Consider the following 57,671-nt stretch of genomic DNA (forward strand, 5'->3'; position numbering starts at 1 on the left):
TCGCGGGCCGGTTCTCCGGCGAGTAGGAGGGGACCACGACGAGCCGCCCGTCCTCGTCGGTGCGGGTGAGGAAGTCCTCGTAGAACGCGGCGACCTCGGCGAGCGCGGCGGCGGTGCGCGGATCGCGCTCGCCGCGGGTGTCGTCGTGGTCGACGAGCGGCCCCAGCAGCCAGTCGGCGCCGGCGGTCCACAGGTGCAGCGGGTACTCGCGGCTGAAGTGGTACGTCAGCCCGGACTCGCCGTCGGTGTGCGGCGGGGCGACGACGCCCCGGGCGCCGAAGATCGCGCGGGCGTTCTCCCGCCAGTCCGGGAGCTGGCCGTGGATCAGGGAGGCGAGCGCCTCGGTCACCTCGGGCAGGGCGGCGGCGGCCGCGGACGCCGTCTGGAGGTTGACGTTGGCGTCCGTGGTGAACGCGCCCGCCCAGGCGGTGTCCCAGTCGCCCGTCCACAGGCCGGTGAGCCGGGGCGGGAACAGACCGCTGGCGCTGAGCAGGTGGTAGCGGCCGGCCGCGAAGAGCCGCTCCAGCAGGGCCGCTCCGGGCGTCCGCTCCAGCAGCTCCGAGCCGGGCAGGGCGCGTTCCCCGGCGTCGCCGCCGAGGTCGAGCGTGACCCGTTCGTAGGCGGTGCGGTGCTGTGCGGTGTGGCGGTCGAGCAGCTCCTCGTACGTGTGCTCCGCGAGGAGGGTCCGCAGGGCGCGGGCCTCCTCGGTGACGTCGCCCTCGCCGGTGTGGCGGCGGACCCGGGTGAGGAGGAGGACGGCGTCGGCGCCCTCGACGCGGGCGCCCGGCGCGGCGAGGGACACCCGGCCGCCGGTGACCGCGAGGACGGTGACGCCGGTGTAGGCGCGGTCGCTGTCCGGGTAGCGGGCGCGCAGGGTGAGCACGGCGCCCTCGGGGGTGAGGAGGGTGCCGTGACCGACGGCCAGCCCGGCCGGTACGCCGGGGAGCCGGTGGTCCAGGGTGAGGTCGAGGGTGAGGTCGCGGCCGGTGACGTACTGGACGATCACGTCGTCCGCGCGGGAGACGAAGACGCGGCTGGTCCGGTCGCCGTGGCCGGCGGTGGTCTCGCCGGTGGCGAAGTCGACGGCACGGCGGTGTCCGGTCCGGTCCTCGGGCGGGCGGCGCAGGCGGGTCTGGAAGGCGGGGTGGAAGGGCTGCACCCACTGGAGCGGCCGGCCGTCCGTGAAGCCCTCGGCGGCCGTGAGGTCTCCGGCGAGCAGCCGGTCCTGGAGGGCGCGCAGGCCGGCGGCGAGCTCCGGGGGCCGGGCGTGCTCGCCGCCGTTGGGGCGGACCAGGGTGTGGTGCGTGACGACGACACGGTCGTCGTCCGGGTCACCGAACACAAGGGCGCCGTGGCGGCCGTTGCCGCTCAGGAAGCCGTCCTCCCAGCGGGCGGCGGGGTGGCGCTCCCAGGTTCCGTGGACGGGACCGACGGGACCGACGGGACCGGCGTGACCGGCGTGACCGGCGTGACCGCCGGGGCAGGAATCCGGGCCGGCCGGAGGCGTCGCGGGCAGGGTGGGCGGGGTGGACGTCGTGGGTCTCATGGGTCTCGTGGGTCTCATGGGCGCAGTACCGCCGCTCCGTAGCGGCCGAGGGTGAGGGTGTCGGTGACCGTGGTGCCGGTGAGGAGGTCGGTGTGGGTGCCGGGCACCTCGACCGTGACCGGCTCGCATCCGTGGTGCAGGAGGAACAGCAGCTCCCCGCGGCGTACGGCCTCGACGTCCGCCGGGAGGCCGTCGAGCACGGGGCGGACGCCCGCCCCGGCGGCGATCCGGGCGAGCAGGGCGCGCAGGGCCTCCGGCTCCGGCAGCGTGGAGAGGTACCAGGCGCGGCCGGTGCGCAGGACGGCCGGCAGTCCGTCGAGTTCGCCGCCCTTGTAGGGGATCGTCTCGTCGACGGTGTCCTCGTCGGCCTCGATCTCCTCCGACCACAGGGTGCCGGTGAAGCCGTCGCAGGCGACGGTCTCCCCCTGCTCCAGCGGCCACCACTCGTGCAGGGTGCGGATGCCGAACAGCTCGCGCAGCCGGGCGTCCATGCCGCCGGCGCGGACCCGGTCGTCCTCGTCGGCGACGCCGGTCAGGAAGCCGCTGACGAGGGTGCCGCCGCCCCGGACGTAGGCGAGGAGGTTGTCGATCGCGGCGTCGGTGAGGAGGTAGAGCTGCGGGACGACGACCAGCCGGTAGCCGCTGAGGTCGTGTTCGGGGTGGGCGAAGTCGGTGGTGAGGTCCGCCTCCCACAGGGCGCGGTGCCAGGCGTGCAGGACGACCGGGTGGTCCACGCGGTCGGAGAGGCGGCCAGGCTGGGAGCTCGCCCACCAGGCGTGCCAGTCGTGCAGCACGGCGATGTCCGCGCGGACGCCGCCGCCCGCCGTCTCGGGGCCGATCCGGGCGAGGTCGGCGCCGAGCTGCCGGGTCTCCTGGTAGGTACGGCCCCGCTCCCCCGCGTGGCCGACCATCCCGGAGTGGAACTTCTCCGCTCCCTGGCGGGACTGGCGCCACTGGAAGTAGCAGACGGCGTCGGCGCCGCGGGCGACGGCCTGGAGGGACCACAGACGGTTCATCCCGCGCGGCTTGGGGTGGTTGACGGGGCGCCAGTCGACCGCGCCTGCGGCCTGTTCCATCAGCATCCAGGGCCCGCGGGCCTGCGAACGGGTGAGGTCCTGGACGAGGGCGCCGTGCTGCGGGCCGAGCGGGTCGCGCGGGTCGGGGTAGAGGTCGACGGAGACGACGTCCTCCTCCCCGGCCCAGCGCCAGGCGTCGACGCCGAAGAACAGCGGCATGAAGTTGGTGGTCACCGGGATGTGCGGGGTGTGCCGGGCCACGATGTCGCGTTCGGCGGTGTAGCACTCCAGCAGCATGTCGGAGGTGAAGCGCCGGAAGTCCAGCACCTGGGTGGGGTTGCTCAGGTAGTGCGGGGTGCGCGGGGGCAGGACGCCGTCCCAGGTGTCGTAGCCCTGGCTCCAGAAGGCGGTGCCCCAGGCGGTGTTGAGGGCGTCGAGGGTGCCGTACCGGTCGCGCAGCCAGCGGCGGAAGGCGGCGGCGGCCTCGTCGCCGTAGTCGTAGGTGCAGTACTCGTTGTTGATGTGCCACAGGGTGAGGGCGGGGTGGGTGCCGTAGCGGGCGGCCAGGTCCTCGGTGATGGCGGCGGCGTACCTGCGGTAGGTGGCGCTGGAGTGCGAGAAGTGCTGGCGGCCGCCCCACCACTCGGTGCGGCCGTCCTCGGTGCGGGGCAGGGTGTCGGGGTGGAGCCGGCCCAGCCAGGGGGGCGGGGAGGAGGTGGGGGTGGCGAGGACGACGCCGATGCCGTTGTCGTGCATCAGGTCCATCAGCCGGTCCAGCCAGCCGAACTCGCGTGCTCCGGGCGTCGGTTCCAGCTTGGACCAGGAGAAGACGCCGAGGGTGACGGAGGTGACGGAGGCGTCCCGCATCAGGCGGACGTCCTCGTGCCAGGTCTCCTCCGGCCACTGCTCGGGGTTGTAGTCGCCGCCGAAGAGGACGCGGCCCCGGGTGGCGTCGTGCAGCGTCGGCCTGTTCTCGGATGTCATCGCGCGGGCTCCCCGTACTGGATGCCGCGCCCGTTGGTGGCCAGGTAGACCCGGCCGTACACGCGCGGGTCGCCGGTGATCGTCTCGCCGGTCCAGCCCCACTGGTGGGCGTCGTCGTTGACGCGCACCCAGCTCTGCGCCGCGTCGTCGGAGCGGTAGACGGCGGTGACGGTCTCCGTCGAGCCGACCTGGTAGAGCGCCGGGTACGCGGCGCCGTCGGCGGCCTTGCCGAAGCCCAGGGTGTACGAGGCCCAGCAGCTGTCGACCTTCGCGAAGGTGACGCCGCCGTCGGTGGACCGGTACAGGCCGTTCCACTTGGCGCTCAGCCACAGGTCACCGGACCTGCCCGGGGCCGCGACCACCTTGAACTGGCTGTCGCCGGAGGGCAGTCCGGTCGCCCGCGCCGTGAAGGTGCGGCCGCCGTCGGTGCTGGCGAGGAGCGTTCCGGTGTCGGTGTCGTACGCGTAGAAGAGCGCCGGGTCGGCCGGGTCGGCGACCGGTGTGGCGCCCTTCGGGAAGGAGGGGACCTCGGCCCAGGTCGTGCCGTCGTCCGTGGAGCGGTGGGCGGCGTACTTCGTGCCGTCCCAGTGCACGAAGGACCACAGCAGCGCGCTGCCGTCGGCGTTGGTGGCGATCGGCCCCGGAGCGTCCTTGGCCAGGGCGGGCTGCGCGGCGAAGGGCGTCCAGGTCCGGCCGCCGTCGTTCGAGAAGGCGCCGTTGCCGTGGTCGCCCCAGCCGGCGCGGACGACGTACGACGGTCTGGCCGCGGCCTGCGCCAGTCCCGTCGCCGACCCGGACACGGGGTTCGTGGCCATGCCGCGGGACGGGGACGCGGTGAGCCGCTCGTGGTACATCACGCCGATGTCCCGCGAGCCGCTGATCAGATGTGCCTCCCCGGCCGGGGGCGACACCAGCTGGACCACGGACGCCTCCTCCAGGCCGCGGATCCGCGGGGCCCAGTTCCTCAGGTCCCGGGTGCCGTAGAGGGTCGCGCCGGTGCCGTACACGATGTGCCGGGAGTCGTACGGGTCGACGGCGAGGGCCTGGATCCACCAGCCGAACTTCGGCCGGTCCTCCCCCCACTTCAGGTAGGGCGTCTCCGACACGTCGAGGACGGCGGTGTCCTTCAGGGACGTCCAGGTGCGGCCGCCGTCGGTGGTGCGGTACAGGGTGTCGACCGCCGCCCAGCGGTTGTTGGTGGAGACGACGACGGTGCCGGGGCGGCGGGCGTCGACGGCGACGCCGCCGTAGCCGAAGGAGTCGGTCCCGCCGTCGGCCGTGGTCCCGCCGGGCCGCACGGGCGTGACCTCGGTCCAGGTGCCGGTGCCCGTGGCCAGCCGGTGCACGCTGCCGTCGGACTGGCCGTTGGGGCCGGGCGCGTCGGCGTACGTCACGTACAGCGCGCCGGCGTGCCGGTCGTACGCGGCGCGGACCGGGACCTTGGCGGCGGTGCCGGCGGGCTGCCCGGGGACGGCCTCCCAGGTGGTGCCGTCCGTGGTGCGGAAGAGGTTCGCGGAGGTGCCGTCCCCGTCGCCCCAGCCGGCGTAGACGGCGCGGCCCGCGGCGACGAGGAGGGTGACGCCCTGGCCGGCGGCGCTCGCGCCGGCGGGGAAGCCGGGGACGGCGGCCCATGTCGCGCCCCGGTCCGTCGACCGGAGGAGCCCGTCGTGCCGTGTGCCCAGCCACAGGGTGTCGCTGTCGCGCGGGTCGACGAGCAGGCGCTCGCCGCAGCCCCGGCCGTCCTCGTTGGCGCCGAGCTTCACGGTGAGGTCGGTGCGGGTCCAGGTGGCGCCCCGGTCCTCCGACCGCAGGACCGCGCCGTTGCCGGCCCAGGACTGGGCGTAGGTGCCGACGGCGAGGTAGAGGCGGTCGGGGTGCGCCGGGTCGACGGCGAGGGCCTCGACGCCGAGGAGGTTCCAGTCGTCCCAGCCGAGGTGGTCGGTCAGCGGGGTCCAGCGGGCCGCGCGGTCGTCCCAGCGGTAGGCGCCGCCGATGTCGGTGCGGGCGTAGGCGAGGCCCTGGACGGCCGGGTGGAAGAGGACGCCGGTGATGAAGCCGGTGCCGCCGATGACGGCGTTGCGCCAGCGGTAGGGCACGGGGTCACCGGCCGCGTGGGCACTCCCCTGCCCCACCGGGAGTGTGGTGAGCGCGGCGGCGGCTGCCGTGCCGGCGAGGACGGTGCGGCGGCTGAGCATGGGGGTACCTCGCAGGGTCGGGTTCGTGGACGTGGGTGGGCGGGGGCGGGGTGCTGGTGCCGGGGGGGGTGGGGTGCGCGGCCCGGCGCTTGCGGGGTGCCGCCGCGCCCACCCGTGCCGCCCTGCGGCACGACTGCCCGCGGCTACGGCTGCGGCTGGGGCTGCGGCTGCGGCTGCGGCTGCGGAGAGCGTGACTGCACCCCCTAGGGGCGCGGGGAACTGCGCGAGCGGCCACGACGTACCCGCAGCCGTACGACGACCCGCACCCCCGCCGCCGACGAGGGCGTCAGCCCTTCACCGCACCCGTCAGCATCCCCTTCTTGAAGTGCTTCTGCACGAACGGCGACAGCACCGCCACCGGCAGCAGCGCCATCACCATGACGGCCATCTGCACGGCCAGCCCGGACAGTTCACCGGTCTTGATGGCCTGGCCCAGGCCGACCGGGGCCTCCTGCTTCTGCACGAGCTGGATCATGACGTTCTGCAACGGCATCATGTCCTGGTCGTTGAGGTAGATCGAGGCGTTGAACCAGGCGCTCCAGTAGCCGACGGCGTAGAAGAGGGTGATGACCGCGAGGACCGCGCGGGACAGCGGCATCACGATCTGCCACAGGATCCGGACGTCCCCCGCCCCGTCGATCCGGGCGCTGTCGATCAGCTCCGGCGAGATCCCCATGAAGAACCCGCGCAGGACGAGGATGTTGAAGACACTGATCGCGCTCGGCAGGATCAGCGCGAGGTAGGTGTCGGTCAGGCCCAGCGACTGCACCAGCAGGTAGGTGGGGATCAGGCCGGCGCTGAAGAACATCGTCGCCAGCAGGATCATCAGCAGCCAGCGGTGGCCGAGCGAGCCCGTACGGGAGAGCCCGTAGGCGCACAGCACGGACACCGTCATCGAGAACGCCGTACCGACGACCGTGATCACTATGCTGATCACCGCCGCGCGGGTCACCTGGCCGCCGCTGAGCAGCTCCTGGTAGGCGACGAAGGTGATGCCCTTGGGGACCATCACCAGGCCGCCCGCCTCGTCGATCGTCCGGCGTGAGGAGAGGCTGGTGACGACGACGATCCAGAGCGGGAAGAGGATGGCGAAGCAGGCCAGTCCCAGGACCAGTCCCTTGCTCGCCACGCCCACGCGGGTGGGCTTCTCCTCCCACACCGGCCGCGGCGGTGCGGCCCAGCGGCCGGGCCCGGCCACCGGCTCGTCCAGTGGCTTGTCGATCACGGCACTCACTTCTTGTACACCCCCTGCTCGCCCATCAGATGGGCCACCTTGTTCGCGACCAGGACCAGTCCGAGGCTCACCACGCCCTTGATCAGCCCGGCGGCGGCCGCGTAGCCGAAGTCCTGGTTGCGCACGCCGTTCCACCAGACGAAGGTGTCGAGGACCTCCGCGGCGCCCGGTCCGACGGCGTCGCGCTGGAGGAGGATCTGTTCGAAGCCGACGGTGAGGGCGTCGCCGACGCGCAGCACCAGCAGCAGGGCGATCACCGGGCGCAGCGCGGGCAGGGTGACGTGCCATATGCGGCGCCAGCGGTTGGCGCCGTCCATCGCGGCGGCCTCGTACAGGTCCGGGGGGACCGAGGCGAGCGCGGCGAGGAAGACGATGATCCCCCAGCCGGCGTCCTTCCAGACGCTCTGCGCGGTGACCAGGAACTTGAAGGTCTCGGGGTCGGTCATGAGGGAGAGGCCGTCGTAGCCGTGCTCGCGCAGCAGCTGGGAGAGCAGGCCGGCGCCGCCGAACAGCTGCTGGAAGACGGCGATGACGAGCACCCACGAGAAGAAGTGCGGCAGGTAGAGGATCGCCTGCGAGATCGCCCGCACCCGGGGCCTGACCACGCTGTTGATGAGCAGCGCGAGGAGGATCGGGACCGGGAAGTACAGCACCAGCTGGAGGACGAAGAGCACCAGCGTGTTGCGCAGGGCGTCCCAGAAGGCGGAGTCCTCGAAGATCCGCTGGAAGTTCTCCAGGCCCACCCAGGGGCTGTTCAGGATGGAGACGACCCCGTTGTCGCTGATGTAGGGGTCGTACTCCTGGAAGGCCACGACGTTGCCGAGGATCGGCACGTAGTTGAAGAGCAGGACCAGCAGGACGGCCGGCAGGGACATCAGGATCAGGACGCGGTCGCGTCTGAACCTGAGCCGCAGGCCGAGCTTTCCCTGTGGTCGGTTGCGCCGGGGGCCGGTGGCGCCGCCGGACGCCACCGGTGTCTCGTCGCCGGTCTTCTCCGGTGTGCTGGCCTCGGTCCCGCTCCGGGGCACCGTGCTGTGCGACACGGCCGTTCTCCTTGCCTCGGTGCGTCGGTCAGCCGGCCGACGAGCCGTTGTCGTCGAGCAGCTTCTGGTACCAGTCGCGCAGCTCGTCGCCGCCCTTGCTCTTCCAGTCGGAGACGGCCTGCTGCATGTCGGAGATCTTCTTGCGGCCGCGGATGATGTCGTCCTCGAGCTGCTCGAAGTCGTTCATGAGGTTGGTGTAGCGGGCGGGCTCGGTGATCTGCATGCCGTAGAAGGAGGACTTCTTGGTGTGGGCGCCGGCCTTCTGCTGCCACTCGACCTGTCCCTTGGCGACGTCGGGGAAGTCGGGGTGGGCGAGGGTCGAGGCGGGGCTGGCGATCATCACGTAGGCGTTCAGCACGTCGATGTTGCCCTGGTCGTTCTTGACCGGGACGCCGTCCTTGAGGGTGTAGTGGGTGCCCTCCACGCCGTAGTTGGTCATCATGAACTCCTTGGTGCCGTACGGCGCGGCGGTGACGTTGGCGACGGCCAGCGCGTCACGGATGACCGACTCGGACGCCTTCTTGTTGACGAAGGCGAAGATGCTGGCCGGGTTCTTGGCCCAGAAGGTGGGGGTGCCCCCGTCGTGGGCGAAGAGGTCCATGCCCCACACCTGGAACTCCGGGTTCTGGGCGGCCTGTTCGGCGGTGCGGCTGTACCACTGCGAGATGTCCTGGTTGTAGATGAGGAACTCGCCGGCCGCGAACTTCGGTCCCGGGTCGGTGGCGTTGCTCTTGCCCAGCTCGGCGTCGGGGTGCACGAGTTCGTCGGCGAACAGCTTGCGCGTCCACTCGATCGCCTCCAGGTACTCCTGGGTCTCGATGCGGTTGATCAGCTTGCCGTCGACGACGTTCCAGCCGAGCGCCTTCTCGTCTCCGGAGAGGACGCCGAACATGTTCCAGGCGGTCCACTTCATGTCGAGACAGGCCCACCGCTTGGCCTTGGCGTTGGTGATCTCCTTGGCCAGGGCGTAGAACTCGGCGGCGGTGGTGGGGACCGCGTACCCCTCCTTGTCGAAGATGTCCTTGCGGTAGAGGGGCACGATGTTGGAGACGTACGACGACGGCATCGGCAGGCCGCGCAGCTTGCCTCCGAAGAGGGAGCGCTGCCAGGCGTCGGTGGGGATCGCGGCGAGGTTCGGGTACTCCTTGACGGCGTCGCCCGAGAGGTAGGGGCCCAGGTCGGCGAACTTGCTGATGATCGCGCTGGGTATCTTGCCGGTCATGTTCCAGCCGGGGACGACCACGACGTCCGGCACGTCGCTGGAGGCGAGGACCGCGCCCAGCTTCTGGTCGTAGGTGTTGCCGTCCTGGTTCTGCCAGACGACGTCGACGCCGATCAGGTCGTTCATCGACGTGTAGTAGGCGTTGTCGGCCTTCGGCGGCGAGCCCCAGAACGGCGACATGACGGTGACCTTGCCGCCCTTGCCCAGCTTCTTCGGCACCGAGGTCTTGAGGCTCGCCAGGTCCAGCTTGCTGGTGAAGCCGATCGAGGAGCCGTTCTTGGACGGGATGTCGGGCGTCACCACGTTGGAGGCGACGTAGGCCGGCAGGAGCTTCTTGGCGTCCTTGCCCGAGGTGGTGCCGTCGCGCGAACCGCTGTCCGTGCCGCCGCAGGCGGCGAGCAACGGCATCCCTCCGGCCACCGCTGCGGTGGCGACCGCCGTGGAGGCGAGGAAGCTTCTCCGGCTGGGCCCGGGGGAAGCGGAAGCGGCGTTCGGCGTCATTGCGTCAACCCTTCATGGCGCACCAGGACACCCGGCGGTGGCCGTCGGCTGCGGTGTCTCGAGTGGAACTGGCTGAGCTGAAGCGGTTCCCGTCCCCGGTCGTCGGAGGATTACCCGCCCCGTGGCGGCGACCCCGTACACCGGAAGAATCGTCGAAGCGCTTCGATGTTGCTGCGAGGTTAAGTGAAGGGATGGGGGTGCACAAGGGTCGCTTCCAAGATTCCTCCGAGGTGTGCGGGTTCGGTGCCCGCTCATGTACGGCTTGAAATGCCGCCCGTGAGTCGGAGTTGTTGCCGGGGGACGTCTTGACACCCACCCTGCCTCCGAATGAGCATCGAAGCGCTTCGAAAGCGCCTGCTCGCTCCAGTGCAAAGGGATCACCACGTGACCGCACCCACGCCGCCCACGCCGCCTTTCCGCGATCCGCACCTGCCGTTCGCGAAGCGCATCGACGATCTGCTGTCGCGGCTGACCCTGGACGAGAAGGTCTCCTTCCTGCACCAGTTCGCCCCGGCCGTGGAGCGGCTCGGCCTCGCCGGGTTCCGCACCGGCCAGGAGGCGCTGCACGGCGTGGCGTGGATGGGGCCGGCGACCGTGTTCCCGCAGGCCGTGGGGCTGGGCGCGACCTGGAACCCGGAGCTGGTGCGCCGGGTCGGCGAGGCCGTCTCCCGGGAGGTGCGCGCGATGCGGGCCCGGGACGAGCGCATCGGCCTCAACGTCTGGGCGCCCACGGTCAACCTGCTGCGCCACCCCCTGTGGGGCCGCAACGAGGAGGGCTACTCGGAGGACCCGAAGCTCACCTCCGCCATCGCCACCGCCTACACGCACGGTCTGCGCGGAGGGCATCCGACGTACTGGCGCACGGCCCCGGTCCTCAAGCACTGGCTGGCGCACAACAACGAGACCGGCCGGGACGTCACCTCCTCCTCGGTCCGCCCGCGCGTGCTGCACGAGTACGACCTGCGCGCCTTCCGGGAGACGGTCGAGGCGGGCGCGGTGGCCGGCGTGATGCCCGCGTACAACCTGGTCAACGGCCGCCCCAACCACGTCTCCCCCTACCTGCGCGAGCAGCTGCGGACCTGGACGGAGGAGGAGCTGCTGGTCTGCTCGGACGCGGGCGCCCCCTCCAACCTGGTCGACTCCGAGCACTACTTCGACACCCACGAGGAGGCGATGGCGGCCTCGCTGACCGCCGGCGTGGACAGCTTCACCGACCACGGCACGGACGGCTCGAAGATCACCGCGCGGGTGCGGGGCGCCCTGGAGCGGGGGCTGCTGACCGAGGCCGACGTCGACACGGCGGTCCGCCGCCAGCTCTCGGTCCGCTTCCGGCTCGGCGAGTTCGACCCGGGCGAGGACCCGCACGCGGGCACCGGCGCGTTCGACACGCCGGACCACCGGGCCCTCGCCCAGGAGGCCGCCGAGCAGGCCGTGGTGCTGCTGCGCAACGACGGCGTGCTGCCGCTGGCCGCCGGCACCCGGCTCGCCGTGGTCGGCCTGCTCGCCGACGAGTGCAAGCTCGACTGGTACAGCGGCACCCTGATCCACCGCTCCACCCCGCTGGAGGGGCTGTACGAACGGTTCGGCGCCGAGCGGGTGGAGTTCGCCGAGGGCGTCGACCGGGTCCTGCTGAGGACCGCCGCGGGCGCCTTCCTGGCGGTGCCGCCCGCCCCCGAGGCCGCCGACGCGGTGCGCGGAGCCGAGGGCGCCCTGGACCCGGCGCTGCTCGCGGGCCGCACCGACCTGCCCCCGCTCACCACCGACGCCTCCGGCACCGAGCTGGCGCTGGCCGACTGGGGGGAGGGCGTCCTCACCCTGCGCGCGCCCGACGGCCGGTACCTCTCGGTCGCCGAGGACGGCTTCCTGCGCGCCTCCGCCGACCAGCCCGGCGGCTGGGTGGTGCAGGAGACGTTCCGCCTCGAAGCCCATGGAAACGGTCACCTCCTGCGGCACCTGGGAACGGGTCACCACGTCTCTGTCACCGCCGACGGCGTGAAGGTTGCCGAGGAGAATCCCGAGGTCTTCGAGCTCATCGTCGTCGAAAGCGGTGAGGACGCGGTGACCCGGGTCACCGCCGAGGCCGACGTGGTCGTGGTGGTGGCGGGCAACGACCCGCACATCAACGGCCGCGAGACCGAGGACCGTACGACCCTGCGGCTGCCGCCGCACCAGGAGCGCCTGCTGGCGGCGGCCCGGACCGCGAACCCGCGCACGGTGCTGGTGCTGACGTCGGCGTACCCGTACGCGGTCGAGCCGGAGCACCTGTCCGCGGTGCTGTGGACCGCGCACGGCGGGCAGGCCGCGGGGACCGCCCTGGCGCGGGTGCTGGCCGGTGACGTCTCCCCGGCGGGCCGGCTGCCGCAGACCTGGTACGCCGGCGACGCGGACCTGCCCGACCTGCTCGACTACGACGTGATCGGCTCCCGCCAGACGTACCTGTACTTCGAGGGCACCCCGCTGTTCCCGTTCGGGCACGGCCTGTCCTACGCCTCCTTCGCCTACGCCGGCCTGACGGTGGCCGTCGGGGAGGACACGGCGCGGGTCTCCTTCACGGTGACCAACACGGGGGAGGTGACCGCCGACGAGGTCGCCCAGCTCTACGCCCGCGCGGTGGAGCCGTCGGTCCCCCGCCCGCGCCGTGAGCTGCTGGACCACCGCCGGCTCACGCTGGCCCCGGGCGAGCGGCGGGAGGTCTCCTTCGACGTGCCGCTGTCCGCCTTCGCGTTCTTCGACGTGGCCCGGGGTGGCCCGCGCCTCGAACCGGGCCCGTACGACCTGCTGGTCGGCGCGTCCAGCGAGGACGTCCGGCTGCGGGCGACGGTGACGCTCGACGGCGAGGCGGGCGCCCCGCGTCCCGTCCTGCGCGAGGGGCTGGCCGCCGTCGGCTTCGACGAGCAGAGCGGGACCGAGATCGTGGACCGGTCCAAGACGGCGGGGGACGCGGTGACGCCGGCGGCCGGCGGCACGGGCGAGCTGCTCTACCGCGCCTGCGACTTCGGGAGCGGCACCACGGCGGTGAGCGTGGAGGTGGCCGGCGAGGGCACGGTCGAGGTCTCCCTGGACGGCGGTCCGGCCCCGGCGGTGCTGACGCTCGGCACGCCCACGCCGGGCCCGTACGACTACACCACCCTCGACGCCCCGTTCACCGCGGACGGGGTGCGCGATCTGCGGATCAGGCTGCGCGGCCCGCTGCGGCTCGCGCTCGTCGGCTTCTCCGGTTGAGGGTCCGGACCAGGCCGACGCGGAGAAGGGACCCGGCACCGGAGTTCTCCGGTGCCGGGCCCCTTCGGGGCTTCGTCGAGCCGGCTAGAGGGCGAGCCCGGTGAGGACCAGAACGCGCTCGTAGGTGTAGTCGTCCATCGCGAACCGCACGCCCTCGCGGCCCACCCCGGACTGCTTGGCGCCGCCGTACGGCATCTGGTCGGCGCGGTAGGACGGGACGTCGCCGATCACGACACCGCCGACCTCCAGCGCGCGGTGGGCGCGGAAGGCGACCTGGAGGTCGTGGGTGAACACGCCGGCCTGGAGGCCGTACTTGGAGTCGTTGACGGCGTCGAACGCCTCGGCCTCGCCGTCCACCCTGCGCACGGTGAGGACCGGCCCGAAGACCTCCTCGCAGGCGATCGTGACGTCCGCCGGTACGTCGGTGAGGACGGTCGGCGCGTAGGAGGCGCCGTCGCGCTTGCCGCCGGTGAGCAGGGTCGCGCCCGCGGCGACGGCCTCGTCCACCCAGGTCTCGACGCGCTTGGCCGCGTCCTCGCTGACCAGCGGGCCGACGTCGGTGCCGTCGTCGGACGGGTCGCCGGTGGCCTGCGCCTCGACGGCGGCGACGATGCGCGGCAGCAGCCGGTCGTACACCGACGCGTCGGCGATCACCCGCTGCACGGAGATGCAGGACTGGCCGCCCTGGTAGTTGGAGAACGTCGCGATGCGGGTGGCGGCCCAGTCGAGGTCCGCGTCGCTCGCCCAGTCGCCGAGGACGACGGCCGCGCCGTTGCCGCCCAGCTCCAGGGTGCAGTGCTTGCGCGGCACCGAGTCCATGATCGCGTAGCCGACCTTCTCGGAGCCGGTGAAGGAGATGACCGGCAGCCGCTCGTCCTGGACCAGGGCGGGCATGCGGTCGTTGGCGACCGGCAGGATGCTCCAGGAGCCGGCGGGCAGCTCGGTCTCGGCGAGCAGCTCGCCGATGACCAGACCGGAGAGCGGGGTGGCCGGGGCGGGCTTCAGGATGATCGGCGCGCCCGCCGCGATCGCCGGGGCGACCTTGTGGGCGCACAGGTTGAGCGGGAAGTTGAACGGCGCGATGCCGAGCACGACGCCCTTGGGGAAGCGCCGGGTGAGGGCGAGACGGCCCTGGCCGCCGGCGTCGGTGTCGAGCCGCTGGGCCTCGCCGCCGTTGAACCGGCGGGCCTCCTCGGCGGCGAACCGGAAGACGGAGACCGCCCGGCCGACCTCACCGCGCGCCCACTTGATCGGCTTGCCGTTCTCGGCGGAGATCAGCTGCGCGATCTCCTCGGTGCGCTCGACGAGCCGCTTGCTGACGTGGTCCAGGGCGGCGGCGCGGACGTGCGCCGGGGTGGCGGCGAACTCGTCCCGCACGGCGTACGCGGCGGCCACGGCCTCCTCGACCTGCGCGTCCGTCGGCACGCTGACCCGGCCGACGAGACGGCCGTCCCACGGCGAGGTGACGTCGAAGCTGTCCTCGCCGGTGGCCTGGCGGCCGGCGAGCCAGAAGGCGTGGGTGGAAGTCATAGTCGAGTCCCGGCCCTTCCGCGTAGGGGGTGTGCTGGTTTTCCTGGTCCACCGTAGGGGCGGGGAGGCGGAAGGGCGTTTGTCCGGGACGTAGTGGTGCGGGCCGGGGGTGCGCCGCTTTGGCACGGTCGGCCGGGCGCGGCCGACCGTGTGACGCGGGTACCGCCCCGGCCGCGTGCTGGGTGCCGAACCCCTCCCGCGCCGGATGCCGAGCCCCTCCCGCGCCGGATGCCAAGCCCCTCCCGCGCCGGATGCCGAGCCCCTCCCGCGCCGGATGCCGAGCCGCTCCCGCGCCGGGACCGCACCGCCTCGACGCGGCCGTGGGAGGCGCTGCCGGGCACGGTCCGCCCACGGCTCGACGCGGTCGGTCGTCCGGCGCCCGGACGGCCGCGGAGGCCCGCCGCGGCTCGGCACCGGGGCCCGGCGCACGGCTCGGCACGGACACACCCCGCGCCCGGCTCGACGCGGAGGCCCGGTCGGCGGCTCGACGCGGAGGCCCGGTCGGCGGCTCGGCGCGGTCGCTCGCCCACCGGTGGGCGGAGCGCCCCAGACGGGCTGCGGTGCTCGGCCGGACGGGCTGCGGTGCTCGGCCGGACGGGCCGGGGTGCTCGGCCGGACGGGCCGGGGTGCTCGGCCGGACGGGCCGGGGTGCTCGTGCGACCGGGCCGGGGTGCTCGCCCTACCGGCGGGCGCACCGCCCTGCACACCGTTCACCTCGGGCACCCGACCGGTGGCCCGGCGTGCGGGCGCCCGGCGTGCGGGCACCCGGCGTGCAAGCACCCGGCCCGCGGTCACCGTGCGAGGCGTCGCAGCAGCAGCCACAGGGCGCCCAGCAGCGCCGCGCCGAGGCACCAGCTGGCCACCACGTCCAGCGGCCAGTGGTAGCCCTGGCGGACCAGCCCGAAGGAGACGGCGGCGACGAGGGCGGCGGCCGTGGCGGCGACCGCGCGGCGCGCGAGTGCGGTGACCAGCCAGGGCAGCAGGACCAGGGCGGCGGAGCCGTAGGCGAGGGCCGCCGTCGCCGTGTGCCCGGAGGGGTAGTAGCCGGTGGCCGGCGGCACGGCGGGCGTGCCCGGCCGGTCCGTCCACTCCTTCAGCGGGAGCACGATCAGCGGCATCAGCGCCATCAGCACCGCCACGGCGACGGGCGGCAGCCACCAGCGCCCGACGCCCGCGGCCCGCCCCCTCCGGGCGGTGTACCAGACGACCAGTACCAGCACCGGCACCGCGACCGACACGTTGCCCAGGTCGGCGAGGAGTTCGCAGACCTGGTCCCGGTGGACGAGCGCCCGGCTGAGGCGTTCGTCCGCCCGCAGCAGCGGGCCATCGGCGACGACCTGCCAGGTGAGCAGCGTGAAGAGGAGGGCGGGCAGACCGAACAGGAGGGCGAGGAGGCCGGGGCGCGGAGCCGGAGTCCCGGCGTCCGGCGACGCGGACGCGTGCTCGGTCCGCCGGCGGAGGCGGGTCGACATGGAGCCCAGCTTGCCAGGCGGGGGCGGGGAGGGCTGCCGGGAGCCGCGGGCCCGCCCCGGAGACATGACGAAGACCCCGGAGCGCGTCCGGGGTCCGTCTTCCGTGGTCTGTACCGGAGAAGGAGGTCGGCCACCCCGGAACAGGGGGGATGGTTCCGGGGCGGCCGTCCGGACCGGAGCGCCGGCCGCCCCGGGGGGTCTGGGGCGGACGACTGTCCGATCGGTGAGGAGATCCGGAGCCAGAGGCTCCGTTCGTGTGCGCGAGGCACGACCAGGTCGAAGCTGGGGAGGCTCCGGCCCGGGTTCACCCGCGGTCGCCCGCGGGTGGGGGTGTATCTCTCATCTGGGGAGAACCTACGGCAGCGACTGCCGGGACGACAGGGCGATCCGCCGCCCGCCATCCACCTCGCACACCTTCTTCACACGCTCTGCCCGGCCCGGAATTCCGTGGTTCCCGGACCGGACGCACAGGGCCCGCTCAGATACCGGCGAAGGCCTGCTCGATGATGTCGAGCCCCTCGCCGAGCAGGTCGTCGCCGATCACCAGCGGCGGCAGGAAGCGCAGCACGTTGCCGTAGGTGCCACAGGTCAGGACCAGCAGGCCCTCCTGGTGGCAGGCCTTGGCGAGCGCGGCGGTCGCCTCGGGGTTCGGCTCCTTGGTCGTACGGTCCTTGACCAGCTCGATGGCGATCATCGCGCCACGGCCGCGCACGTCGCCGATGACGTCGAACTTCTCGGCCATGGCGGTCAGGCGGCCCTTCATGATCGCCTCGATGTTCTTGGCCCGGGCGTTGAGGTCCAGCTCCTTCATCGTCTCGATCGAGCCGAGCGCGCCCGCGCAGGCCACCGGGTTGCCGCCGTAGGTGCCGCCCAGGCCGCCCGCGTGGGCGGCGTCCATGATCTCGGCGCGGCCGGTGACGGCGGCGAGCGGCAGACCGCCCGCGATGCCCTTGGCCGTGGTGATCAGGTCGGGGACGATGCCCTCGTCCTCGCAGGCGAACCACTGGCCGGTGCGGCAGAAGCCGGACTGGATCTCGTCGGCGACGAAGACGATGCCGTTGTCCGCGGCGAACTGCCGGATCGCCGGCAGGAAGCCCTTGGCCGGCTCGATGAAGCCGCCCTCGCCGAGCACCGGCTCGATGATGATCGCGGCCACGTTGTCCGCGCCGACCTGCTTGGTGATCTGGTCGATGGCCTGCGCGGCGGCCTCGGGGCCGGCGTTCTCGGCACCGGTCGGCCAGCGGTAGCCGTAGGCGACCGGGACGCGGTAGACCTCGGGCGCGAACGGGCCGAACCCGTGCTTGTACGGCATGTTCTTCGCCGTCAGCGCCATGGTGAGGTTGGTCCGGCCGTGGTAGCCGTGGTCGAAGACGACGACCGCCTGCCGCTTGGTGTACGCGCGGGCGATCTTCACGGCGTTCTCGACGGCCTCGGCGCCGCTGTTGAACAGCGCGGACTTCTTGGCGTGGTCACCCGGGGTGAGCTCGGCGAGGGCCTCGGCGACCTCCACGTAGCCCTCGTAGGGGGTGACCATGAAACAGGTGTGGGTGAAGTCGGCGAGCTGCGCGGAGGCACGGCGTACGACGGCCTCGGCGGACGCGCCCACGCTGGTCACCGCGATGCCGGAGCCGAAGTCGATGAGGCGGTTGCCGTCGACGTCCTCGATGATGCCGCCGCCCGCGCGCGCGGTGAACACCGGCAGCACGGAACCCACGCCCTGCGCGACCACGGCGGTACGGCGGGCCTGCAACTCCTGCGACTTCGGGCCGGGGATGGCGGTGACGACGCGGCGCTCCTGCGGAAGTGCGGTCATGGGGTGCTCCCTGATGGTCTTGCGTACCGGGTGGTCCGGGATGGTCGTGCGTACCGGGTGGTCCGGCGGGGTGCGCGGTCCGGGGTTCTCCGGAGGTGCGTCCGGCGGACACAGTGCTCTCTTCTCGCAGGCTAGGGCGATGGACGGGGGGTCGGCATGCTCCATGTGGGCGTTGTCGGCGGTACCGGTTGTCCGCGGTGGACATAGGCGCCCGGCGGGCCCCCGCCCCCGCCGGGCGGCCGCCCCGGCCGTGTAAGCGGTGGACTCTTCCTGCCGGGGCGTTAGATTGACTCGGCGATGACGGACGGAGCGGCTGGTCAGGGGGCAAGGGCGATGGACAGCGACGGGACGCAGGACGCACGGGGTACGCAGGCGAATCCTGTGCCGCGTCCGGCGGGGCCGCCTCAGCGCCCCGCGGGGGCGCCGCCGGAGCCCCCGGCCGGGCCGACGGGACGCCCGGCGACACCACCGGGACCGCCGGCAGCACTCCCGGCGACACCGCCGGGACCTCCGGGGACACGGCCGGAGCCGCCCGTGGTGCCGCCGCGGCCGGCCGGTCCGCCGGGTGCGGCGCCGCGGCCGGCGGACCGGCCGGCGGCCGGGTGGACCGGAGGGGACGGGCCGGACCGGCGCGGCCCGTGGGGCCAGGAGGCCGGGCGGGCCGAGCAGGGTGCGCACACCGCACGGGCCGCGCACGCCGCGCAGCCGTCCTCGCCCCCCTCGCCGTCCTCACCCCCTCCGCCCCCTTCCTCCGCCGTGGCCGCCTGGCTGAACGAGGCGCGTCCGGCCGCGCGGCCCGGCGTCTGGCGGTTCGGGTACCGGTTGCCGAAGGCCGCGCGGGCGGCGGAGCGGCTGGCGCCCGTCACGGTCGTCGGCATGCTGATCCCGCTGGTGGTCGCCCTGGTGCTGTGGTCGCTGTGGCGGCGCGGCGCCATCCCGTACCAGTTCGCGCTGCTGCGCGTGTTCACACCGGACGACTGGTGGTGGGGCGGCACGATCGCCTCCGCGCGCACCATGGAGGGCGCCGAGGCCCGGGTGGTCTACGACGGGGTGTTCTTCGCCGTCCTGCTGTGGGTGATGGGCCGGCTGGGCGGCTGGGCGGCCGCCGCGCGCCACGTCGTCGGACGGCGGCCGCAGCCGGTCCGGGCGCTGCTCGGCCTGTTGTGCGCGCTGGCCGCGCTGAGCCTCGTCTTCCCCGACGCGTTCCCCGGGGTCGGCTGGAACGCCCTGCCGGTCGTCGAGCCGCTGTTCTCCCTGATCGTCCTGGTCTCCGGCAGCTACGAGCTGTTCGCCTCCCCCACCTTCACCGACTTCCTGTACACGGTGATCACGCTGCTGGTGGTGTGGCCGTTCGCGCTGCTCGGCGGCTGGTGGCCGTACCTGAAGGGACGGTTCGCCGCCCGCCGCACGACCCCCGGCGGCACCGCGCCCGCGGGCGTGGAGCGGCCGCGCGCGCAGTGGCCCGAGCTGCGGGACGCCGGTGAGTACGAGGCGGCGGACGTCCTGACCGCCGAGGTCGCGGCCGGGCGGATGAACGACGTGGACTGCGCGCGCGTCACGCGCGCGTGGGCGGCACGGCGGCCGGACTTCCGGCAGACGGTCCTGCGGGAGGCGGGCGCCGCCTGGACGCACCCCTCCGGCGACCGCGACCTGCCCCGGCGCGGCGCCCGCCACGACCTGCTGGCCGGCCAGGTGCGCATCGGCCGCTGGGTCGCCGCCGAGCGCGCCCCCCTCCCCTACCACGACGCGGGCGCCGCGCTCGGGCCGGAGGCGCTGGGCACCTCGCTGCTGGCGGTCGGACCGTCCGGCTCGGGCAAGACGCGGACGCTGGTCGAGCCGCTGACCGAGGCGCTGGCCCTCCAGGCGCTGACCGGGAGCTGCGCGCTCGTCGCGGTCTCCTCCCCGGGCAGCCCGCTCGGCTCCGACTCCGCGTTCGACGTGATCGTACGGATCGGGGACCCCTCGTCCGTCCACGACCTGGACCCGTACGCGGAGTGCGACGACCCCGACGAGGCGGCCGCCGTGCTCGCCGAGGCGCTGGTGGGCGACCTCGGCACGGTGAACGGCCAGAGCGCGGCCACCGCGCTCGCCCAGCTGCTCGGCCCCTACCGGGCCGCGTACGGCCGCTTCCCCGCCCTGCCGGTCCTGCGCGAGCTGCTGGAGGGCGAACCGGCGGCGCTGTCGGCGCTGCGGGAGGCCGTGGCCGGTGACGAGGTCATGCGCCGCGAACTGGACGCGCGGGTACGGCAGACCGGCGTGCCCGGCGACGCGGGCCGCGCGCTCGCCGACCGGCTCGCGCTGCTGAACCGGCCGGTGTTCGCCGGCTTCTTCGGCGGCGGGGGCGACGGGGCGGGCGGGGCGGGGGCCGGTGCGCACCGGCCGTTCTCGCTGCGCGCCGTCGCCCACCACCCGCTGCGGGTCCGGATCGACCTGCCCGAGCGCGGCCACGAGGAGGCCGCCCGGCTGGTCACCCGGCTCGTCCTCGCCCAGTTCCAGGCCGTCGTACGGGAGGGGCGGCGGGCGCACTTCGCCTGCCTGGTCCTCGACGACGCGACGGGGACGGTCACCGCGGACTCGGTGCGCCGGATCCAGCGGCTGCGCGCGCGGAACGCGGGCGTGGTGCTGGCGCTGCGGACCGTCGCCGACGTCCCCGAGGCGCTGCACGGGCCGCTGTACGCGGCGGTGGGCTGCCGGATGGCGTTCTCCGGCATCACCACCTGGGACGGCAGCCGGTTCGCGCAGACCTGGGGCACCGAGTGGGTGGAGACGACGGAGGTCGCCCGGCACACCGTCTTCGCGGACCAGCCGATGACCCGCGCGATCCACGCCCTGCGCAAGCTGGTCACCGGCAAGGCCGTGACCACGGACGCGGTGACGGTGCGCCAGGTCGAGCGGGAGCGGTGGTCGGCGTCGCAGCTGGCGCACGAGGTGCCGCCGGGGCACGCGGTGCTGTCCCTGACGACCGTCGGGGGCGAGCACGCGCCACCGCTGCTGGTGGACCTGCGGGGCTGAGCCCGGGCACCTGCGGGGTACTCCTCCAGTGAGGCAGAATCGAGCCAGGCCCTTCATACGAAGCGGCCAAAAGATCGCGCGGTCGACGGGGAGGATTCCGCAGGGGATCACGCGCACGACGCGGAGGATCCTCGTACCGGGCGGAGCCTCCTCGCACGACGCGGAGGATCCCGCCGACGACCGCCCCGCAGACCTGAAGGCCCCATGCCCCCGACGCTCGCCTCGCTCGTCCACCACTCCGCGCTGAAACTGACCGTGCGGGCGGGCGAGGACCGCCTGGACGTCCCGGTGCGCTGGGCCCACGTCAGTGAGCTCGCCGATCCCGTGCCGTACATGGAGGGCGGGGAGCTGCTGCTGATCACCGCGCTGAAGCTGGACGCCGAGGACCCCCAGGCCATGCGGCGCTATGTGAAGCGCCTGGCCGGGGCGGGCGTGGTGGGGCTCGGTTTCGCCGTCGGCGTCGCCTACGAGGAGACCCCGAAGGCGCTCGTGGACGCCGCCGAGGAGGTGGGCATGCCCCTGCTGGAGGTGCCCCGCCGCACGCCCTTCCTCGCGATCAGCAAGGCGGTGTCGGCGGCGATCGCGGCCGACCAGTACCGGGCGGTGACGGCGGGGTTCGCGGCCCAGCGCGAGCTGACCAGGCAGGCGCTGACGGAGGGACCCGAGGGGCTGCTGGCCTCGCTCGCCACCCACGTCGACGGGTGGGCCGCGCTGTACGACGCCTCGGGAGCCGTCGTCGCGGCCGCGCCCGAGTGGGCGGGGCGGCGCGCGGCACGGCTCACGGCCGAGGTGGAACGGCTGCGGGAGCGTCCGGCGCCCGCCTCGGTGGTGGCCGGCGGGCCGGAGTTCTCCGACCACGACGACCGGGTCGAACTGCACTCCCTGGGCACCGGCCGCCGGCCGCGCGCGGCCCTCGCGGTCGGGACGGCGTCGGCGCTCGGCACGGCGGAACGGTACGCCGTGCACTCGGCGATCGCCCTGCTCACCCTCACCACGGAACGCTCCCGCTCGCTGCACGCGGCCGAGCAGCGCATCGGCGCGGCGGTGCTGCGCATGCTCCTGGCGGGCGAGCCGGACCACGCCCGGGCGGTCGCCGGGGACCTGTACGGCCGTCTGCTCGACGCCCCCTTCCGGGTGATCGTGGCCGAGCCGGCGCACGCGCGCGCGGCGGCCGGCGCCGGGGAGACGGCCGGGGACCTCGCGGAGGTCGTGGAGTCGGCGGCCGCCCGGTCCGGGGAGGCCGTGCTGGTCGTGCCCGAGGGCGACCGGCTGGTGGCGCTGGCCGCGGACGGCGGCGCGGCCGTGGCGGCGTGCCTGCGGTACGCGGCCGCCCTGGAGAACGCCCGGTCCACGGCGGGCGGGCGCGACGGCGACGACGACGAACCGGTCGTCGGCCTGTCCGCGCCGTCCGGTCCGATCGCCGCGGCCGGGGCGTACAAGCAGGCCGAGCAGGCCCTGTCGGTGGCCCGCCGGCGCGGCCGGGTCCTCGTCGAGCACGAGCAGCTCGCGGCGGGCTCGGTCCTCCCCCTCCTCGCGGACGACGCGGTGCGGGCCTTCGCCGACGGTCTGCTGCGCTCCCTCCACGAACACGACGCGACCGGCCGGGGCGACCTGGTCGCCTCCCTGCGCGCCTGGCTCTCCCGCCACGGCCAGTGGGACGCCGCGGCGGCCGACCTGGGCGTCCACCGCCACACCCTCCGCTACCGCATGCGCCGCGTGGAGGAGATCCTCGGCCGCTCCCTGGACGACCCGGACGTACGGATGGAACTGTGGCTGGCCCTGAAGGCCACGACCACCGAGTAGCCACCGCGGCCCGCCCGCCGGGCCAGGGAGCCCAGGATCCGGCGCGGCCCGCCCGCCGGACCACGGAGCCCGGGGGCCGGGCCGAAACAGACAGCCCGGACGACCGACCGGGCGACGGACCGGGGCAGGCCGCCCGGGCGACCGGCCGGGACCGGCGGTACGGGCGGGGCTCACCTGCCCGGGGCCCCCGGCGGCGGGCCCGCCGTCCGGCCTCCCGGCCTCGGATCCGCCGGGCCCGCCGCCGCCTCGTGCATGGCCAGTTCGAGGAGGACCGGGTCGGTCAGGGTGCCGGAGGCGTCCGGGGGGACGAGCCAGCGGACGGGGCCGGTCGTGCGGCCCGGGTGGGGTACGACGATCCAGGTGCCGGCCCCGGCCGTCCGGACACCGGTGCCGATCCAGCGGGCGGCCGTCCCCGGCGGGACGAGGAAGCCCAGCCGGTCGTCGCCGAAGCCGGCCAGTACCGGGCCGGGCCGGCCGAGGAGGCGGGTGAGCACGTCGAGCGTGGGACAGCCGAGTCCACCCGGCAGGATGAGCACGTCCCAGGCCCTGCCCGCGGGCAGCAGGGCGACCCCCCGGGGGTTGCGCTCCCATTCCCGGCGGCAGGCCCCGGGATCCGGTGCGACGGATGCCAGCCATGCGACGGCCGTCTTCGCCCCAGCCATGAGGAGACCTCCCTTGTCTGTCGTGGACGCGTTCGCGTCACGAGGGAGAGGGAGGTCCCCCGGCGGGCATTACGCGGATCGCGGCCACCCGATGGGGTGAACCGTGGCTCACCGCGCGGCGGTGCCGGAGCCGTACCGGGACGGCGGCCGGAGCCGCACCCGTGGCGGCGCCCGGAGCCACCCGCGGCAGCGCCCAAAGCCACACCCGCCGCGGCCACCGTCAGCTGTCGAAGCCGAGCCCCAGCCGGTCCATCGTCCGGAGCCACAGGTTGCGCCGCCCGCCGTGCGCGTCCGCCCTCGCCAGCGACCACTTGGTGAGGGCGATGCCGGTCCAGGCGAAGGGCTCGGGCGGGAAGGGCAGCGGCTTCTTGCGGACCATCTCCAGGGAGGTGCGCTCGGTGCTCTCCCCCGCCAGCAGGTCCAGCATCACCTCGGCGCCGAACCGGGTCGCGCCGACGCCGAGCCCGGTGTACCCGGCGGCATAGGCGACCCTGCCCTGGTGGGCCGTGCCGAAGAACGCCGAGAAGCGCGAGCAGGTGTCGATCGCGCCGCCCCACGCGTGCGTGAAGCGGACGCCCTCCAGCTGCGGGAAGCAGGTGAAGAAGTGCCCGGCGAGCTTGGCGTAGGTCTCCGGCCGGTCGTCGTACTCGGCGCGCACCCGGCCCCCGTAGGGGTAGATCGCGTCGTAGCCGCCCCACAGGATCCGGTTGTCGGCGGACAGCCGGAAGTAGTGGAACTGGTTGGCCGAGTCCCCGAGCCCCTGCCGGTTCTTCCAGCCGATCGACGCGAGCTGATCGGCGGTCAGCGGCTCGGTCATCAGGGCGTAGTCGTAGACCGGGACGGTGTACGACCGCACCCGCCGGACCAGACTGGGGAAGATGTTCGTGCCGAGCGCGACCTGGCGGGCGCGGACCTGCCCGTAGGGGGTGCGCACGGCCAGGCCGGCCCCGTACGGCTTCAGCGTCAGCGCGGGCGTGTGCTCGTGGACGCGGACGCCGAGGCGGACACAGGCCCGCTTCAGGCCCCAGGCGAGTTTCGCGGGGTGCAGCATGGCCACGCCCCGGCGGTCGTGGAGGCCGGCCTCGAAGGTCGGGGAGTTCACCTGCTCGCGGACGGCGTCGGCGTCGAGGAACTCGACCCCGCCGGCCAGGCCCCGGCGTTCGAGGTCCTCGTACCAGTCCCGCAGTTCCCACGCCTGGTAGGTCTCGGTGGCGACATCGATCTCGCCGGTGCGCTCGAAGTCGCAGTCGATGCCGTGGCGGGCGATCGCCGCCTCGATCTCGTCGAGGTTGCGCTCGCCGAGCTCCTGGAGCCGGTGGATCTCGTCCGGCCAGCGGGCGAGCCCGTTGGCCAGACCGTGGGTGAGGGAGGCCGCGCAGAAGCCTCCGTTGCGGCCCGAGGCGGCCCAGCCCACCTCGCGGCCCTCCAGCAGCACCACGTCCCGCCGGGGATCGCGCTCCTTGGCGATCAGCGCGGTCCACAGGCCGCTGTAGCCGCCGCCCACGACCAGCAGGTCGCAGGTCTCGGCGCCGGTGAGCGCGGGCTCCGGGCGGGGCCTGCCGGGGTCTTCCAGCCAGTACGGGACCGGCTGGGCTTCGGAGAGGGACTTCGTCCAGTTGGTGTTTTTGCCACTGCTCATGGCGCTCGGGGCCATGATTTCAACTCCCTACGGGGTTTATGCCTTCTGCTTGTCGCGGCGGTTGCCGACGGCCATGGAGGTCAGCACCAGCAGGACGGCGACGAGGAACATCGCCGTGCCGATGACGTTGATCTGGACGGGGGTCCCGCGCTGTGCCGAGCCCCAGACGAACATGGGGAAGGTGACGGTCGAGCCCGCGTTGAAGTTGGTGATGATGAAGTCGTCGAAGGAGAGCGCGAAGGCGAGCAGCGCGCCCGCGGCGATCCCGGGGGCCGCGATCGGCAGGGTGACGCGCCAGAACGTCTGGAACGGTCCGGCGTACAGGTCCTGCGCCGCCTGCTCCAGCCTCGGGTCCATGGACATGACGCGCGCCTTGACCGCCGTCACGACGAAGCTGAGGCAGAACATGATGTGGGCGATCAGGATCGTCCAGAAGCCGAGCTGCGCGCCCATGTTGAGGAAGAGGGTCAGCAGCGAGGCCGCCATGACGACCTCGGGCATCGCCATGGGCAGGAAGATCAGCGAGTTGACGGCGCCGCGGGCGCGGAAGCGGTAGCGGACGAGCGCGAAGGCGATCATCGCGCCGAGGGCGGTGGCGCCGAGCGTCGCCCAGAAGGCGATCTGGAGGCTGAGCGACAGCGAGCCGCACATCCCGGCGACGCCGCAGGGGTCCCGCCAGGCGTCCGTGGAGAACTGCTGCCACGCGTAGTTGAAGCGCCCCTTCGGCTTGTTGAAGGAGAACACGGTGACGACGACGTTCGGCAGCAGGAGGTAGGCGAGGGTCAGGAGTCCCGCGAGGACGACGAGGTTCCTCCTGAGCCAGGTGACGAAGGGCATCAGACCAGGTCCTCCGTCCCGGACCGGCGGATGTAGAAGGTGACCATGAGGAGGATCGCCGCCATGAGGATGAACGACAGGGCGGCCGCCGTCGGATAGTCGAGGATCCGCAGGAACTGGGTCTGGATGACGTTTCCGATCATGCGGGTGTCGGTGGAGCCGAGGAGTTCGGCGTTGACGTAGTCGCCGGCCGCCGGGATGAAGGTCAGCAGCGTGCCGGAGACCACGCCCGGCATCGACAGCGGGAAGGTGACCTTGCGGAAGGTCGTGAGGGGCTTGGCGTACAGGTCGCCGGCCGCCTCGTGCAGCCGTCCGTCGATGCGCTCCAGCGAGGTGTACAGCGGCAGGATCATGAACGGCAGGAAGTTGTACGTCAGACCGCACACCACCGCCAGCGGGGTGGCCAGCACCCGGTCGCCGGAGGTCCAGCCGAGCCAGCCGGTGACGTCCAGGACGTGCAGCGCGTCGAGCGCGCCGACCACCGGGCCGCCGTCCGAGAGGATCGTCTTCCAGGCGAGGGTGCGGATCAGGAAGCTGGTGAAGAACGGCGCGATCACCAGGATCATGATCAGGTTCCGCCAGCGTCCCGCGCGGAAGGCGATCAGGTAGGCCAGCGGGTAGCCGAGCACCAGGCACAGCACGGTCGCGGCGGCCGCGTAGGCCACCGAGCGCAGGAACTGCGGCCAGTACTCGCCGAGCGCGTCCCAGTAGGTCGCGACGTGCCAGGTGACCCGGTAGCCCTCCTCCAGGGAGCCCGTCTGCACGGACGTGGAGGCCTGGTAGATCATCGGCAGCGCGAAGAACACGACCAGCCAGAGCAGGCCGGGCAGCAGCAGCCAGTACGGCGTCCAGCGCCCGCGCCGGCGGGGCGGCTTCGCCTTCGCGGGTGCCGGGGAGAGCGGCGGGGGCGCCTCGGTGAGCGTCGCCATCAGAGCGCCGCCTCTTCCTCGGTGCCGGCGTCGATGTCCTGGGCGGCGTCCAGACCGAAGGTGTGGGCGGGGTTCCAGTGCAGGACGACCTCGGCGCCGGGGGCGAGGCGGGCGTCGCGGTCGACGTTCTGGACGTAGACCTCGAACCCGGGGCAGACCGAGCTGTCGACGACGTACTGCGTGGAGACGCCGATGAACGACGTGGCGGCGATGGTGCCGGTGATGCGGTTGCGGCCCTCGGGGACCTCGCCCGCGTCGTCGGCGGGGGTGAGGGAGATCTTCTCGGGGCGGACGCCGACCAGGACCTTGCCGCCGGTCGTGGTGGGCGCGGAACATCGCGCCTCGGGCAGGACCAGCTTGCCGTCCCCCGCCTTGAGCACGAGGTCGTCGCCGCTGCGGGAGTCGACCTCGGCCTCGATGAGGTTGGAGGTGCCGAGGAAGTTGGCGACGAACGTCGTCCCGGGGTTCTCGTAGAGGTCGGCGGGCGAGCCGAGCTGCTCGACGCGGCCCGCGTTCATCACGGCGACCGTGTCGGCCATCGTCATGGCCTCCTCCTGGTCGTGCGTGACGTGGACGAAGGTGATGCCGACCTCGGTCTGGATGCGCTTGAGCTCCAGCTGCATCTGGCGGCGCAGCTTGAGGTCGAGGGCGCCGAGGGGCTCGTCGAGGAGGAGCACCTCGGGGTGGTTGATGAGCGCGCGGGCGACGGCCACCCGCTGCTGCTGGCCGCCGGAGAGCTGGTGCGGCTTCTTGCGTGCCTGCTCGCCGAGCTGTACGAGGTCGAGCATCTCCTCGACCTGCTTCTTCACCGACTTGATGCCGCGCCGGCGCAGGCCGAAGGCGACGTTCTCGAAGATGTCGAGGTGCGGGAAGAGGGCGTAGGACTGGAAGACGGTGTTCACCGGCCGCTTGTACGGCGGCAGCGCCGTCACGTCCTGGTCGCCGAGGTGCACGGTGCCGGAGGAAGGTTCCTCCAGTCCGGCGATCATGCGCAGGGTGGTGGTCTTGCCGCAGCCGGAGGCGCCGAGCAGGGCGAAGAACGAGCCCTGGGGGACGGTCAGGTCGAGCGGGTGGACGGCGGTGAAGGCGCCGTAGGTCTTGCTGATGCCGGAGAGACGGACGTCGCCGCCGCTGTCTGTGGTCTTCATCGTCGTCACGCCCCAGTGAGCTTCGCGAACTTCGCCTCGTAGGCCGTCTCTTCCTTCGAGCTCAGGGAGCGGAAGGCGTGGGACTTGGCCTGCATGGCCTGGTCGGGGATGATCAGCGGATTGTTCGCCGCGTCCTCGTCGATCTTCGCGAGCTCGGCCTCCACACCGTCGACGGGACAGACGTAGTTGATGTAGGCGGCGAGCTCGGCGGCGGGCTGCGGCTCGTAGTAGTAGTCGATGAGCCGCTCGGCGTTCGTCTTGTGCCGCGCCTTGTTGGGGATCAGCAGGGCGTCGGTGGACGTCATGTAGCCGCTGTCGGGGATGACGAAGTCGATGTCGGGACTGTCCGCCTTGAGCTGTACGACGTCGCCGGCCCAGGCGATGCACGCGGCGAAGTCGCCGCTGGAGAGGTCCGAGGTGTAGTCGTTGCCGGTGAAGCGGCGGATCTGGCCGCTGTCCACGGCCTTCTGGAGGCGGGCGACGGCCGCGTCGTAGTCGTCGTCGGTGAAGTCGGCCGGGTCCTTGCCCATGTCGAGCAGCGTCATGCCGACGCTGTCGCGCATCTCGGTGAGGAAGCCGACGCGGCCCTTGAGCCTGGGGTTGTCGAGCAGGTCGGAGACCGACGTCACCTCGACGCCGTCGAGGGCCTTCTTGTTGTAGGCGATGACGGTCGAGATGCCCTGCCAGGGGTAGGAGTAGGCGCGTCCCGGGTCCCAGTCGGGGCTGCGGAACTGGCTCGACAGGTTGGCGTAGGCGTGCGGCAGGTGGGAGGGGTCGAGTTTCTGCACCCAGCCCAGGCGGATGAGGCGGGCGGCGAGCCAGTCGGTGAGGACGACGAGGTCGCGGCCGGTGTCCTGGCCCGCGGCGAGCTGCGGCTTGATCTTGCCGAAGAACTCGTTGTTGTCGTTGACGTCCTCGGTGTACGTGACCTTGATGCCGGTCCTCTTGGTGAACGCCTCCAGCGTGGGGTGGTGCTTGCCGCTGTCGTCGACGTCCATGTACTCGGTCCAGTTGGAGAAGCTGACGGTCTTCTCCTGCGCCGAGTGGTCCTCGGCGGACGTGCCGCCCTCGGTCTTCCCGGCCGCGGGGATCCCGCAGCCGCCGAGCGCGCCGGCGCCGCCCAGCGCCAGGGCGCCGCCCGCGGAGGCGCGCAGCAGGGACCGGCGGGTGAGGGCCGCCCTGCCGTTGCGGAGGCTGCGCCGCACGGCGGCCGCCTGGACCGGTGTGAGGCGGTCGGGCTCGTACTGCTCCATGCGCGTGGTGCCCTTTCGGGAGGTCGGCCGTGGTCGGCGGCCGGTCGTGGCTAACAGTCCCCGAAGACGGTGCGGTGCCAGGCCTTCCGGGCCACCGCGGTGTTGTCGAACATAACGTGCTTGATCTGCGTGTACTCCTCGAACGAATACGCCGACATGTCCTTGCCGAAGCCGGACGCCTTGTATCCGCCGTGGGGCATCTCGCTGATGATCGGGATGTGGTCGTTGACCCACACGCATCCGGCCTTGATCTCGCGCGTCGCCCGGTTCGCCCGGTAGACGTCCCGGCTCCACGCGGAGGCGGCCAGACCGTAGGGCGTGTCGTTGGCCAGCCGGATCCCCTCGTCGTCGCTGTCGAAGGGGAGGACGACCAGGACCGGGCCGAAGATCTCGGCCTGCACGACCTCGCTGTCCTGCGCCGCGTCCGCGATGAGAGTGGGGAGATAGTACGCGCCGTTCCCGAGCTCTCCCCGGGGGGCCTCGCCTCCGGTCACCACGCGCGCGTAGGCGCGCGCCCGGTCGACGACGGCGGCCACCCGGTCGCGCTGGACGTGCGAGATCAGCGGCCCGAGGTCGGTGCCCGGGGCGAACGGGTCCCCGAGCCGGACGGTCTCCATGAGCGCGGCGGTCCGCTCCACGAACGCCTCGTAGAGGGGCCGCTGCACGTACGCGCGCGTGGCGGCCGTGCAGTCCTGCCCGGTGTTGATGAGGGCGCCCGCGACGGCGCCCTGGACGGCGGCCTCCAGGTCGGCGTCGTCGAAGACGACGAACGGGGCCTTCCCGCCGAGCTCCAGGTGCAGCCGCTTGACCGAGGCGGTGGCGATCTCGGCGACGCGCCGGCCGACGGCGGTGGAGCCGGTGAACGACGTCATGGCCACGTCGGGATGGCCGACGAGGTGTTCACCGGCCTCCTTCCCGGTCCCGGTGACGATGTTGACGACCCCGTCCGGGATGCCGGCGTCGGTGGCGGCCCGTGCGAACAGCAGCGAGGTCAGCGGGGTGAGCTCGGCGGGCTTGAGCACGACGGTGTTGCCCGCGGCGATCGCCGGCAGGATCTTCCAGGCGGCCATCTGGAGCGGGTAGTTCCAGGGCGCGATGGAGCCGACGACCCCGATGGGCTCGCGCCGTACGTACGAGGTGTGGTCCCCGGAGTACTCCCCCGCGGACTGCCCCGCGAGATGCCGGGCCGCGCCCGCGAAGAAGGCCGTGTTGTCGATGGTGCCCGGGACGTCGAACTCCCGGGTCAGCTTCAGCGGCTTGCCGCACTGGAGGGACTCGGCACGGGCGAATTCCTCCGCGCGCTCGGCGAGTACGGCGGCGAAACGGTGCAGGGCGTCGGAGCGCTCGCCCGGGGTGACGCCCGCCCACGCGGGGAAGGCGGCGCGGGCGGCCGCGACGGCCTCGTCGACGTCCGCGGTGGAGGCCAGTTCGTAGGTGTGGACCGCTTCCCCGGAGGACGGATCGACCACGGCGTGGGTCCGTCCGGACGTGCCCTTCCTGAGGCTCCCCGCGATGTACTGGGCGCCCTCCGCGAAGCGTTCCTGCGCGGGGAACCGGTCGGACCGGTCCGGGGTGGCGGTGCCCGGGTTCTGCATGTCGCTCTCCTCCGCCTTCGCCCCGCTTCTCCGCGAGGCCGGGTGGCGTAGCTCCAGCTCGATGTGAGTGCCGATCCTGACAGAGGCACCCCATGCCAACAAGTGATTCCGTTGTTGCCTTTTGGTTACGCGACGGAATCTGTCGACCAGGTGTCGAGTCGAGCCGGAAAAGGAGGGACGGACTGTCCGTGGCGCGTGCCACAGTGGCGTGCATGACGGAGATCGATTCCTGGGAGTCCCTGGTCAGCGAGGTCCGTGCGGGGGCGCACATCAGGTACGTCCACTTCTGGGGCCACCGGCCGCAGCCCGACGGCCGGGTCGGCGCGAGCTGCCTGAGCCAGTGGTGGCCGTCCCCCTTCACGGTGGACGGGACGGCCTACGCGACGGCCGAGCACTGGATGATGGCGGGCAAGGCCCGTCTCTTCGGGGACCCGGAGGCGGAGCGGCGGGCGCTGGCCGCCGAGCACCCCGCCGAGGCCAAGAAGGCCGGGCGTCTGGTCCGCGGCTTCGACGAGGCGGCCTGGGAGCGGGAGCGGTTCCGGATCGTCGTCGAGGGCAGCGTCCACAAGTTCTCGGCCCACCCCGAGCTGCGCGCGTACCTGCTGCGCACGGGCGGGAGGGTCCTGGTGGAGGCGAGCCCCGTCGACCGGGTGTGGGGCATCGGCCTCGCCGCGGACGACGAGGCCGCCGCCGATCCGCGGCGGTGGAGAGGCCCGAACCTGCTGGGGTTCGCGCTGATGGAGGCGCGCCGGCGCCTGCGGGGCGCGTGAGGCGTCCGCCTCAGGGGGCCACGAACAGCAGGACCAGCATCCCGATCCCGAGGACGACTCCGGCCGCGCCGCAGATGATGCCGGCCAGGGCCTGACCGCCGTTCGAGGCCTGGCCGCGGTTCGCCTTGCCGCGCCCGATCGCACCGAAGACGACCGCGAGGATCCCCATCACGATCGCGGCCGGCCACATGCAGAAGCCGCCGGCCGCCACGATGCCCAGCACCATGGCGGCGACGCCCATCCCGTTCTCCATCGGGCGCATCGCGGACCAGCCGTAGTAGCCCGGCACACCGCCGTGACCGCCCGGCACGCCGTACCCGGCCGGTGCACCGCCGTACCCCGCGGCCGGCCCGCCGCCGTAACCGGCCGGGGAACCGGCGTAACCACCCGGGGAGCCGCCGTAGCCGCCCGGTGCGCCGCCGTACGCGGCGGGGCCGGGGTGGCCGGGGTGGCCGAGGTGACCGGGATAGCCGTACGGGACCTGTCCCGGGCCGTCCGGCGCGATCGGCGGCGGGGGCACGGCCCCGTCCTGGGGGACGGCGAAGGGGTTCGGCGGCGGAGGCACGGCGGCCGCGTCCTGGGGAGCGGCGAAGGGGTTCGGCGGCGGGGCGGAGGGCTGGGGTTCCGCGGGCAGCGAGGTGACCGTGAGCTGGTCGTGCACCGACGGGGGCGGCGTCCGGTCGTCGCCCTTGCCCAGCGACAGCTCGGTCCGTGCGTCCTGGGGCACGTCGGTCCGCGCGTCCGGCGGCACCTCGGCCAGCGCGTCCTGGAGCACCTCGGTCCGCGTGTCCTGCGACAGCTCGGTCCGCGCGTCCTGCGGAGCGGCGTCCACGGGGCCCGCGTACTGCGGTCCCTCCACCCCTTCGGGGACGGACCCGGGCGCGGCCCACGGATCCCGTCCCGCGTCCCGGTCCGTACCGTCTCCGTCCGGACCCCCTCCGTCCGTACCCTCTCCGTCCGTACCCCATCCGCGCGTACCCTCCGGCACGTGCGGCCTCGACGCGTCGTCGGACATGGCGCGGCCCCCTCTGTCGTACGTGCCGCCATGCTAAGGCCCCGGAGCGGGGGGCCGGGGCGGTCCGGGCGGCCGGTCCGGGCGGCCGGTCCGCCCGCGCCCCGCGCTCCCGCGTCCCGTCCGCCCGAGCCGAGTCCGCCTACGATGGCCCCGACCCACCGATCAGCCGATCACGGGAAGGCCCCGTTGACCACCCACCTGCACTCCTTCATCGCCGGTCTGCCCAAGGCCGAACTGCACGTCCACCACGTCGGCTCCGCGTCCCCGCGGATCGTCTCCGAACTGGCCGCCAGGCACCCGGACTCCAAGGTCCCCACCGACCCCGAGGCCCTGGTCGACTACTTCACCTTCACGGACTTCGCGCACTTCATCGAGGTGTACCTGTCCGTGGTGGACCTCGTCCGCACCCCGGAGGACGTCCGGCTCCTCACCTACGAGGTGGCCCGCGACCTGGCCCGCCAGCAGGTCCGGTACGCCGAGCTCACGATCACCCCCTTCTCCTCCACCCGGCGGGGCATCGACGAACGCGCCTTCATGGACGCGATCGAGGACGCCCGCAAGGCGGCGGAGGCCGAGTTCGGCACCGTCCTGCGCTGGTGCTTCGACATCCCCGGCGAGGCCGGCGGCCAGGCCGCCGAGGAGACCACCCGCCTCGCCACCGACGACCGCGTCCGCCCCGAGGGGCTGGTCTCCTTCGGCCTCGGCGGGCCGGAGATCGGCGTGGCGCGCCCCCAGTTCAAGCCGTACTTCGACCGGGCGATCGCCGCGGGCCTGCACTCGGTGCCGCACGCCGGGGAGACGACCGGCCCGCAGACCGTCTGGGACGCCCTCACCCACCTGCGCGCCGAACGCATCGGGCACGGCACCAGCTCCGCCCAGGACGACACGCTCCTCGCCCACCTCGCCGAGCACCGCATCGCGCTGGAGGTGTGCCCGACCTCCAACATCGCCACGCGCGCGGTCCGCACCCTGGACGAGCACCCCGTCAGGGAGTTCGTCAAGGCGGGCGTCCTGGTCACCATCAACTCCGACGACCCGCCCATGTTCGGCACGGACCTCAACAACGAGTACGCGGTCGCGGCCGGCCTGCTCGACCTGGACGAGCGGGGTCTGGCCGAGCTGGCGAAGAACGCGGTGGAGGCGTCGTTCCTGGACGAGCCGGGCAAGGCGCGGCTCAGGGCGGAGATCGACACCTACACCACCGGGTGGCTCGCCCGCTGACGACAATGGCTCCCATGCGCTCCGATTCCGTGACGGCCGTGGCTCACCGCGGCGCCCCCTACCGCTTCCGCGAGAACACCCTCGACTCGCTGCGTTCCGCCCTCTCGCTGGGCGCGGACGCGGTCGAGACAGACGTACGCCTCACCCGGGACGGCGTGCCCGTGCTGCTGCACGACGAGACGCTGAAGCGGTTGTGGGAGCGGGAGCGGCCGCTGCTGTCGCTGACGGCGGCGGAGGTGCGCGAGCTGACGGGGGGCGGGGTGCCGACCCTGGTGGAGGCGCTGGCCGCGACCGGGGACCGCAGGGTGATGCTCGATCTGCCGGGCACGCGGGACGTGCGGACGGCGCGCCGGGTCGTGGACGTCGTGCGGGAGGCGGGGGCGGCGGACCGCGTGTACTACTGCGCGGACGCCGCCGCGATGCTGGCCGTGCGCGCCGCCGACCCGGCGGCCGAGATCGCCCTGACCCGCACGACCCTGGCGCCCGCACGCCCGGCGCTGCTGGAGGCGGTGCGGCCGCGCTGGCTCAACTACCGCTTCTCCCTGGTCGGCCGCGACCTGGTCGCCCGGGTGCACGACGACGGCTACCTGCTGTCGGTCTGGACCCCCGACACCCGCCGTTCCCTGCGGCGCCTGCTGGACCTGGGCGTCGACTCCATCACGACGAACCGGGTCGACCTGCTCTGCGGACTGCGCGGGACCTGACCGGCGGACACCGGCCCCGGCGGACACGGCATCAGCACGGCATCCGGCACAGGCACCGGCACCGGCACCGGCACCGGCACCGGATCCCGCACGGCACGGCACGGCACTGCACGGCACGGCACGGCACCGGAGAGTCAGGGTCCGCCCCTGACAACTCCCCCACCGGCAGGGGCGGTCGACCCAGGGTTCCTCCAGGGTCGGGCGCCCTTCTCGGTGACGATCCGGCCGGACGGCGACCGCCCGAGGATGATCACGTCCGCGTCCTCCGCATCCCTCGGGAGCCCCCGTATGCGTGCTCGTCGCCGCATCACCGTCCGCACCACCGTCCGCACCATGGCCCTGGCGGCCGCCCTCGTCCTCGCCCTCGGCGCGGGCCCGCTCGCCGCCCCCGCGTTCGCCGCCCCCGCGTTCGCCGCGCCCGCCTCGTCCGCGCCCGCCGCCGTACCGTCCGAGGCGCACGGCCCGGACGGGACGGCCCTGCGTGCCGCGCTCGACGGCCTTCCCGACCAGGACGCGACGGCCGCCCTGGTGCGGGTGGGCGGGACCGACGGCCGCTGGCGGGGCAGCGCGGGCGTGCACGACCTGGCGAGCGGCCGGCCGGCGGACCCGGACGCCCGGTTCCGGGCCGGTTCGACGACGAAGGTGGTCACGGCGGCGGCGGTCCTGAGACTGGCGGCGCGGGGCGAGATCGACCTGGACCGGCCGGTCCAGCGGTATCTGCCCGGCCTCCTCGGCGAGGACTTCCGGCCGGTCACCGTACGGCAGTTGCTGAACCACACCAGCGGCATCCCGGCGGGCGACGGCCTCGGGTCCACGTTCGAGGAGCTGTACGCGCACCGCTACGAGACGCTCTCCCCGCGGGAGGTGGTGGCGTCGGCGGCGGCGAAGGGGCCGGAGTTCCGTCCCGGCAGCGCGCAGCACTACCTGAACATCAACTACACGATCCTCGGCCTGCTGATCGAGAAGGTGACCGGGCGGCCGTACGCCACGGCGGCCGGCGAGCTGGTCCTGGCGCCCGCCGGCATGCGGGACACGTACTTTCCCGGCGCCGACCCGCGCATCCTCGGCCCGCACAACCACGGCTACCAGGCGGTGGAGAAGGCGGACGGGACGACCGGACTGGTCGACGTCACCGACTGGGTGCCGGCGGACGAGGCGGCGGGCGGCATGATCTCGACGACGGCCGACCTGGAGCGGCTGCTGACACGGCTGTTCCGCGGGGACCTGGTGCCCGCCCCGCAGCTGGAGGAGATGTTCACCGTGCCGGCGGGGATCGCCGGGGCGACCTACACCGCGGGCCTCCAGCGCTACGAGTACGAAGGCACGGTGTACTGGCTCAAGACGGGCGCCCGGTACGGCTACAGCACGGTGATCGCCGGCACCCGCGATCTGAGCCGCACCCTCGTGCAGTCCGTCAACTCGACGGACGCGAAGGGCGAGGGCATGAATCCGGTGGTCCAGCGGATCGCGATGGCCGCCCTCAAGTAGCCGCCACGGCAGGAGTGTCGGGGGCGGCGAGCGTCTCCAGCGCCTCCAGCCGCTTGATCCGGCGGCGGACGGCGTACAGCGGGATCACCCCGAACGACAGGTCGATGACGGTCCACCAGAAGGGGATGCCCCGGACCGGTCCGCAGATCAGGGCGAGCGGGACGACACCGGCGCAGGCGATCATGCCGAACTCGACGACCCAGACGTTGCGGACCGGGTCGCGGTACGGGCCGTAGAACGCGACGGCGATGACGAGGTGGGCGAAGGCCAGCCAGTCGGTGCCGTAGAGGACGAAGGGGTACTCGGCGTCGACGGTGTCGAGTCCCCGCCGTACGCGCTCGATCCAGTCCATGAGGGCGGGCAGGTGGTCGGGGACGGACAGGACACGCAACGCGTCCTCGGTCCAGCGCAGTTCGTGTACCAGGGGGAAGGCCGTGGCGCCGCTGAGCACCAGGCACACGACGAAGAAGACCAGCCAGGCGCGGATACCCCTCAGAAGGGCGGCTCTGTCGCTCATGGCGGCAGCGTACGCCTGCATTTGAACATGTTCAAAACATGTTTCCGGCTCCGGCGCGGGCGGCCGCCGGGGAGATGGGGCGGACGGGGCGGACGGAGCCCGCCCCTCAGCCCAGGGGCTCCTCCAGCGGCACGTGCCGCACCCCGGGCAGGTGCCCGTCCAGTTCCCCGGGCTCGAACCGGCACATGCCCACCGCGTGCCAGAACTCGCCCGTGACGTCGCCCTCGAACTTGTAGCCGCCGGACGGCGACAGCGCCGCCCAGCCGCCCGGCAGTCCGACGAGGGTGGCGCGCAGGGAGGCCGGGGCGCCGCCGGGGACGTTCCACAGCCGTACCGTGCCGTCCTCGCCGGCGCTGGCGAGCAGGGAGCCGTCGGGGCTGAACGCGACCGCCAGCACGCGGCCGGTGTGGCCGGTCAGGACGGCGGTGGCGCGTCCGGTGCGCGGGTCCCACAGGCGGACCGTCCGGTCGTCGCCGGCGGTGGCCAGCAGGGGGCGCAGCGGATGCGCGGCGGCCGTCCACACCTTGCCGGTGTGCCCGGTCAGCCGGTGGGCGACCGTCCCGTCCCGCCAGATCACCGCCTGCCCGTCCCAGGAGGCGCTGGCCAGCCAGGAGCCGTCGGGCGCGAACGCGACCGCGTACACCCGGTCGGCGTGCCCGTCGAGGACGGCGGTGACGCGGCGGGCGGCCAGGTCCCAGATCCGCACCTTGCGGTCGTCGCAGCCGGTGGCGAGGACCGCCCCGTCGGGGCGGAAGGCGATGGAGCGGACCCGGCCGTAGTGCTCGGTGACGGTGACGACGTGGGCGCCGGTGGCCCGGTACCAGAGCCGTACGGTGTCGTCGTCGTTGGCGGTGGCCACCAGCCTGCCGTCCGCGCTGAACGCCTCGGCCCACACGTGGTCCGTCTCGACGTCCATCTCGCGCTGGTACTCGCCGGTCCCGGCGTTCCACAGGTACAGGTCGCCGTCGCTGCTCGCGGTGGCCAGCAGGGCGGGATCGGCCGGGCTGAACGCGGCGGAGACCAGGCGGTCGCTGTGCCCGGTCAGTTCCCGCAGCCGCCGCCCGGTGCCGGCGTCCCAGATCCGGACGTGGCCGTCGTTCCCGCCGGCCGCCAGCAGGGAGCCGTCGGCGTTGAAGGACAGGCTGCCGATCCGCCGCCCGTGGCCGCGCAGGATGCGCCGGCCCTGGCCGGTGGCCGGGTCCCACAGGCGTACGACGCCGTCGTTGGCGCCGGTCACCAGCAGGGAGGCGGCCTCCGGGGCGGGCGCGTCGCCGTGCGGGCGGAACTTGCACACCCAGACCGAGCCCCGGTGCTCCGCGGGCTGCCGGGCGAGGGGCACGGCGACCTGGTCGGCGTCCGGCGCGACGCGCCACAGCCGGACGACGCCCTGGCTGTCCCCGGCGGCGAGCAGCGTCCCCTCGGGGTCGAACAGCACCTGGTACACCGCGCCCCGGCAGCCGCCGAGCAGCCCCGCGCCGGCCCCGGCGGCCAGGTCCCACAGCCGCACCTCGCCCTCGGTGTCGCCGCTCACCAGGAACCGGCCGCCGGGATGGAAGTCCAGCGTGTAGACGCGCCCCGCGTGCCCGGTGAACGTGTGCAGCACCCGCCGCCCGGCCACGTCCCACACCCGCACCGTGCCGGCCCGCCCGGTGCCCATGTCGCCGGTGGCGAGGAGGGTGCCGTCCGGGCTGAACCGGGCCCGGAACACCGCGCCCCGGTGGCCGGGCAGTTCCCCGGCCGGCCGCCCGTCGGCGAGGTTCCACAGCCGTACGGTGGCGGAGGCGTCGCCGGTGACCAGGGTGGCGCCGTCCGGCCCGAAGGCGACCGTGTAGACGGGCGCGGCGTGCCCGGGGAGCCGGTGCAGCGGTTCGCCCGTGGCCGTGTCCCACAGGGTGACCACGCCGTCGGCGTCGCCGGTCGCCAGCAGCGCCCCCTCGGCGTCGAGGACGACCGGCCAGACGCCCGCCGGGTGGATCTCCAGCCGGTGCCGGCACACGCCGGACACCGGGTCCCAGAGCCGTACGGTGCCGTCGGCGCTGCCGGTGGCCAGCACCCGCTCGCGGAACTTGACGGCGTAGACGCGGTCGGTGTGGCCCTTCAGGGTGCGCAGGGCGGTGCCGGTGACGGCGTCGCAGACCAGCACTCCGCCGTCCTCGCTGCCGACGGCGAGGAGTTCGCCGTCGGGGCTGTAGGAGATGGGTTCCGGCAGCCGGCTGGTGCGCATGTCGAAGCCGTACGGCACGCCGACCGCGGAGGGCCGGAAGCCGGAGTCGACGGCCATGCCGGGGGCGAGGGCGGCGACCGCCAGTTCGGGGGTGCCGGGCAGGTCGGGACCGCAGGTCGCCGCGACGAGCGCCGCCCGCCGCCACCGGCCGCCCTCGACCCGGGCACCGGTCAGGTCGGTGCGGATCAGCCGGGCCCGCCGCAGGTCGGCGCCGCGCAGGTCGGCGCCGGTGAGGTCGGCGCCGTCGAGGCGGGCGCCGGTCAGCCGGGCGTCGCGCAGCACGGCGCCGGAGAGGTTGGCGCCGACCAGGCGGGCGTCGGTGAGGTCGGCGCGGGTGAGGTCGACGCCGGAGAAGTCGCGGTACGACAGGTCCTCGCCGGCGAGGGCGGCGCCGCGCAGGTCGGTGTGGGCGGGGACGCGCAGCCGGGCGAGGATCTTCACCGCGTTGGCGCGGGCGGTCTCCTCGCCCTCGTCGCCGCCCAGGGCCTGTTCGGCCCACTCCTGGCAGGCGCGGTGGTCGGCGAGGTCGCACAGGAACTCCACGGCCAGCCGGCTCAGCGGCCGCCTCGCCAGCAGCGCGGGGTCCCCGGCGGCCAGCCGCAGCGCGCAGGCGCGGGCGACGAGCCACTCCGTCACCGAGCCGTGGATGAACCGGAACACCCCGTCGTCGCTGCGCACCAGCAGGCTGCCGGAGCCGACCGCGTGGGCGGCCTGCGGCACGGACAGCCGGCTGTCGGTGAGCCCGCCGAGAGTCTCGGCGACATCGGTGAGCTCGTCCAGGCGCAGTGAGTCCTGGCCGCTCTCCCACAGCCGCAGGGCGAGCGCGGTGACCGCGCTCCACAGCTGGTCCAGGCCGAGTCCGGGGGCCCGGCCGGGGCCGCCGGCGCGCTGGGCCTCGAAGCCGAGCCAGGCGGTGAGGACCTCCTCGTACAGGCCGGCGGGGCTGAGCGCCCGGCCGGCTCCGGCGACCGCGCGCAGCTGGTCGTCGTCGAGGTCGGCGACGAAGCCGAGCAGCCGGGGGTTGCGGCACAGGGCGAGCAGGTCGGGTATGGCGTCGAGGAGCCGCACCCGGCGGTCGGCGGCGCGTTCGTCGCCGTCGTAGCGGTTGACCAGGTAGGCGTGGATCTGGCGCGGGGTGAACTCCTGGACGGCCAGCACCCTGCGGTGCGGGAGGAGGCCGACGCGTTCGCCGAGGGCGGTCAGCACCTGGCCCTGGGAGCGGAAGTGCTGGGTGCGGCTGCTGACGACGATCTTCGCGCTGTCGACGGCGGAGTCCAGCAGGACCTGGAGCCGTTCGGCGGCGCGGTCGTAGGTGACCTGGGTGACGAGTTCGTCGAAGCCGTCGAAGAGCAGCACGATCCGGCCCTGCTGGAGCATGTAGCGGAAGGCGCGCAGGTCGATGGTGTCGACGCCGTGGGCGGCGAGGTGCGCGGCGACCAGGCCCTCGAAGGAGTAGGCCCGGTCCAGCGCGTTCAGCTCCACCAGCAGCGGGACCAGGTGCGGCAGTTCGGCCGGGACGCGGCGGGCCAGCTCGCGCAGCGCGAAGGTCTTGCCGTGTCCGAAGTCGCCGAGGAGCAGCAGGAAGCGGCCCTGGTCGGAGTCGAGGAGGCGGAGCATGGCGTCGACCAGGCCGTCGTGCTCCTCCGAGCCGAGGCGCTCCACCTCCCGGTACCGCTGCGGCAGGTACATGCCCGGGGGGTAGCGGGGGTCGGTGCGCAGCCGCTCGCTCTGGGCGGCGACGTAGCCGCGCAGGTCGAGCAGGCCCTGGAACTCGGTGAAGCTGCGGACCCGGACGCCTCTGCGGCGGGCCTGGTCGCGCAGTTCGCGGGCGGGCGGCGGGCCGTCGTGGACGAGTTCGGCCTCGGTCTCGGAGTCCGCCGCGTGGACCAGGGCGACGACCCGGTCGACGTCCTCGGCGGTCGGGGTGCCGGTGTGCACGGCGACCCGCTGCTGGCGGACGAAGCCCGACTGCTCCCAGGTGACGAGGAGTTGTGGCACGGCTCCGGCCACCGGGCGGATCTGGGCGCCCTCGTGCCGGGTGCGGCAGACCTCGGCGACGCGGTCGAGCAGCAGTTCGGCCGGGGACTGGAGGGCGCGCGGCTCGGGGTCCGTGGGGAGGTCCGGGTCCGCCGGGAGGTCCGGTCCCGGTACCTGGCCGTCGGGGCTCGGCCGGTCCGGTACGGCGCCGAACACGCCGTGGGCCCGCCGCCACTGCGTCTCGCGCCGTTCCGGCTCGCGGGGCCCGTCCCAGAGCACCAGCGCGTCGCCGCCGATGTGCAGCAGCCGGTGCCGGCCGGGTCCGGCGGCGCCGAGGAGCGGCGGTTCGCCGGAGGAGGTGGTGAGGCCGGGGCGGGTGCCGGGGTCCGCCGGGCCGTGCAGGAGCAGGTGCAGCCGGGGCGCGGTGAGCCGGGCGAGGACGTCGGTGTCGCGCAGCGGCCCGTCCCCGTCGGCGGCGCCGCCCCGCGCCGTTCCGGGCGGGTGCCGCAGCGCCCCGATGCGCAGCCACCCCTCCTCCTCGTACGGGCGCAGCGCCTGGGCGAACCAGGCGGCCTGCTCGGGTCCGACCAGGCCGTACCGGTCGTCGAGGCGGTGGCTGTGGGCCATGGAGGAGTTGAGCCCGGCGACGACGGTGCGCAGTTCGGGCACGGGGAACAGGGTCCAGGGCTGGTCGCTGTCGAAGACGGTGTCGAGGCCCTGGTACAGCTCCTGGAAGAGCCGGGCGAAGTGCCGCCACTTGGGCCAGTACGGCGGCCGGGGCGGCATCTCGTCGGCCTCGCAGGTGCTGAAGTAGGCCTGGCAGGCGGCCTGGTTGACGTCCCGGCCGCCGGGGACGACGGCGACCCGGTGCGGTTCGAGGCCGAGGAGCGCGCGCAGTCCGGTGAGGAAGGCGAGCGCCTGGTCGACCTCGCGGGGGCTGCCGGAGGCGGTCAGGTCGCCGGTCACCACCAGCAGGTCGGGGGCGGGGGCGCCGGCGTCGGTCAGTTCGACGAGGTCGCCCCAGATCGCCGCCTGGAGTTCGGCCGGGTCCTGGCCGCGTCCGAAGGCGGGGCCGGCCAGGTGGAGCACGGTGACCGCCTCGCGCCCCCGGGCGCCCTCGGCCGCCGGCGGGTACGCCGGTGGCGCCGCCGGTCTGCGCCGGCCGGCCCAGCCGGGCCGCCCGAGGGGCCGGCCCGGCGGCGGGGCGGGCGGGGTTGGGGCGGCCGGGGACGACGGACCGTTCCCGCCCGGGTAGTCCGGCCGCAGGCTGGGCCGGGCGCGGCCGTCGAGGGCCTGGCGGACCCGGGTGAGGAGCAGCTCGCGGGCGGCCGCCGGATCGGTGACGGGCACCAGGTCGACGTAGGTGATGGTGGCGAGCAGGCCCTCCACCGGGATGTCCTCGACCCGTACGGTGAGCAGCCGGCGCTCGGGGACGTCGGGGTCGGCGCGCAGGGCCGCCTGCCACTCCATCCGGCCGTAGCGGGACCGCTCGTAGTTGCGCGAGAGGACGGCGATGACGGCGGCCGACTCGCTCACGCCCCGGTCCATGAAGTCCACGAAGTTGGTGCCGGGGACGAAGTCCCACGCCTGGAGGACCGTGCGGTAGCCGGCCTCCTCCAGGGTCCAGGCGATCCAGGACGCCCATCGTTCGTCGGCGGGTGAATAGCTGACGAAGAAGTCCAACGGCGCGGTCTGTGCGGTGCTCTGACGCTCCCCCATGTATTCATAGTGCAGTGAGTGAGCGTCGATATGCACCGGTTTCCCGGTCGGAACACCGGTCGGGTTCCCGGCCGGGGGGCTCCGGTGGCGAAAACGCCGGGAAGGGGGCCCCGGTCACAGGGGGGCACGAGTGTGCGAACCTGTCCCCCGTGCGTGGTCTTCGACGTCTGCATGTGCTGGACCGGCTGGCGATCGGCCTGCTCGCGACCGGACTGGTGTGCCTGGCCACAGGGCTGCTGCCCACCGCTTCGGCGGCCGACGCGACGGCCCGTGTCGCCCCGCTGCTGGCGTTCCTCGGCACGGTGATCGTGCTGGCCGAACTGACCAGCAGGGCCGAGGTGTTCGACGTGGTGGCGGCCCGTGTCGCGCGCGCCGGCCGGGGCAGCTACCCGCTGCTCTTCCTCCTCTGCGTGGCCTTCGCCTCGCTCACCACGATCGCCCTGAACCTGGACACCACGGCGGTCCTGCTGACCCCGGTGATGCTGGCCCTCGCCTCCCGCGTCGGCATCGCGGCCGTCCCCCTGGCGATGACGACGGTCTGGCTGGCCAACACGGCGAGCCTGCTGCTGCCGGTCTCCAACCTGACGAACCTGCTCGCCGCCGACCGGGTGGCGCTGTCCCCGCTGGGCCTGGCGGGCCGCATGTGGGCGCCGCAGCTGGCGGCGATCGCGGTGACCATGGCCTGTCTGTGGGTCTTCTACTGGCGCCGGGGACGGCGGGGCGCCGGCCGGTCCGCCCCGGTGGGCCCGCACGGCGTGGGCGGCGGCCCGGGGGCGGCGCGCGAGGGGGACCTGCGGGGGCCGGCGGACGTACGGGAACGGGACGCCGTACGGGAACGCGCGGACGTGCGGGGGCCGGAGAGCGCCCCGGCGGGGAGCACCGCGGGGGCACCGGCGGGCGGCCTGTCAGGGGATGCCGTGAGGGGGCCGGAGGGCGGCCCGGCGGGGAAGGACGTCCGGGCGGTGGACGCCGACCGCTACGTGCCGCCCGGTCCGCACCGGCCCGCCGACCCGGTGCTGTTCCGGGCCTGCGCCCTGGCCTGCGGCGGGTTCCTGCTGGCGATCCTGGTCGCGGACGTCGAGCTGTGGATCGCGTCCGCGACGGCCACGGCGGTGGTGGTCGCCGCGTTCGCGGTCCGCGACCGCTCCGCGCTGCGGCTCTCGCTCGTGCCGTGGCGGCTGCTGGTCATGGTCCCCGGCATGTTCCTGGTGGTCGAGACGGTCAACGCCAACGGCCTGCACGACCTGCTGGCCGCCGCGGTCGGCGACGACGACGGCCTCGTGGGCATGCTCCGCGCGGCGGGGGTGGGCGCCGGCCTGTCGAACGTCCTGAACAACCTCCCCGTCTACCTGGCCGGCGAGTCCGCCGTCCCGCTCGGCCACCACGACCAGCTGCTCGCGCTCCTCGTGGGCACCAACGTCGGCCCGGTGGTCACCCCGTGGGCCTCGCTGGCCACGCTGCTGTGGTACGAGCGGTGCCACGCGTACGGGGTACGGGTGCCGGTGGCCCGGCTGATGGGGACGGGCGCCGTCCTCGCGGTGACGGCGGTCACGGCGTCGGTGGCGGCGCTGGCGGTGACGGGCTGAGGCCGGTCGCGGTCACCGCCCGGCCCTCCCCTGCGCCCGCGCCCGCCGCCAGCTCCAGCAGGTACGGCAGGGTCTCCGGCCGTCCCGCGACGAAGGAGCGCTCCGTGTCCGGGGTCCGGAAGTCCCCGCCGAACTCGCGCCCGTCGAGGTGCCGTACGGCGACCCCGGCCTCGCGGGCCAGGAGCGCCCCCGCCGGCAGGTCGATCGCCTCGGCGCGGTAGCCGACGAAGCCGTCGATGTCCCCGCGGGCCAGCAGGGTCCAGGCCAGCAGCGGCGCCCAGAGCTGGAGCAGCCGCCGGGAGCCGAGTTCCAGGGTGTGCCGCAGGGTGCGGGCGGCGCGGTCGTCGCGGCGGACCGCGTGTCCCTGGGTCCAGGCCAGTACCGGCCCGGCGGCGGACGGCGGCCGGCCGCGCCCGTCCGGCGCGAGCCGTCCGCGCGGCCCGTACGCGCCGCACCCCAGCCGCGCCGACCAGGTCCGCCCGCTCACCGGTTCGTGCACCACCCCCACCACCGGCGCCCCGTCGACGCACAGGGCGACGCCGACCACGTAGACGGGCAGCCCGATCACCACGTTGTTGCTGCCGTCGAGCGGGTCCACCAGCCAGGTGCGGCCGCCGCCGTCGCCGCCCGGCTCCCCGGCGGCGGCCTCCCCCGACTCCTCGGCGAGGATCCGGTCGTGCGGGAACCGCTCCCGGATGCGGCCCACCACGATCCGCTCGGCCAGCAGGTCCAGGTCGGTGACGACGTCGCCGAGTGCGCCCTTGGGACGGGCGGCGAAACCGTCCGGGAAGCGGGACCGCAACAGCGTCCCGGCCTCCTCCGCGGCCGCCACCGCCGTACGGCACTCGCGGGCGTAGGCGGCCGCGGGGTCAGTCGGGCGGGTCGGGTTCCGGCTCATGGATCCTCCTGAGGGCGGCCCGGGCGATCCGGGCGGTCTGGGCCGCGTCGCAGGTCCTGCGGACCATACGGCGGCCCTGGGCCCGCAGCGGGCCCAGGGAGAGGTCCGCCCGGCCGGGCAGTGTCCGCCCCAGCACCAGGGTGGCGGCCGGACGTCCGTCCGGCACCACGGTGGTGTGGAACTCGCCCGCCGGAAGGTCGTACGTCTGGCCGCGCGCGCTGGTCTGCTCGACGCCCGGCAGACAGCGCACCAGCCGGTCGGTGGGCCGCAGTTCGTCCACGCCCGAGGGGTCGCTGCGCACCTCGAACACCCGGTGGGTGGGGTGCGCGGTCTCGTCGTGGACGCGTATCCGCCGGTTGCCCAGCCGCCCGTACAGCACGGTGCTCGTCAGGTTCCAGCTGTGCGAATGCACCTGATGGTCCGTCGGGCCCGGGTCGGCCGGGCCGAAGACGTGCACGCACACCCCGTCCGCGCCGTCCCGCAGGACGGGCAGGCAGACGAAGCCCAGCGGATGGCACACCGCGCGCAGCGCCCGCCGGCCGGTGACGACCTCTTCCAGCTCCGCCGCGGCCTGCCGCATCACCTCGCCTGCGGCGCCCCGCCGGGCGGCCCGTTCCAGGGCCGGGTAGTCCATCGTTCCCCCCTCGCCCACAACAGCGGCGCTACCGTCGGTACGGGTCCTCCGCCCGCAGCGCCTTGTCGATGATGTCGCCGACGTCACGGTCGGTGAGACTCGCCGGCAGCGGCAGTCCGAGCCGGTCGAGCAGGCGTCTGACCTCGTCGACGGTCGGCTCGTCGCTCAGCGCGGTGGCCTCCCGCAGATCCAGCTTGACCGCCTGTTCCCGGCTCTGGTGCAGCTCGGTGACGTAGTAGTCGTACAGCGGCCGTCCCCGCTCCACGCAGAGGCTGACGCGGCGCGGGTCGTCCTGGGTGATGATCAGGCAGGTGTCGGACAGGTCGAAGCGCAGGGTCGGCGCCACCGACGACAGGTGGACGTCGATCTCCAGCGTGTCCAGCCGCTGCCGGTGCCAGGCGGCGGCGACCACGGTGGCGTAGGACTCCTTCCGGGTGCGCTCGGGGGTCCACGCCGTGTACGCGCCGCCCTCCTGCCGGTGGCCGAAGGTGCGCCGGAAGCGGGCGTAGGCCGCGCAGACCCGGTCGTCGGCCGGGTTCACGATGTCGATCTTCACGCTGAGGGAGCGCCGCTGCCGCCGCGCCTCCAGCACGCACTCCGGCAGGGTGACGGCGCGCAGATAGGTGCCCGTGCCGCCCTTGAACACCCAGCGGGCGGTGGAGCGCCGGGCCTGCTCGTGCGCGAGCGCCACCTCGGGACCGGCCAGGGTGCGCACCATGGAGAGGTCCTCGATCGCCCGGCTCGTGCCCGCTGTCGCGTCCCTGATGTCGGCCAGCCGCCGCCGTCGCTCCGCCAGCGAGCCGTACACGAGCGCCGCGAGGACCAGCAGGATGGAGCCGGTGACGATGTTGTTCTCGAAGTCCTTGTCCAGGATGTCCATCAGACCGACGACCAGGGCGACCCCGATGGCCACCACGCCGTCGGCGTTTCTGACCGCCCAGGCGATCGATTGCTCCAGGCGGCGCCCGGACGGCTGTTGCGGTGCGGTGCGGCTCACGTCCACCCTCCCCCGACGGCGGCTTCCAGAGTAGGAGCAACGGGCCTTCCGCAGCTACGGGGCGAGATCCGGCCTCATGGCCGCCGGCCGGTCAGCGCCGCCGGCAGGCCGGCCGCGGGCGGGGCGGGGCGGGCGGGGCCGTCGGCCGCGGACTACAGTCGGCGCCGCCGCACACGCCGCCGACCCGCGGCGCCGCACGAGGGGAGCCACCATGCCGCCGTACAGCCTCGAGAACCGCCTGGTCATCGGGATCGCCTCCAGCGCGCTGTTCGACCTGGCGGAGTCCGACGCCGTGTTCCGGCGGGAGGGCGAGGAGAGTTACCGCACCTACCAGCGCGACAACGTGGACAACACCCTGCGTCCCGGCGTCGCGTTTCCCTTCATCCGCCGCATCCTGTCCCTGAACGACCTGGCCCCCGAGGGCGACCCGCTGGTCGAGGTGATCATCCTCTCCCGCAACGACCCCGACACGGGCCTGCGGGTCATGCGGTCCATCAAGGCGCACGAACTGCCCATCAGCCGGGCCGTCTTCATGCAGGGACGGGCGCCGCACCGGTTCATGCGGGCGCTGCACATGTCCCTGTTCCTGTCGGCGGACGAGAACGACGTCCGGGAGGCCGTGGCGTCGGGGCTGCCGGCGGGCCGGGTCCTCGGCTCCGCCGTGGCCGACGACCCCGAGGACAAGGACCTGCGGATCGCGTTCGACTTCGACGGCGTCCTCGCGAGCGACGAGTCGGAGCGCGTCTTCCAGCAGGACGGCCTGGAGGGCTTCCGCGCCCACGAGTCCCTGAACGTCGCCACCCCGCACGACGCGGGCCCCCTACGGGACTTCCTGCGCGAGATCAACACACTCCAGCGCCGGGAGGAGGAACGGCGCCGGGAGGACCCGGACTACGCGATCCGCGTGCACGTCTCCATCGTCACCGCCCGCAACGCCCCCGCGCACGAACGCGCCGTCCTGAGCCTGAACAACTGGGGGGTGACCGTCAACGACGCCTTCTTCCTCGGCGGCGTCGACAAGAGCTCGGTCATGGACGTGCTGCGCCCGCACATCTTCTTCGACGACCAGGTGAGCCACCTGGAGGGCACCTCCCGGACCACCCCGAGCGTCCACATCCCGTTCGGGGTGGTCAACCAGGAGGAGCTGCCGGGCGTTCCGTAGGGGACGGCCCGGCGGAGGGCAGGGAAGGGCTGTCGGAGGGAGGGGAAGGGCTGTCGGCACCTCGGGCCCTGACCGGCTCGGACACTGTCCCGGACAAGGCCGGACAGGGACGGCCGTTGACGCCTGCGCCGCGGACGACGACTCTGGCTGCCACCCCGACAGCGGCGCAGGTGACACGGACCCGCCCAGCCACCGGGTGTTCTTCCGACCCCCTCCACGCGATCACGAAGGAGACCACCTGTGCGCATCCTCGGAACAGCCATCGGCGCCGTACTCGGCGCAGCCCTCGCCCTCGGCGTCGCCGCCTCCCCCGTACAAGCCGACCCGGTCAACCGGGTGCTGCCGGCCGGTGCCGCCCCGGGCTCCTGGGCGTCAGCGGCCGACGTCGGCCCGTCGGACGGGTCGCCGCTGTCCACCGCCGCCGAGCCCTCGTGCTGCTGAGCACCGGTCCGGCCGAGGGACGGCCGCCCGTCCACACCGGCCCGTCGCGTCACCGGAGTTGAACCCGATCACAGCCCGCACCGCGAACGTCGCGGCGCGGGCATCGGCGAACATCGCGACGACCGCCGACCGACGCCCCACCGTCACAACCCGACGATCCCGTTCCACCGCCTGGCGAACTCCAGCCGCTCCGTCGACGTGATGTCCCGTGCGACCGCGAGCCGTTGCCGCATGCCGGCGTCGGGGAAGATCAGCGGGTTCTCGGCGAGCGCGGCGGTCTCCTCGTCGTCGGAGTCGGCGAGGACGGCCTGCGCCGCGGGCACCGGGCAGACGTAGTTGACCCAGGCGGCGAGCTCGGCGGCGGCCTCGGGCTCGTAGTAGTAGTCGATCAGCCGCTCGGCGTTGGCCTTGTGCCCGGCGAGGTCGGGGACCATCAGGGAGTCCGACCACAGCTCCGCGCCTTCCTCGGGCACGACGAAGCGGATGTCGGGGTTGTCCGCCTGGAGCTGGATGACGTCGCCGGAGTACGCCTGGCACGCCAGGACATCGCCGCTGACCAGGTCCTTGGTGTAGTCGTTGCCGGTGAAGCGGCGGATGTGGCCGGAGTGGACCTTCCGCTCCACCTGATCGCACACGGTGTGGAAGTCGTCCGCCGTCCAGCGGGTGATGTCGACGCCGTTGCCCTGCATCAGCAGCGCGAACGCCTCGTCCACGCCCGACAGGAGGGTGACCCGCCCCTTCAGGTCGTCGGCCCACAGTTCGGAGACGTGCCGTATCTCGCGGCCCAGCCGGCGCCGGTCGTAGGCGATGCCGGTGATGCCGGACTGCCAGGGCACGGTGTACCGGCGGCCCGGGTCGAAGGCGGGCGAACGCAGCAGCGGGTCCAGGTACTTGGCCACGTGGGGCTGGCGGGCCCGGTCCATCTCCTGCACCCAGCCGAGCCGCACGAACCGCGCGCACATCCAGTCGCTGACGACGATCAGGTCGCGGCCGGTCGGCTGGTGGTTCATCAGCGCGGGACTGATCTTGCCGAAGAACTCGTCGTTGTCGTTGATCTCCTCGGTGTAGCCGACGGAGATGCCGGTGCTCTTGGCGAAGGCGTCCAGCGTCGGCCGCCGCGTCGGGTCGTCGTCGTCCGTGTCGATGTAGAGCGGCCAGTTCGCCCAGGTCAGCCGCTTGTCGGAGGCGGAGAGGTCGGTGGCGGCGCGGTCGCCGGGCTGGACGTAGGCGGGTTGCACCCCGCACCCGGCGAGCACGCCGAGCACGGCGCCGAGACCGGACGCGCGCAGCACGGAGCGACGGGACGGCGAGGGGGTCTTCGCGGGGAGCGGGACAGGGAGGGGCATGGGCGCAGCCTGCCCCGCCCCGCCGTGCGCGGGCAATCGACGTCACGTCGAGCGTGGCGGGCCACCCACGACACCCTGTCGACCTCCGCACGGCCGTCGACCCTCGATCGCCCTCGGCACGGACATCGACCCCCGATCAGCCTCCGCACGGCCGTCGACACCCGATCAGCCCCCGCACGGACATCGCCATCCAATCAGCCCCCGCACAGCCGTCGACACCCGATCAGCCCCCGCACGGACGCCGACCCCCGATCACCCCCCGCACGGACGCCGACCCCCGATCAGCCCCCGCGCGGACGCCGACCCCCGATCAGCCCCCGCGCGGACGGCAAGCCCTTCGGCGTCAACCGTCCGCGCCCACCGCGTGGTTACGCGTCCAGCGACGTCATCACGTGCTTGATCCGCGTGTAGTCGTCGAAGCCGTACGCCGAGAGGTCCTTGCCGTAGCCGGACTTCTTGAAGCCGCCGTGGGGCATCTCGGCGACCAGCGGGATGTGGGTGTTGATCCACACGCAGCCGAAGTCGAGCTTCTTGGACATGCGCATCGCGCGGCCGTGGTCCTTGGTCCACACCGAGGAGGCGAGGGCGTACTCGACGCCGTTGGCCCACTCCACGGCCTGGTCCTCGTCGGTGAAGGACTGCACGGTGATGACCGGGCCGAAGACCTCCTTCTGGATGATCTCGTCGTCCTGCTTCAGGCCGGAGACGACGGTCGGGGCGTAGAAGTAGCCCTTGTCGCCGACCCGGTGGCCGCCCGCCTCGACCTTGGCGTGGGCGGGGAGGCGCTCGATGAAGCCGGAGACCTGCTGGAGCTGGCTGGGGTTGTTCAGGGGGCCGAACAGCACGTCCTCGTCGTCGGGCTGCCCCGTCTTCGTCTCGGACGCGGCCTTGGCGAGCGCCGCGACGAACTCGTCGTGGACGGCCTCCTGGACGAGGACGCGGGTGGCGGCCGTACAGTCCTGGCCGGCGTTGAAGAAGCCCGCGACGGAGATGTCCTCGACGGCCTTGGCGATGTCGGTGTCGTCGAACACGACGACCGGGGCCTTGCCGCCGAGCTCCAGGTGGACCCGCTTGAGGTCCTTGGACGCCGACTCGGCGACCGACATGCCGGCGCGTACCGAACCGGTGATGGAGGCCATCGCGGGGACGGGGTGCTCGACCATCAGGCGGCCGGTGTCGCGGTCGCCGGTGATGACGTTGAAGACGCCCTTGGGCAGGATCGAGCCGATGATCTCGGCGATCAGGACCGTGGAGGCGGGGGTGGTGTCCGACGGCTTGAGGACCACCGTGTTGCCCGCCGCGATCGCCGGGGCGAACTTCCACACGGCCATCATCATCGGGTAGTTCCACGGCGCGACCTGCGCGCAGACGCCGACCGGCTCGCGGCGCACGATCGAGGTCAGCCCCTCCATGTACTCGCCGGCGCTGCGCCCCTCCAGCATCCGGGCCGCGCCCGCGAAGAAGCGGATCTGGTCGACCATCGGGGGGATCTCCTCGGTGCGGGTCAGCCCCACCGGCTTGCCCGTGTTCTCCACCTCCGCGGCGATCAGGTCCTCGGCGCGCTCCTCGAACGCGTCCGCGATCTTCAGCAGGGCCTTCTGACGCTCGGCCGGGGTGGTGTCCCGCCAGCCCGGGAAGGCCGCGGCGGCGGCCCGCATGGCGGCGTCGACGTCCGCCTGCCCGGACAGCGGCGCGGTCGCGTACGCCTCGCCGGTCGCGGGGTTGACCACCTCGGTGGTCCGTCCGTCGACGGCGTCCCGGAACTCACCGTCGATGTAGTTGCGCAGACGACGCAGCTCGGTGCTCACTGCCGGCCTCCTGTCAAGGTCGAACTGTCCAATCGCTGAGACACCCACCCTAATCGGCAGCGCGACGTTTTCAACACCCCCGGTTGGGCCATTACTGCGAAATCCGCAGGATGCGATCACGTAAACAACGGATTTCATCGCACCGACCTTGCGGAACCATCGATCCGTCGTGCACAGTGAGGCCGTGGCCAGTCGAAGCGCAGAGCACCGGGACTCCCGCGAGTCCAAGAACGGCACCCCGCACCTGGATGCCGTCAGCCTCGCCATCATCGAGCAGCTCCAGGAGGACGGCCGCCGGCCGTACGCCGCGATCGGCAAGGCCGTCGGCCTGTCCGAGGCGGCCGTGCGCCAGCGCGTCCAGAAGCTGCTCGACCAGGGCGTGATGCAGATCGTCGCCGTCACGGACCCGCTCACCGTGGGCTTCCGCCGGCAGGCGATGGTCGGGATCAACGTCGAGGGCGATGTGGAGTCCATAGCGGACGCGCTCACCGACATGCCGGAGGTCGAGTACGTGGTGATGACCGCGGGCTCGTTCGACGTCCTCGCCGAGATCGTCTGCGAGGACGACGACCACCTGCTGGACGTCATCAACAAACGCATCCGTGCCCTGCCCGGCGTGCGCTCCACCGAGAGCTTCGTCTACCTGAAGCTGAAGAAGCAGACCTACATGTGGGGAACCCGATAACCGTGAGGACCCGATAACCGTGAGCACCAAGGACCTCAGCCGCAGCGCGTACGACCACCTGTGGATGCACTTCACCCGCATGTCGTCGTACGAGAACTCCCCGGTCCCCACCATCGTCCGGGGCGAGGGCACCTACATATACGACGACAAGGGCAAGCGCTACCTCGACGGTCTCGCCGGCCTGTTCGTGGTCCAGGCCGGCCACGGCCGCACGGAACTGGCGGAGACGGCCTTCAAGCAGGCCCAGGAGCTGGCGTTCTTCCCGGTCTGGTCCTACGCCCACCCCAAGGCCGTGGAGCTGGCGGAGCGCCTCGCGCACCACGCCCCGGGCGACCTGAACAAGGTCTTCTTCACCACCGGCGGCGGCGAGGCGGTCGAGACCGCCTGGAAGCTCGCCAAGCAGTACTTCAAGCTGGTCGGCAAGCCCACCAAGTACAAGGTCATCTCCCGCGCGGTCGCCTACCACGGCACCCCGCAGGGCGCCCTGTCCATCACCGGCCTGCCGGGGCTGAAGGCCCCCTTCGAGCCGCTGGTCCCGGGCGCGCACAAGGTCCCGAACACCAACATCTACCGCGCCCCGATCCACGGCGACGACCCCGAGGCCTTCGGCCGCTGGGCCGCCGACCAGATCGAGCAGCAGATCCTCTTCGAGGGCCCGGACACGGTCGCCGCGGTGTTCCTGGAGCCGGTGCAGAACGCCGGCGGCTGCTTCCCGCCCCCGCCCGGCTACTTCCAGCGGGTCCGCGAGATCTGCGACCAGTACGACGTGCTGCTCGTGTCGGACGAGGTCATCTGCGCCTTCGGCCGCCTGGGCACGATGTTCGCCTGCGACAAGTTCGACTACGTGCCGGACATGATCACCTGCGCCAAGGGCATGACCTCGGGCTACTCCCCGATCGGCGCCTGCATCGTCTCCGACCGCCTGGCCGAGCCGTTCTACAAGGGCGACAACACCTTCCTGCACGGCTACACCTTCGGCGGCCACCCGGTCTCCGCGGCCGTGGGCCTCGCCAACCTCGACCTGTTCGAGCGCGAGAACCTCACCCAGCACGTCCTGGACAACGAGGGCGCCTTCCTGTCCACGCTCCAGAAGCTGCACGACCTGCCGATCGTCGGCGACGTCCGCGGCAACGGCTTCTTCTACGGCATCGAGTTGGTCAAGGACAAGGCGACGAAGGAGTCCTTCAACGACGAGGAGACCGAGCGCGTCCTGTACGGCTTCCTGTCCAAGGCGCTCTTCGACAACGGCCTGTACTGCCGTGCGGACGACAGGGGTGACCCGGTCGTCCAGCTCGCCCCGCCGCTGATCTCCAACCAGGAGACGTTCGACGAGATCGAGCAGATCCTGCGCGCGACCCTGACGGAGGCGTGGACGAAGCTGTGACCCCCGGGCGGACCCGCCTCCCCGCGGTCCGCCCCACGGTCCGCTTCCCGCAGTGACCGACACCGGCCCCGGCGCCGCCCGTTCGAGTGAGAAACGGGCGCCCGGGGCCGTGTGCTGTCCGGATGCCCGTCATGAGCTGCCTAGCGTGCCAGTGACCGATCGGCCCTGCCTTCGTTCCCCCGGACGGGGGAAAGCGCACGGGAACCACAGATCTGAACCGAGGTGTACGCCCATGGAGGCCCCGCCGGACAACGACGTGCTGTGGGCACGGTCCCTGCACTTCACGCACCACGACGGCTCCCCCGCCCTGGGCGGGGTCTCGCTCGGCGTGCGGGAGGGCGAGATCCTCGCCGTGACCGGCCCGCGCGGCAGCGGCAAGACGACCCTGCTGCACTGCCTGTCCGGCCTCGCGCCCGCCCAGCGCGGCGAGGTCTGGTTCAACAGCGTCCCCGTGCACACGATGGGCCCGATGGCCCGGGAACGGCTGCGCCGCGACCGCTTCTCCTGGATCGACCCGGCCCCCGTGCTCGTCCCCGAACTCACCGTCTGGGAGAACACGGCCCTCCCCCTGATGCTGCGCGGCACCAGCCGCCGCCGCGCCAAGGCCTCCGCCCTGGAGTGGCTGGACCGTCTCGACGTGGGCGAGCGGGCCGGCCGCCGGCCGCACGAGCTGACCCAGGCCGAACGCCAGCGCGTCTGCATCACCCGCGCCCTGGCCCCCGCCCCCTCGGTCCTCTTCGCCGACGAGCCGACCGCCCCCCTGCACCGCGCGGACCGCTCCCACGTCCTGCGCACCCTGACGACGGCGGCCCGCTCGCACGGCATCACCGTCGTCCTGGCCACCCACGACGCGGAGACGGCGGCCCTCGCCGACCGCACGGTGTCCCTCCTGGACGGCCGGCGGGTGAACACGGTCCACCTGCCGCCCGTCACCGCCGAGACGGAAGGCCGGGCGGCGTGCTCGCTCTCCGCCTGACCCGCAGCGCCCACCCCGCCGTCCAACTGCGCCGCCTGCTGGTGGCGACGGCCTCGGCGGGCACGGGCTTCCTCCTGCTGTGCACCCTCGGCAACGCCCTCGTCCACCCCGGCACCCCGGCCGCCTCCACCCTCCGGCTGGCCTGGTGCGTGGTCCCCGTCGCGGCGACGGTCCAGCTCGCCCTGGCGGTGGCCCGCACGGACCCCGGCACCCGCCCCCGCCCCGGTCTGGCGGCCGCCGGCCTCGGTCCCGCCCGGCTGATGGCCGTCTCCGCGACGACGACCGCCCTGTCCACCACCGTCGGCTCCCTGCTGGCCCTGCTGGTCTTCCTCCACCTCCGCGGCGACCTCACCGGCATGCCCTTCGACAGGGCGGCCGCGGGCTACCTGGCCGCGGGGGTCCCCCTCCCGCTCCCGGCGGCCCTGACCCTGCTGGCCCTGGTCCCGGCCACGGCCTCCTCGGCGGTGGCGTGGTCCCTGCGTCCCCGGGACGCCCGGCCGACGAACCCCCGGGGCGCGGTGCGGGCGCTGCGGCGGTTCGCGACGGGCGCGCGCACGCCCGGCGAGACGTTCGGGGCCTACGGACGGTTCCGGGCGCGGGCGGCGGTCCGCCCCGCCGACGACGGCCGGCCGTCCCGTCCGGCCACCCCCGCCGCCACGGTCACCACGGGCGGCCGCGCCACCGCCGTGACGGCGATCCCCCCGCTCCGGCTGAACCGGACACCGGCGAGGACGGACGGCCCGACGGGCGGCCCGACTGGCGGCCCGACTGGCGGCCCGACGGGCGGCCCGCACGACGGTTCCCCGGCGTCGGGCGACATGGCCGGCGCCCCTTCGGCTCCGGCCGGGGCCACCCCCGCCCCGGCCGGAGCCGACGACCCGGCCGACGCACCCGTCCAGGTCCCCGAGCCCCCGGCTCCGCACCCCACCGCCCTGCCCTGGGGCGCGGCCCTCCTCGCCACCGGCCTCGCCGTGGAGGCCTACGCCACCCACACCACGGACGGCACCCGCCTCGCCCTCCCCGGCGGCCCCACCGGTCCCGCCACGGTCCTCGTGGGCTGGGCCCTCACCGCCGTCGGTCTCGCCCTCGCCGGCCCCGGCCTCACCCACCTCTGCGGCCGTCTCCTGCAAGCCGTCCGCCCCGGCGCCCTGCGCCTGCTGGCCGGCCGCGGTCTGATGCAGGAGGCCTCCCGCATCGGCCGCCCGCTGGGCATCGTCAGCGCGGTGGCCTCGGGCGCGTACGCCCTGGCCGCCCTGGACGACCCGGCCGACCCGGCCGCCGGACCGCTCACCACGCTCGGCGCGCTCCTGGTCGCCGGCTGCGCCCTCGCCACCCTGCTCACCGCGGCCGTGGAGGCACGTCAGGCGCGCGCCGACACCACCGCGGCCCTGCTCCGCCTCGGCGCCCCGACGACGGTGCTGCGCAGCGCGGCCGCCCTGCGCGCCGGCGCGCTCGCCGTGCTCTTCGTCCCCCTCACCCTGCTCGTGGCCGCGCTCGCGTCCCTCCCCCTGGACCGCTGAGCCCTCGCGCGGAAAACACGCGAAAAAAGATCTCCGGACTCCGATGAGTTCCGCGCGGCCCGCCGGTCCACCCCCACGAACAGCACGCACACCCCGCACGCGCCGTACGCGGGCCCCCGCACGGGCCGCGCACGGAAGCACGTACCGATGGGAGACACCGATGACCGCCTCCGCCTACCAGCAGATGATCTTCGTCAACCTGCCCGTGGACGACCTCGAGGCCTCGAAGAAGTTCTTCACCGGGCTGGGCTACTCGATCAACCCGCAGTTCAGCGACGAGAACGCGGCCTCCGTGGTGATCAGCGACACGATCGTCGCGATGCTGCTCACCAAGCCGTTCTACGCGACGTTCACCAAGAAGGAGATCGCGGACGCCACGAGGACCAGCGAGGTCCTGGTCGCGCTGAGCGCCGAGAGCCGCGAGAAGGTCGACGAACTGGTCGACCGCGCGCTGGCGTCGGGCGGCACGCCCAGCGGCGACACCCAGGACCACGGCTTCATGTACGGCCGTTCCTTCGACGACCTGGACGGCCACACCTGGGAGGTCGTCTGGATGGACCCGGCGTCGATCGAGGGCTGACCGCCCGTCGGACGGCGGGCACGGGACCGTACGTGAGGGGAACGAGGGGGAACCGGAGGCGCTGAAACGTATCGCCGGTTAATAAGCGGGCAAAGCCAGGAGTGCTGAACCATCAGCACGTTGACAGTGCTTATGGAACGCTTATAGACCTGTGAGCCTCCCGGGGATGCCGTCGCCCGCCTAGTTCAGGGGCGTCAACTCCCCGGTCACCCCCCTCAGTTGCGCATCACGTAAGGACAAACGTGTCCCCATCCCGCCGTACCGCCGCCCGTCCGGTGCGCATGCTCGGTGTCGCCGCCGCCGCGGCCGCCCTCGTCCTCGGGGCGTCCGCCTCCGCGTCGGCCTGCGACATCGCGGACTTCTCCGCCGCGGCCTCCTGCGACGGCGCCGAGGGCGTCATCACGGTCGTCGACAAGGACCCGACGGCGACCCCCGCCGTCGTCACCGTCTACCTCCAGAACAACAACGCCGACCTCAGGCAGATCGGCGAACAGGAGGTCACCGGCTCGGCCGAGGGCGTCACCGTCACCTTCCCCGAGGACTGGCAGCCGAACGCCGAGTACCGGATCCACGTGACGGCCGGCGACGACGTCAACGCGGACATCACGCCGAACCTGAAGACCCCGGCCAAGGCCTGCACGGCCGACGACACCGCCACCACCCCGACGCCCTCGCCGTCGCCGTCGGACTCCTCCCCCGCCCCGGACGAGTCCGCGTCCGGGTCCGCCACGCCGGCCCCGTCGTCCCCGGCGGCCTCGGCCTCCGGGAGCGAGAGCACCGCGGCCGCGGACTCCGGCGCGAGCAACGCCCCCTCGCCCGCCGTCGGCGAGTCCCACCTCGCCGAGACCGGCGCCGACTCCCACACCGGGCTGATCGTCGGCCTCGCCGTCGTCCTGGTCGCCGTGGGCGGCGGCGCGGTCTTCCTCGGCATGCGCCGCCGGGGCACCAGCCGCTGAACCCGCACGGCCCGCCTCCTCCGGAGACCCCGGCGCAGGCGGGCCGTCGGCGTCCGCGGCCTTCGGAGACCGGCCCGGTCAGTCGAGCACGACGACGTCGGCCGGATCGAACACCACGCCCACCACGTCCCCGACCTCCGGCGCCAGCCGCAGCGCGCACGCGGCCTCCAGGCGCGGCGCGTCCTCCGGCTGGAGGTGGACGGCGACATGCGTGCCCTTGAAGGTGCGGGCGGCGACCGTGCAGCGCAGGCCCTCGCCCGCGTCGGCCAGCCGCACCCCGGCCGGCCGGACGAGCAGGGTGCGCGTCCCCTGCGGGGAGCCGGCCGGCACCGGCACCTTGCCCCACGGGGTGACCGCGGCCTCCCCGGCGACGCCCGCCTCCACCACGTTGTCGAAGCCGAGGAAGC

General features: G+C 73.6%; 41 protein-coding genes (2 of these 41 cut by a window edge). 16 read left to right on the plus strand and 25 right to left on the minus strand.

All coding sequences use genetic code 11. The features are described from left to right. The 6 genes from ACFYWQ_RS28480 to ACFYWQ_RS28505 all read right to left on the minus strand — a co-directional run. Positions 1 to 1,546, minus strand: the 5' portion of a protein-coding gene (locus tag ACFYWQ_RS28480; protein WP_389520162.1) for a glycoside hydrolase N-terminal domain-containing protein. Its footprint begins 755 nt before the window's first position; the window shows 1,546 of its 2,301 coding nt (coding positions 1–1,546); its start codon is at positions 1,544 to 1,546; its stop codon lies beyond the left edge, outside the window. Between the two features lie 14 nt (positions 1,547 to 1,560). Further along, positions 1,561 to 3,546: a beta-galactosidase gene (locus ACFYWQ_RS28485; protein WP_389520163.1), complete on the minus strand. Its 1,986-nt coding sequence runs from the start codon at positions 3,544 to 3,546 to the stop codon at positions 1,561 to 1,563. Then, complete coding sequence (locus ACFYWQ_RS28490; protein ID WP_389520165.1) at positions 3,543 to 5,741, minus strand: WD40/YVTN/BNR-like repeat-containing protein; 2,199 nt, start codon at positions 5,739 to 5,741, stop codon at positions 3,543 to 3,545. Before ACFYWQ_RS28490 ends, ACFYWQ_RS28485 begins: the two co-directional genes overlap by 4 nt. A 286-nt stretch (positions 5,742 to 6,027) precedes the next feature. Then, positions 6,028 to 6,975: a carbohydrate ABC transporter permease gene (locus ACFYWQ_RS28495; RefSeq protein WP_389520167.1), complete on the minus strand. Its 948-nt coding sequence runs from the start codon at positions 6,973 to 6,975 to the stop codon at positions 6,028 to 6,030. Continuing rightward, positions 6,972 to 8,018: an ABC transporter permease gene (locus tag ACFYWQ_RS28500; RefSeq protein ID WP_389520169.1), complete on the minus strand. Its 1,047-nt coding sequence runs from the start codon at positions 8,016 to 8,018 to the stop codon at positions 6,972 to 6,974. Before ACFYWQ_RS28500 ends, ACFYWQ_RS28495 begins: the two co-directional genes overlap by 4 nt. A 28-nt stretch (positions 8,019 to 8,046) precedes the next feature. Continuing rightward, positions 8,047 to 9,741: an extracellular solute-binding protein gene (locus tag ACFYWQ_RS28505; protein WP_389520170.1), complete on the minus strand. Its 1,695-nt coding sequence runs from the start codon at positions 9,739 to 9,741 to the stop codon at positions 8,047 to 8,049. A gap of 384 nt (positions 9,742 to 10,125) precedes the next feature. Between ACFYWQ_RS28505 and ACFYWQ_RS28510 the strand changes: the two genes are divergently transcribed. Next, entirely contained in the window at positions 10,126 to 12,963 is a 2,838-nt protein-coding gene (locus ACFYWQ_RS28510; RefSeq protein WP_389520172.1) for a glycoside hydrolase family 3 C-terminal domain-containing protein, read from the plus strand. Between the two features lie 84 nt (positions 12,964 to 13,047). Here the strand turns inward: ACFYWQ_RS28510 and ACFYWQ_RS28515 are convergent, their stop codons facing one another. The 3 genes from ACFYWQ_RS28515 to gabT all read right to left on the minus strand — a co-directional run bounded on the left by ACFYWQ_RS28515 (position 13,048) and on the right by gabT (position 17,778). Further along, the gene (locus tag ACFYWQ_RS28515) at positions 13,048 to 14,493 is read right to left on the minus strand and encodes an aldehyde dehydrogenase family protein (RefSeq protein WP_389520173.1); all 1,446 of its coding nucleotides are present in this window, start codon (positions 14,491 to 14,493) and stop codon (positions 13,048 to 13,050) included. Between the two features lie 791 nt (positions 14,494 to 15,284). Continuing rightward, positions 15,285 to 15,965, minus strand: a complete 681-nt coding sequence (locus ACFYWQ_RS28520) for a phosphatase PAP2 family protein (RefSeq protein ID WP_389520175.1) — start codon at positions 15,963 to 15,965, stop codon at positions 15,285 to 15,287. Positions 15,966 to 16,443: 478 nt separating this feature from the next. Next, complete coding sequence (gene gabT / locus ACFYWQ_RS28525; protein WP_389520177.1) at positions 16,444 to 17,778, minus strand: 4-aminobutyrate--2-oxoglutarate transaminase; 1,335 nt, start codon at positions 17,776 to 17,778, stop codon at positions 16,444 to 16,446. Between the two features lie 333 nt (positions 17,779 to 18,111). Here gabT and ACFYWQ_RS28530 point away from each other — a divergent pair, with 333 nt between their 5' ends. Then, the gene (locus ACFYWQ_RS28530; RefSeq protein WP_389520179.1) at positions 18,112 to 20,790 is read left to right on the plus strand and encodes an ATP/GTP-binding protein; all 2,679 of its coding nucleotides are present in this window, start codon (positions 18,112 to 18,114) and stop codon (positions 20,788 to 20,790) included. Between the two features lie 204 nt (positions 20,791 to 20,994). Then, on the plus strand, positions 20,995 to 22,593 hold the full coding sequence (locus tag ACFYWQ_RS28535; protein ID WP_389520181.1) for a PucR family transcriptional regulator: 1,599 nt from the start codon (positions 20,995 to 20,997) through the stop codon (positions 22,591 to 22,593). Between the two features lie 170 nt (positions 22,594 to 22,763). On the opposite strand, the gene ACFYWQ_RS28540 is transcribed toward ACFYWQ_RS28535, so the two are convergent. The 7 genes from ACFYWQ_RS28540 to ACFYWQ_RS28570 all read right to left on the minus strand — a co-directional run bounded on the left by ACFYWQ_RS28540 (position 22,764) and on the right by ACFYWQ_RS28570 (position 30,656). Then, positions 22,764 to 23,255 (minus strand): hypothetical protein, encoded by a 492-nt coding sequence (locus ACFYWQ_RS28540; RefSeq protein ID WP_389520183.1) that lies wholly within the window; start codon positions 23,253 to 23,255, stop codon positions 22,764 to 22,766. A gap of 220 nt (positions 23,256 to 23,475) precedes the next feature. Continuing rightward, positions 23,476 to 24,909: an NAD(P)/FAD-dependent oxidoreductase gene (locus tag ACFYWQ_RS28545; protein WP_389520184.1), complete on the minus strand. Its 1,434-nt coding sequence runs from the start codon at positions 24,907 to 24,909 to the stop codon at positions 23,476 to 23,478. Positions 24,910 to 24,930: 21 nt separating this feature from the next. Beyond that, complete coding sequence (locus tag ACFYWQ_RS28550) at positions 24,931 to 25,731, minus strand: ABC transporter permease (protein ID WP_389520185.1); 801 nt, start codon at positions 25,729 to 25,731, stop codon at positions 24,931 to 24,933. Next, the gene (locus tag ACFYWQ_RS28555) at positions 25,731 to 26,660 is read right to left on the minus strand and encodes an ABC transporter permease (protein WP_389520187.1); all 930 of its coding nucleotides are present in this window, start codon (positions 26,658 to 26,660) and stop codon (positions 25,731 to 25,733) included. The genes ACFYWQ_RS28550 and ACFYWQ_RS28555 overlap by 1 nt, the downstream gene beginning before the upstream one ends. Next, complete coding sequence (locus ACFYWQ_RS28560; RefSeq protein ID WP_389520188.1) at positions 26,660 to 27,817, minus strand: ABC transporter ATP-binding protein; 1,158 nt, start codon at positions 27,815 to 27,817, stop codon at positions 26,660 to 26,662. The genes ACFYWQ_RS28555 and ACFYWQ_RS28560 overlap by 1 nt, the downstream gene beginning before the upstream one ends. Then, the gene (locus ACFYWQ_RS28565) at positions 27,814 to 29,061 is read right to left on the minus strand and encodes a PotD/PotF family extracellular solute-binding protein (protein ID WP_389520190.1); all 1,248 of its coding nucleotides are present in this window, start codon (positions 29,059 to 29,061) and stop codon (positions 27,814 to 27,816) included. The genes ACFYWQ_RS28560 and ACFYWQ_RS28565 overlap by 4 nt, the downstream gene beginning before the upstream one ends. A gap of 50 nt (positions 29,062 to 29,111) precedes the next feature. After that, positions 29,112 to 30,656: a gamma-aminobutyraldehyde dehydrogenase gene (locus tag ACFYWQ_RS28570; RefSeq protein ID WP_389520192.1), complete on the minus strand. Its 1,545-nt coding sequence runs from the start codon at positions 30,654 to 30,656 to the stop codon at positions 29,112 to 29,114. A gap of 212 nt (positions 30,657 to 30,868) precedes the next feature. Between ACFYWQ_RS28570 and ACFYWQ_RS28575 the strand changes: the two genes are divergently transcribed. Next, the gene (locus ACFYWQ_RS28575; RefSeq protein ID WP_389520194.1) at positions 30,869 to 31,426 is read left to right on the plus strand and encodes an NADAR family protein; all 558 of its coding nucleotides are present in this window, start codon (positions 30,869 to 30,871) and stop codon (positions 31,424 to 31,426) included. Between the two features lie 10 nt (positions 31,427 to 31,436). Here the strand turns inward: ACFYWQ_RS28575 and ACFYWQ_RS28580 are convergent, their stop codons facing one another. Further along, on the minus strand, positions 31,437 to 32,258 hold the full coding sequence (locus ACFYWQ_RS28580) for a DUF4190 domain-containing protein (protein ID WP_389520195.1): 822 nt from the start codon (positions 32,256 to 32,258) through the stop codon (positions 31,437 to 31,439). Between the two features lie 327 nt (positions 32,259 to 32,585). Between ACFYWQ_RS28580 and ACFYWQ_RS28585 the strand changes: the two genes are divergently transcribed. The 3 genes from ACFYWQ_RS28585 to ACFYWQ_RS28595 all read left to right on the plus strand — a co-directional run bounded on the left by ACFYWQ_RS28585 (position 32,586) and on the right by ACFYWQ_RS28595 (position 35,854). Next, positions 32,586 to 33,662, plus strand: a complete 1,077-nt coding sequence (locus ACFYWQ_RS28585; protein WP_389520196.1) for an adenosine deaminase — start codon at positions 32,586 to 32,588, stop codon at positions 33,660 to 33,662. Positions 33,663 to 33,676: 14 nt separating this feature from the next. Beyond that, on the plus strand, positions 33,677 to 34,366 hold the full coding sequence (locus ACFYWQ_RS28590; RefSeq protein ID WP_389520198.1) for a glycerophosphodiester phosphodiesterase: 690 nt from the start codon (positions 33,677 to 33,679) through the stop codon (positions 34,364 to 34,366). Positions 34,367 to 34,654: 288 nt separating this feature from the next. Further along, positions 34,655 to 35,854 (plus strand): serine hydrolase domain-containing protein, encoded by a 1,200-nt coding sequence (locus tag ACFYWQ_RS28595; protein ID WP_389520200.1) that lies wholly within the window; start codon positions 34,655 to 34,657, stop codon positions 35,852 to 35,854. On the opposite strand, the gene ACFYWQ_RS28600 is transcribed toward ACFYWQ_RS28595, so the two are convergent. Continuing rightward, on the minus strand, positions 35,847 to 36,371 hold the full coding sequence (locus ACFYWQ_RS28600) for a hypothetical protein (RefSeq protein WP_389520201.1): 525 nt from the start codon (positions 36,369 to 36,371) through the stop codon (positions 35,847 to 35,849). The genes ACFYWQ_RS28595 and ACFYWQ_RS28600 overlap by 8 nt on opposite strands. Positions 36,372 to 36,477: 106 nt before the next feature. Beyond that, on the minus strand, positions 36,478 to 42,291 hold the full coding sequence (locus ACFYWQ_RS28605; protein WP_389520203.1) for a TIR domain-containing protein: 5,814 nt from the start codon (positions 42,289 to 42,291) through the stop codon (positions 36,478 to 36,480). A gap of 149 nt (positions 42,292 to 42,440) precedes the next feature. Between ACFYWQ_RS28605 and ACFYWQ_RS28610 the strand changes: the two genes are divergently transcribed. Then, complete coding sequence (locus ACFYWQ_RS28610) at positions 42,441 to 43,877, plus strand: SLC13 family permease (RefSeq protein ID WP_389520205.1); 1,437 nt, start codon at positions 42,441 to 42,443, stop codon at positions 43,875 to 43,877. Here the strand turns inward: ACFYWQ_RS28610 and ACFYWQ_RS28615 are convergent. The 3 genes from ACFYWQ_RS28615 to ACFYWQ_RS28625 are packed head-to-tail and all read right to left on the minus strand — an operon-like array spanning position 43,840 to position 46,406. Next, positions 43,840 to 44,775, minus strand: a complete 936-nt coding sequence (locus tag ACFYWQ_RS28615) for an inositol monophosphatase family protein (RefSeq protein WP_389520207.1) — start codon at positions 44,773 to 44,775, stop codon at positions 43,840 to 43,842. The two genes, ACFYWQ_RS28610 and ACFYWQ_RS28615, sit on opposite strands and share 38 nt — an antisense overlap. After that, positions 44,747 to 45,409 carry a hypothetical protein gene (locus ACFYWQ_RS28620; protein WP_389520208.1) on the minus strand — a complete coding sequence of 221 codons (663 nt, stop codon included), beginning with the start codon at positions 45,407 to 45,409 and terminating at the stop codon, positions 44,747 to 44,749. Before ACFYWQ_RS28620 ends, ACFYWQ_RS28615 begins: the two co-directional genes overlap by 29 nt. Positions 45,410 to 45,437: 28 nt before the next feature. After that, positions 45,438 to 46,406: a hypothetical protein gene (locus tag ACFYWQ_RS28625; RefSeq protein ID WP_389520210.1), complete on the minus strand. Its 969-nt coding sequence runs from the start codon at positions 46,404 to 46,406 to the stop codon at positions 45,438 to 45,440. A 211-nt stretch (positions 46,407 to 46,617) separates the two neighbouring features. Here ACFYWQ_RS28625 and ACFYWQ_RS28630 point away from each other — a divergent pair, with 211 nt between their 5' ends. Together ACFYWQ_RS28630 and ACFYWQ_RS28635 are read left to right on the plus strand one after the other, a co-directional pair. Next, positions 46,618 to 47,568 (plus strand): 5'-nucleotidase, encoded by a 951-nt coding sequence (locus tag ACFYWQ_RS28630; protein ID WP_389520212.1) that lies wholly within the window; start codon positions 46,618 to 46,620, stop codon positions 47,566 to 47,568. A gap of 240 nt (positions 47,569 to 47,808) precedes the next feature. Next, entirely contained in the window at positions 47,809 to 48,009 is a 201-nt protein-coding gene (locus tag ACFYWQ_RS28635) for a hypothetical protein (protein WP_389520214.1), read from the plus strand. Positions 48,010 to 48,152: 143 nt separating this feature from the next. Here ACFYWQ_RS28635 and ACFYWQ_RS28640 read toward each other — a convergent pair whose 3' ends face one another. Then, on the minus strand, positions 48,153 to 49,355 hold the full coding sequence (locus ACFYWQ_RS28640; RefSeq protein WP_389520216.1) for an extracellular solute-binding protein: 1,203 nt from the start codon (positions 49,353 to 49,355) through the stop codon (positions 48,153 to 48,155). Positions 49,356 to 49,723: 368 nt separating this feature from the next. Then, positions 49,724 to 51,163: a gamma-aminobutyraldehyde dehydrogenase gene (locus ACFYWQ_RS28645; RefSeq protein ID WP_389520217.1), complete on the minus strand. Its 1,440-nt coding sequence runs from the start codon at positions 51,161 to 51,163 to the stop codon at positions 49,724 to 49,726. 169 nt (positions 51,164 to 51,332) lie between these two features. On the opposite strand from ACFYWQ_RS28645, the gene ACFYWQ_RS28650 reads away from it, so the two are divergent. From ACFYWQ_RS28650 to ACFYWQ_RS28675, 6 genes are all read left to right on the plus strand, one after another. After that, on the plus strand, positions 51,333 to 51,848 hold the full coding sequence (locus ACFYWQ_RS28650) for an Lrp/AsnC family transcriptional regulator (RefSeq protein WP_389520219.1): 516 nt from the start codon (positions 51,333 to 51,335) through the stop codon (positions 51,846 to 51,848). Between the two features lie 19 nt (positions 51,849 to 51,867). Then, positions 51,868 to 53,232 (plus strand): aspartate aminotransferase family protein, encoded by a 1,365-nt coding sequence (locus ACFYWQ_RS28655; protein WP_389520221.1) that lies wholly within the window; start codon positions 51,868 to 51,870, stop codon positions 53,230 to 53,232. Positions 53,233 to 53,464: 232 nt separating this feature from the next. Next, entirely contained in the window at positions 53,465 to 54,208 is a 744-nt protein-coding gene (locus tag ACFYWQ_RS28660; protein WP_389520223.1) for an ABC transporter ATP-binding protein, read from the plus strand. After that, on the plus strand, positions 54,190 to 55,728 hold the full coding sequence (locus tag ACFYWQ_RS28665; protein WP_389520224.1) for a hypothetical protein: 1,539 nt from the start codon (positions 54,190 to 54,192) through the stop codon (positions 55,726 to 55,728). Before ACFYWQ_RS28660 ends, ACFYWQ_RS28665 begins: the two co-directional genes overlap by 19 nt. A 160-nt stretch (positions 55,729 to 55,888) precedes the next feature. Beyond that, positions 55,889 to 56,308: a VOC family protein gene (locus ACFYWQ_RS28670; protein ID WP_389520226.1), complete on the plus strand. Its 420-nt coding sequence runs from the start codon at positions 55,889 to 55,891 to the stop codon at positions 56,306 to 56,308. A 242-nt stretch (positions 56,309 to 56,550) separates the two neighbouring features. After that, the gene (locus ACFYWQ_RS28675; RefSeq protein WP_389520228.1) at positions 56,551 to 57,264 is read left to right on the plus strand and encodes an LAETG motif-containing sortase-dependent surface protein; all 714 of its coding nucleotides are present in this window, start codon (positions 56,551 to 56,553) and stop codon (positions 57,262 to 57,264) included. A gap of 78 nt (positions 57,265 to 57,342) precedes the next feature. Here ACFYWQ_RS28675 and ACFYWQ_RS28680 read toward each other — a convergent pair whose 3' ends face one another. Further along, positions 57,343 to 57,671 carry the 3' portion of an ABC transporter ATP-binding protein gene (locus ACFYWQ_RS28680; RefSeq protein ID WP_389520230.1) on the minus strand. 694 nt of this gene lie beyond the right edge of the window, so only the last 329 of its 1,023 coding nucleotides appear in the window; its start codon lies off the right edge, out of view — the gene reads right to left on this strand; the stop codon is at positions 57,343 to 57,345.

The organism is Streptomyces sp. NPDC003247, assembly GCF_042888135.1.
In the GTDB taxonomy this organism is placed as follows: domain Bacteria; phylum Actinomycetota; class Actinomycetes; order Streptomycetales; family Streptomycetaceae; genus Streptomyces.

Excerpts from the sequence above, each read along its gene's own strand:
- ACFYWQ_RS28620 (WP_389520208.1), bottom strand. The coding sequence starts at position 45,409 with ATGGACTACCCGGCCCTGGAACGGGCCGCCCGGCGGGGCGCCGCAGGC.
- ACFYWQ_RS28640 (WP_389520216.1), bottom strand. The coding sequence starts at position 49,355 with ATGCCCCTCCCTGTCCCGCTCCCCGCGAAGACCCCCTCGCCGTCCCGT.
- ACFYWQ_RS28550 (WP_389520185.1), bottom strand. The coding sequence starts at position 25,731 with ATGCCCTTCGTCACCTGGCTCAGGAGGAACCTCGTCGTCCTCGCGGGA.
- ACFYWQ_RS28555 (WP_389520187.1), bottom strand. The coding sequence starts at position 26,660 with ATGGCGACGCTCACCGAGGCGCCCCCGCCGCTCTCCCCGGCACCCGCG.
- ACFYWQ_RS28595 (WP_389520200.1), top strand. The coding sequence starts at position 34,655 with ATGCGTGCTCGTCGCCGCATCACCGTCCGCACCACCGTCCGCACCATG.
- ACFYWQ_RS28535 (WP_389520181.1), top strand. The coding sequence starts at position 20,995 with ATGCCCCCGACGCTCGCCTCGCTCGTCCACCACTCCGCGCTGAAACTG.
- ACFYWQ_RS28605 (WP_389520203.1), bottom strand. The coding sequence starts at position 42,291 with ATGGGGGAGCGTCAGAGCACCGCACAGACCGCGCCGTTGGACTTCTTC.
- ACFYWQ_RS28590 (WP_389520198.1), top strand. The coding sequence starts at position 33,677 with ATGCGCTCCGATTCCGTGACGGCCGTGGCTCACCGCGGCGCCCCCTAC.
- ACFYWQ_RS28520 (WP_389520175.1), bottom strand. The coding sequence starts at position 15,965 with ATGTCGACCCGCCTCCGCCGGCGGACCGAGCACGCGTCCGCGTCGCCG.
- ACFYWQ_RS28615 (WP_389520207.1), bottom strand. The coding sequence starts at position 44,775 with ATGAGCCGGAACCCGACCCGCCCGACTGACCCCGCGGCCGCCTACGCC.
- ACFYWQ_RS28530 (WP_389520179.1), top strand. The coding sequence starts at position 18,112 with ATGGACAGCGACGGGACGCAGGACGCACGGGGTACGCAGGCGAATCCT.
- ACFYWQ_RS28490 (WP_389520165.1), bottom strand. The coding sequence starts at position 5,741 with ATGCTCAGCCGCCGCACCGTCCTCGCCGGCACGGCAGCCGCCGCCGCG.
- ACFYWQ_RS28515 (WP_389520173.1), bottom strand. The coding sequence starts at position 14,493 with ATGACTTCCACCCACGCCTTCTGGCTCGCCGGCCGCCAGGCCACCGGC.
- ACFYWQ_RS28670 (WP_389520226.1), top strand. The coding sequence starts at position 55,889 with ATGACCGCCTCCGCCTACCAGCAGATGATCTTCGTCAACCTGCCCGTG.
- ACFYWQ_RS28575 (WP_389520194.1), top strand. The coding sequence starts at position 30,869 with ATGACGGAGATCGATTCCTGGGAGTCCCTGGTCAGCGAGGTCCGTGCG.
- gabT (WP_389520177.1), bottom strand. The coding sequence starts at position 17,778 with ATGACCGCACTTCCGCAGGAGCGCCGCGTCGTCACCGCCATCCCCGGC.
- ACFYWQ_RS28600 (WP_389520201.1), bottom strand. The coding sequence starts at position 36,371 with ATGAGCGACAGAGCCGCCCTTCTGAGGGGTATCCGCGCCTGGCTGGTC.
- ACFYWQ_RS28660 (WP_389520223.1), top strand. The coding sequence starts at position 53,465 with ATGGAGGCCCCGCCGGACAACGACGTGCTGTGGGCACGGTCCCTGCAC.
- ACFYWQ_RS28570 (WP_389520192.1), bottom strand. The coding sequence starts at position 30,656 with ATGCAGAACCCGGGCACCGCCACCCCGGACCGGTCCGACCGGTTCCCC.
- ACFYWQ_RS28540 (WP_389520183.1), bottom strand. The coding sequence starts at position 23,255 with ATGGCTGGGGCGAAGACGGCCGTCGCATGGCTGGCATCCGTCGCACCG.
- ACFYWQ_RS28585 (WP_389520196.1), top strand. The coding sequence starts at position 32,586 with ATGGCCCCGACCCACCGATCAGCCGATCACGGGAAGGCCCCGTTGACC.
- ACFYWQ_RS28485 (WP_389520163.1), bottom strand. The coding sequence starts at position 3,546 with ATGACATCCGAGAACAGGCCGACGCTGCACGACGCCACCCGGGGCCGC.
- ACFYWQ_RS28630 (WP_389520212.1), top strand. The coding sequence starts at position 46,618 with ATGCCGCCGTACAGCCTCGAGAACCGCCTGGTCATCGGGATCGCCTCC.
- ACFYWQ_RS28565 (WP_389520190.1), bottom strand. The coding sequence starts at position 29,061 with ATGGAGCAGTACGAGCCCGACCGCCTCACACCGGTCCAGGCGGCCGCC.
- ACFYWQ_RS28505 (WP_389520170.1), bottom strand. The coding sequence starts at position 9,741 with ATGACGCCGAACGCCGCTTCCGCTTCCCCCGGGCCCAGCCGGAGAAGC.
- ACFYWQ_RS28545 (WP_389520184.1), bottom strand. The coding sequence starts at position 24,909 with ATGGCCCCGAGCGCCATGAGCAGTGGCAAAAACACCAACTGGACGAAG.